Source organism: Clostridium sp. MT-14 (assembly GCF_042436595.1).
GTDB lineage: Bacteria > Bacillota > Clostridia > Clostridiales > Clostridiaceae > Clostridium_B > Clostridium_B aromativorans.
Map to the genome: position 1 here is coordinate 1 of NZ_JBHMIY010000031.1, position 44,094 is coordinate 44,094.

Annotated in this window: 54 protein-coding genes, 1 other RNA gene and 3 pseudogenes; 55 read left to right on the forward strand and 3 right to left on the reverse strand. The window is 35.4% G+C overall.

The window, feature by feature from the left end; genetic code table 11:
• The 3 genes and pseudogenes from ACFHWD_RS16705 to rnpB form a co-directional block, all read left to right on the forward strand.
• Window positions 1–301, forward strand: a pseudogene (locus tag ACFHWD_RS16705) (dihydrolipoyl dehydrogenase); the annotation flags it as partial.
• A gap of 70 nt (window positions 302–371) precedes the next feature.
• Window positions 372–950 carry a GDSL-type esterase/lipase family protein gene (locus ACFHWD_RS16710; protein WP_236035343.1) on the forward strand — a complete coding sequence of 193 codons (579 nt, stop codon included), beginning with the start codon at window positions 372–374 and terminating at the stop codon, window positions 948–950.
• 89 nt (window positions 951–1,039) lie between these two features.
• An RNA gene (rnpB, locus tag ACFHWD_RS16715) (RNase P RNA component class A) lies at window positions 1,040–1,403 on the forward strand.
• Between the two features lie 59 nt (window positions 1,404–1,462).
• On the opposite strand, the gene ACFHWD_RS16720 is transcribed toward rnpB, so the two are convergent.
• The 3 genes from ACFHWD_RS16720 to ACFHWD_RS16730 form a co-directional block, all read right to left on the reverse strand.
• Complete coding sequence (locus ACFHWD_RS16720; RefSeq protein WP_378062726.1) at window positions 1,463–2,626, reverse strand: tyrosine-type recombinase/integrase; 1,164 nt, start codon at window positions 2,624–2,626, stop codon at window positions 1,463–1,465.
• A gap of 87 nt (window positions 2,627–2,713) precedes the next feature.
• Entirely contained in the window at window positions 2,714–3,139 is a 426-nt protein-coding gene (locus ACFHWD_RS16725) for an ImmA/IrrE family metallo-endopeptidase (RefSeq protein ID WP_378062727.1), read from the reverse strand.
• A 13-nt stretch (window positions 3,140–3,152) separates the two neighbouring features.
• The gene (locus ACFHWD_RS16730; protein ID WP_378062728.1) at window positions 3,153–3,593 is read right to left on the reverse strand and encodes a helix-turn-helix domain-containing protein; all 441 of its coding nucleotides are present in this window, start codon (window positions 3,591–3,593) and stop codon (window positions 3,153–3,155) included.
• A gap of 210 nt (window positions 3,594–3,803) precedes the next feature.
• Between ACFHWD_RS16730 and ACFHWD_RS16735 the strand changes: the two genes are divergently transcribed.
• From ACFHWD_RS16735 to ACFHWD_RS16990, 52 genes and pseudogenes are all read left to right on the forward strand, one after another.
• Window positions 3,804–4,034, forward strand: a complete 231-nt coding sequence (locus ACFHWD_RS16735) for a helix-turn-helix transcriptional regulator (protein WP_378062729.1) — start codon at window positions 3,804–3,806, stop codon at window positions 4,032–4,034.
• 16 nt (window positions 4,035–4,050) lie between these two features.
• Window positions 4,051–4,275 carry a helix-turn-helix domain-containing protein gene (locus tag ACFHWD_RS16740; protein ID WP_378062730.1) on the forward strand — a complete coding sequence of 75 codons (225 nt, stop codon included), beginning with the start codon at window positions 4,051–4,053 and terminating at the stop codon, window positions 4,273–4,275.
• 24 nt (window positions 4,276–4,299) lie between these two features.
• Window positions 4,300–4,443, forward strand: a complete 144-nt coding sequence (locus tag ACFHWD_RS16745) for a hypothetical protein (protein WP_378062731.1) — start codon at window positions 4,300–4,302, stop codon at window positions 4,441–4,443.
• A 14-nt stretch (window positions 4,444–4,457) separates the two neighbouring features.
• Window positions 4,458–4,676, forward strand: coding sequence for a hypothetical protein (locus ACFHWD_RS16750; RefSeq protein ID WP_378062732.1), 219 nt, complete (start codon window positions 4,458–4,460; stop codon window positions 4,674–4,676).
• A complete protein-coding gene (locus tag ACFHWD_RS16755; RefSeq protein ID WP_378062733.1) occupies window positions 4,673–4,891 on the forward strand; it encodes a hypothetical protein in 219 nt (72 codons plus the stop codon). The genes ACFHWD_RS16750 and ACFHWD_RS16755 overlap by 4 nt, the downstream gene beginning before the upstream one ends.
• Window positions 4,891–5,145 carry a hypothetical protein gene (locus ACFHWD_RS16760; RefSeq protein ID WP_378062734.1) on the forward strand — a complete coding sequence of 85 codons (255 nt, stop codon included), beginning with the start codon at window positions 4,891–4,893 and terminating at the stop codon, window positions 5,143–5,145. Before ACFHWD_RS16755 ends, ACFHWD_RS16760 begins: the two co-directional genes overlap by 1 nt.
• Window positions 5,146–5,331: a hypothetical protein gene (locus ACFHWD_RS16765; protein WP_378062735.1), complete on the forward strand. Its 186-nt coding sequence runs from the start codon at window positions 5,146–5,148 to the stop codon at window positions 5,329–5,331.
• Window positions 5,328–5,789 (forward strand): hypothetical protein, encoded by a 462-nt coding sequence (locus ACFHWD_RS16770; RefSeq protein WP_378062736.1) that lies wholly within the window; start codon window positions 5,328–5,330, stop codon window positions 5,787–5,789. Before ACFHWD_RS16765 ends, ACFHWD_RS16770 begins: the two co-directional genes overlap by 4 nt.
• 189 nt (window positions 5,790–5,978) lie before the next feature.
• Window positions 5,979–6,443, forward strand: a complete 465-nt coding sequence (locus ACFHWD_RS16775) for a hypothetical protein (RefSeq protein ID WP_378062737.1) — start codon at window positions 5,979–5,981, stop codon at window positions 6,441–6,443.
• Window positions 6,433–6,678, forward strand: coding sequence for a hypothetical protein (locus tag ACFHWD_RS16780; protein WP_378062738.1), 246 nt, complete (start codon window positions 6,433–6,435; stop codon window positions 6,676–6,678). The genes ACFHWD_RS16775 and ACFHWD_RS16780 overlap by 11 nt, the downstream gene beginning before the upstream one ends.
• A 14-nt stretch (window positions 6,679–6,692) precedes the next feature.
• Window positions 6,693–7,100 carry a hypothetical protein gene (locus tag ACFHWD_RS16785; protein WP_378062739.1) on the forward strand — a complete coding sequence of 136 codons (408 nt, stop codon included), beginning with the start codon at window positions 6,693–6,695 and terminating at the stop codon, window positions 7,098–7,100.
• Window positions 7,100–8,257 carry a DUF2800 domain-containing protein gene (locus ACFHWD_RS16790; protein ID WP_378062740.1) on the forward strand — a complete coding sequence of 386 codons (1,158 nt, stop codon included), beginning with the start codon at window positions 7,100–7,102 and terminating at the stop codon, window positions 8,255–8,257. Before ACFHWD_RS16785 ends, ACFHWD_RS16790 begins: the two co-directional genes overlap by 1 nt.
• Window positions 8,258–8,545 (forward strand): DUF4406 domain-containing protein, encoded by a 288-nt coding sequence (locus ACFHWD_RS16795; protein WP_378062741.1) that lies wholly within the window; start codon window positions 8,258–8,260, stop codon window positions 8,543–8,545.
• A 1-nt stretch (window position 8,546) separates the two neighbouring features.
• The gene (locus ACFHWD_RS16800) at window positions 8,547–9,104 is read left to right on the forward strand and encodes a DUF2815 family protein (protein ID WP_378062742.1); all 558 of its coding nucleotides are present in this window, start codon (window positions 8,547–8,549) and stop codon (window positions 9,102–9,104) included.
• The gene (locus tag ACFHWD_RS16805; RefSeq protein WP_378062743.1) at window positions 9,104–11,059 is read left to right on the forward strand and encodes a DNA polymerase; all 1,956 of its coding nucleotides are present in this window, start codon (window positions 9,104–9,106) and stop codon (window positions 11,057–11,059) included. Before ACFHWD_RS16800 ends, ACFHWD_RS16805 begins: the two co-directional genes overlap by 1 nt.
• A gap of 10 nt (window positions 11,060–11,069) precedes the next feature.
• Complete coding sequence (locus ACFHWD_RS16810; RefSeq protein WP_378062744.1) at window positions 11,070–11,336, forward strand: MazG nucleotide pyrophosphohydrolase domain-containing protein; 267 nt, start codon at window positions 11,070–11,072, stop codon at window positions 11,334–11,336.
• A complete protein-coding gene (locus tag ACFHWD_RS16815) occupies window positions 11,327–11,608 on the forward strand; it encodes a hypothetical protein (protein ID WP_378062745.1) in 282 nt (93 codons plus the stop codon). Before ACFHWD_RS16810 ends, ACFHWD_RS16815 begins: the two co-directional genes overlap by 10 nt.
• A 30-nt stretch (window positions 11,609–11,638) precedes the next feature.
• Complete coding sequence (locus ACFHWD_RS16820) at window positions 11,639–14,059, forward strand: VapE domain-containing protein (RefSeq protein WP_378062746.1); 2,421 nt, start codon at window positions 11,639–11,641, stop codon at window positions 14,057–14,059.
• A gap of 273 nt (window positions 14,060–14,332) precedes the next feature.
• The gene (locus tag ACFHWD_RS16825; RefSeq protein ID WP_378062747.1) at window positions 14,333–14,605 is read left to right on the forward strand and encodes a VRR-NUC domain-containing protein; all 273 of its coding nucleotides are present in this window, start codon (window positions 14,333–14,335) and stop codon (window positions 14,603–14,605) included.
• Window positions 14,606–14,640: 35 nt separating this feature from the next.
• Window positions 14,641–16,024: pseudogene (locus tag ACFHWD_RS16830) on the forward strand (SNF2-related protein).
• 5 nt (window positions 16,025–16,029) lie between these two features.
• Entirely contained in the window at window positions 16,030–16,464 is a 435-nt protein-coding gene (locus tag ACFHWD_RS16835; RefSeq protein WP_378062748.1) for a hypothetical protein, read from the forward strand.
• Between the two features lie 104 nt (window positions 16,465–16,568).
• Window positions 16,569–16,862, forward strand: a complete 294-nt coding sequence (locus ACFHWD_RS16840; RefSeq protein ID WP_378062749.1) for an HNH endonuclease — start codon at window positions 16,569–16,571, stop codon at window positions 16,860–16,862.
• On the forward strand, window positions 16,837–17,100 hold the full coding sequence (locus ACFHWD_RS16845) for a hypothetical protein (protein ID WP_378062750.1): 264 nt from the start codon (window positions 16,837–16,839) through the stop codon (window positions 17,098–17,100). Before ACFHWD_RS16840 ends, ACFHWD_RS16845 begins: the two co-directional genes overlap by 26 nt.
• Window positions 17,101–17,142: 42 nt before the next feature.
• Window positions 17,143–17,499 (forward strand): P27 family phage terminase small subunit, encoded by a 357-nt coding sequence (locus ACFHWD_RS16850; protein WP_378062751.1) that lies wholly within the window; start codon window positions 17,143–17,145, stop codon window positions 17,497–17,499.
• Window positions 17,496–19,250 carry a terminase large subunit gene (locus tag ACFHWD_RS16855; protein WP_378062752.1) on the forward strand — a complete coding sequence of 585 codons (1,755 nt, stop codon included), beginning with the start codon at window positions 17,496–17,498 and terminating at the stop codon, window positions 19,248–19,250. The genes ACFHWD_RS16850 and ACFHWD_RS16855 overlap by 4 nt, the downstream gene beginning before the upstream one ends.
• A gap of 11 nt (window positions 19,251–19,261) precedes the next feature.
• Window positions 19,262–20,473, forward strand: coding sequence for a phage portal protein (locus ACFHWD_RS16860; RefSeq protein ID WP_378062753.1), 1,212 nt, complete (start codon window positions 19,262–19,264; stop codon window positions 20,471–20,473).
• Window positions 20,466–21,074: an HK97 family phage prohead protease gene (locus ACFHWD_RS16865; RefSeq protein WP_378062754.1), complete on the forward strand. Its 609-nt coding sequence runs from the start codon at window positions 20,466–20,468 to the stop codon at window positions 21,072–21,074. The genes ACFHWD_RS16860 and ACFHWD_RS16865 overlap by 8 nt, the downstream gene beginning before the upstream one ends.
• Window positions 21,046–22,728, forward strand: coding sequence for a phage major capsid protein (locus tag ACFHWD_RS16870; protein ID WP_378062755.1), 1,683 nt, complete (start codon window positions 21,046–21,048; stop codon window positions 22,726–22,728). Before ACFHWD_RS16865 ends, ACFHWD_RS16870 begins: the two co-directional genes overlap by 29 nt.
• 2 nt (window positions 22,729–22,730) lie before the next feature.
• The gene (locus ACFHWD_RS16875) at window positions 22,731–23,033 is read left to right on the forward strand and encodes a hypothetical protein (protein WP_217814207.1); all 303 of its coding nucleotides are present in this window, start codon (window positions 22,731–22,733) and stop codon (window positions 23,031–23,033) included.
• 4 nt (window positions 23,034–23,037) lie between these two features.
• A complete protein-coding gene (locus ACFHWD_RS16880) occupies window positions 23,038–23,343 on the forward strand; it encodes a phage head closure protein (RefSeq protein WP_378062756.1) in 306 nt (101 codons plus the stop codon).
• Window positions 23,336–23,719 carry an HK97 gp10 family phage protein gene (locus ACFHWD_RS16885; protein ID WP_378062757.1) on the forward strand — a complete coding sequence of 128 codons (384 nt, stop codon included), beginning with the start codon at window positions 23,336–23,338 and terminating at the stop codon, window positions 23,717–23,719. The genes ACFHWD_RS16880 and ACFHWD_RS16885 overlap by 8 nt, the downstream gene beginning before the upstream one ends.
• 1 nt (window position 23,720) lies before the next feature.
• Window positions 23,721–24,056: a hypothetical protein gene (locus ACFHWD_RS16890; protein ID WP_378062758.1), complete on the forward strand. Its 336-nt coding sequence runs from the start codon at window positions 23,721–23,723 to the stop codon at window positions 24,054–24,056.
• Between the two features lie 4 nt (window positions 24,057–24,060).
• On the forward strand, window positions 24,061–24,228 hold the full coding sequence (locus ACFHWD_RS16895; RefSeq protein ID WP_378062759.1) for a hypothetical protein: 168 nt from the start codon (window positions 24,061–24,063) through the stop codon (window positions 24,226–24,228).
• Window positions 24,228–25,067, forward strand: a complete 840-nt coding sequence (locus ACFHWD_RS16900) for a major tail protein (protein ID WP_378062760.1) — start codon at window positions 24,228–24,230, stop codon at window positions 25,065–25,067. The genes ACFHWD_RS16895 and ACFHWD_RS16900 overlap by 1 nt, the downstream gene beginning before the upstream one ends.
• 11 nt (window positions 25,068–25,078) lie before the next feature.
• Entirely contained in the window at window positions 25,079–25,438 is a 360-nt protein-coding gene (locus ACFHWD_RS16905) for a hypothetical protein (protein WP_378062761.1), read from the forward strand.
• Window positions 25,395–25,646 (forward strand): hypothetical protein, encoded by a 252-nt coding sequence (locus tag ACFHWD_RS16910; protein WP_378062762.1) that lies wholly within the window; start codon window positions 25,395–25,397, stop codon window positions 25,644–25,646. The genes ACFHWD_RS16905 and ACFHWD_RS16910 overlap by 44 nt, the downstream gene beginning before the upstream one ends.
• A gap of 13 nt (window positions 25,647–25,659) precedes the next feature.
• On the forward strand, window positions 25,660–29,916 hold the full coding sequence (locus tag ACFHWD_RS16915; RefSeq protein ID WP_378062763.1) for a phage tail tape measure protein: 4,257 nt from the start codon (window positions 25,660–25,662) through the stop codon (window positions 29,914–29,916).
• 1 nt (window position 29,917) lies between these two features.
• Window positions 29,918–30,622 (forward strand): distal tail protein Dit, encoded by a 705-nt coding sequence (locus ACFHWD_RS16920; RefSeq protein WP_378062764.1) that lies wholly within the window; start codon window positions 29,918–29,920, stop codon window positions 30,620–30,622.
• Complete coding sequence (locus ACFHWD_RS16925; protein ID WP_378062765.1) at window positions 30,622–32,223, forward strand: phage tail protein; 1,602 nt, start codon at window positions 30,622–30,624, stop codon at window positions 32,221–32,223. The genes ACFHWD_RS16920 and ACFHWD_RS16925 overlap by 1 nt, the downstream gene beginning before the upstream one ends.
• Window positions 32,223–32,936 carry a hypothetical protein gene (locus tag ACFHWD_RS16930; RefSeq protein ID WP_378062766.1) on the forward strand — a complete coding sequence of 238 codons (714 nt, stop codon included), beginning with the start codon at window positions 32,223–32,225 and terminating at the stop codon, window positions 32,934–32,936. Before ACFHWD_RS16925 ends, ACFHWD_RS16930 begins: the two co-directional genes overlap by 1 nt.
• A 52-nt stretch (window positions 32,937–32,988) precedes the next feature.
• A complete protein-coding gene (locus tag ACFHWD_RS16935; RefSeq protein WP_378062767.1) occupies window positions 32,989–33,672 on the forward strand; it encodes a hypothetical protein in 684 nt (227 codons plus the stop codon).
• 11 nt (window positions 33,673–33,683) lie between these two features.
• Complete coding sequence (locus ACFHWD_RS16940) at window positions 33,684–35,210, forward strand: hypothetical protein (RefSeq protein ID WP_378062768.1); 1,527 nt, start codon at window positions 33,684–33,686, stop codon at window positions 35,208–35,210.
• A gap of 81 nt (window positions 35,211–35,291) precedes the next feature.
• Window positions 35,292–35,936: an acyltransferase gene (locus ACFHWD_RS16945; protein ID WP_378062769.1), complete on the forward strand. Its 645-nt coding sequence runs from the start codon at window positions 35,292–35,294 to the stop codon at window positions 35,934–35,936.
• Window positions 35,937–35,989: 53 nt separating this feature from the next.
• Window positions 35,990–36,944: pseudogene (locus ACFHWD_RS16950) on the forward strand (DDE-type integrase/transposase/recombinase).
• A 135-nt stretch (window positions 36,945–37,079) separates the two neighbouring features.
• Entirely contained in the window at window positions 37,080–37,466 is a 387-nt protein-coding gene (locus tag ACFHWD_RS16955) for a holin family protein (protein ID WP_378062770.1), read from the forward strand.
• A 17-nt stretch (window positions 37,467–37,483) separates the two neighbouring features.
• Entirely contained in the window at window positions 37,484–38,248 is a 765-nt protein-coding gene (locus tag ACFHWD_RS16960; RefSeq protein WP_378062771.1) for an N-acetylmuramoyl-L-alanine amidase, read from the forward strand.
• A 27-nt stretch (window positions 38,249–38,275) separates the two neighbouring features.
• Complete coding sequence (locus ACFHWD_RS16965) at window positions 38,276–38,716, forward strand: hypothetical protein (protein ID WP_378062772.1); 441 nt, start codon at window positions 38,276–38,278, stop codon at window positions 38,714–38,716.
• 43 nt (window positions 38,717–38,759) lie between these two features.
• On the forward strand, window positions 38,760–39,641 hold the full coding sequence (locus tag ACFHWD_RS16970) for a hypothetical protein (protein ID WP_378062773.1): 882 nt from the start codon (window positions 38,760–38,762) through the stop codon (window positions 39,639–39,641).
• Window positions 39,642–40,452: 811 nt separating this feature from the next.
• The gene (locus ACFHWD_RS16975; protein ID WP_150358921.1) at window positions 40,453–40,839 is read left to right on the forward strand and encodes a hypothetical protein; all 387 of its coding nucleotides are present in this window, start codon (window positions 40,453–40,455) and stop codon (window positions 40,837–40,839) included.
• A gap of 161 nt (window positions 40,840–41,000) precedes the next feature.
• Window positions 41,001–41,459 carry a hypothetical protein gene (locus ACFHWD_RS16980; RefSeq protein ID WP_150358920.1) on the forward strand — a complete coding sequence of 153 codons (459 nt, stop codon included), beginning with the start codon at window positions 41,001–41,003 and terminating at the stop codon, window positions 41,457–41,459.
• A 140-nt stretch (window positions 41,460–41,599) separates the two neighbouring features.
• Window positions 41,600–42,370, forward strand: coding sequence for a prolipoprotein diacylglyceryl transferase (gene lgt / locus ACFHWD_RS16985; protein WP_150358919.1), 771 nt, complete (start codon window positions 41,600–41,602; stop codon window positions 42,368–42,370).
• A gap of 319 nt (window positions 42,371–42,689) precedes the next feature.
• Complete coding sequence (locus tag ACFHWD_RS16990; RefSeq protein ID WP_378062774.1) at window positions 42,690–43,808, forward strand: PocR ligand-binding domain-containing protein; 1,119 nt, start codon at window positions 42,690–42,692, stop codon at window positions 43,806–43,808.
• Window positions 43,809–44,094: the final 286 nt, after the last annotated feature.

Here is a 44,094-nt window from a genome sequence, read left to right on the forward strand (position 1 = left end):
AAAAGGAATTGACTACAAAGTAGGTATTTTCCCCATGGGTGCCAACGGAAAGGCCATGATATCAAAGGAAACAGACGGTATAATAAAAATACTGGCGGACAAAAAGACGGAAGAAATCCTTGGCGTTCACATCATGGCACCCAGGGCCACGGATCTCATAGGGGAAGCTGCACTTGCACTGAGGCTTGAAGCTACTGTAGACGAAATAATTACTACTGTGCACGCCCACCCGACTATAGGTGAAGCTTTCAAGGAAGCTGCACTGGCTTCCCAAAACAGGACCCTTAATTCTGTAAATTAAAATCAAACTGATTTGGAATAATTCTAAGCTTTAATAATTTTTTATTAAGGCTTAGAATTATTTATTAGAGGTGATAAAATTGAAAGTAATTTGTATTGGAGATAGCCTGACCTATGGATACGGACTTAAGAGAAATGAGGTCTGGACAAATGTTCTTGGAAGAAAGCTTGGAGTTGAAGTCATAAACAAGGGTGTATCGGGAGATACTTCAGCGGGTATGCTGTCCAGGCTGTATAACGATGTTATTCTGAGTAGGCCAACGCATGCTGTGATTATGGGGGGAACCAATGATCTTGTCTGGAATTTGGATATAAGGCAAGTTATATCAAATCTGGCAACTATAGCTTTTCAACTTATGCAAAATTGTATAACGCCTGTATTTGGATTATCAGTGCCGATTTGCACTGAACTGGCTAGGAAAAATTGGGGCCTTATGTCTGATTTCAGTAACATAAACAAAAATTTAAAAGTATTGAATGATAAGGTGGTGAAATTTTCCCAAAATTATAGCATACAGGTAGTAGATCTTTATTCTCCTTTTACTGGAAGCAACGGAGAGGGTCAAGAGGAGTACTATATTGACGGGCTTCATTTAAACATTGATGGAAATGTAAAAATGGCAGATATTATTTTCAACATATTGGTTTAATTTTGTGATGGCAGTGATATCCATGGTATAAAATGAAATTTTGAAATTGCTATTGTAATATGATATCAACTGTGATATTATCAAGAACGTAAGTAAATCAGACAATCGCTGCTATAGTATTATAGGAGAGGAAAGTCCGAGCTTCACAGGGCAGGGTGCTGGGTAATGCCCAGTCAGGGTGACCTGAAGGAAAGTGCAACAGAAATATACCACTGCAGGCAGCAGAATATGACAATTTGTCATGCAGTAAGGATGGAAAGGCGAGGTAAGAGCTCACCAGCGCAGGGGTGACTCTGCGGCTGTGTAAACCCCACCTGAAGCAAGATCGAATAGGAAAGTACAAAAAAGTGGCCCGCTTTGCTTTCGGGTAGTATCGCTTGAGCCCATTGGTAACAATGGGCCTAGATAGATGATTGTCTAATACAGAACTCGGCTTATAGATTTACTTGCCGCCTGAAAACACTGGGCTTGTAGCTTGGTGTTTTTCATTTTGCCATACTATTGCCATACTCCTAACCATCAATCAATTTTGAAATACTATCCGTGGCCCGTTTTTGCATCTTTTTATTTACATGAGAATATATATTTGCAGTAGTGGAAATGTCTTTATGGCCAAGACGTTCCTGGATAACTTTTAGGTCATTTCCTTCTTGAAGTAAAAGTGTTGCATTGGTATGTCTTAAATTATGGAATGTAACATTTTTGGTTATTTTAGCTTTTTTTAAAACTTTTTTTAATTTGTTTAGATAATACATTGGATGAATATATTTACCGTCCTGCCATACCATTACAAGGTCGTACTCATTACTATTGTCCCTAAATGTGTTTTTTTCTGTATAAAATTTTCCGTATTTCTTTTTATTTTCAGATTGCTTTTCTTGAAGCTGTTTTAATAAATCCAAATTTTGGTCTGAAATATAAACGACCCTAATACTTTTATCTGTTTTAGGGTCAACCAGATATACATGCCCTTCAGTATAAATCAAGTTATTTCTTATAGAGATTGTATTATCTTTAAAATTTATATCCTTCCACTCTAAGCCTCCTAATTCCCCACGACGCAATCCTAATTCCAAAGTCATTCTTAAGGCAATATGAAACATATAATCATATATATTACTAAGGTTTAAAACATTATATAATTCTGGAATTTCATCTGCATCTAAAATTTCAGCTTTATAATTTGATCTTTTAGGACGTTCAATGTATTTGCAAGGGTTGTCTCTTATAAGCTTTAATTTTAATGCCCTATTCATTATTGTATTAGTTATAGTATAAATAGCTTGAAGAGTAGAACTTCCAATAGTATTTTCCTTTTTTATATCTAAAAGCATTTTTTCAATGTGTATAGGTTGAATTTCAACGATATTTATATGCCCTATGGCGGGAGATAGATATTTATTGATTAATTCTTTATATCTGTTATAGGTAGTTATTTTACGTAATGGCTTTATGTAATTTTCCAGCCATTCCAACGCGAATTGAGTCAATATGATTTTTTTAGGCTCAATATAATTTCCGTGCTCGTATTCATATAAAGCGTCACGCATTGCTTTTTCTGCTATAGGTTTGCTTTTAAAGCCACTTTTTTCTTTCATTTTCTTTTTGCCGTTAATTTCTCCAATATAAAAATAATAACTCCAGGTTTTACCCCTCTTTCTAACTCCACCTTTCAATTATAATCACCCCTTATATAGAACTTTTGTTTGGTGTAAAGTTAAAAAATATATAGTACCCTCACATGCGTACCACCTCCTTAAATATTATTTTAAAAATTTACATACTAAGTACATAACTCTAGGTGGCAAAACTATTTCATTTATTCTTTCATTATCAATACTGTTATGTACGATAAACATATATGCTGAAACCATATCAGCTTCATATTCTTCTTTTGTGTACGTACCAGAAATTGAATTTGAGAATGTTTTACCTTTATGCTTTAATAAACAATGGCCGTATTCATGGAATAAAGCACATTGTTTATTATGCTCTGTCAAATTTTCATTTATCACCATGATTTGTTGTTTAGGAGAAAAATATTTATAATACCCATTCACATCTTCTGTAAGTTCGCAAAAATAAATACATAAATTTTTGTTGGTATAAACTATATCCACCATATTGCTTGTACCATATTTTTTTACTAAACCCTTTACACATTTTTTAACATAATTCTCAATATACAAAAATAACATCCCCTTAATTCTTATTCCTGTATTTTTTTGGAGTATATTTCTTTTTATTTCTTATAGTCATTGCCTGCAATGCTCCCTTCATGCTCGCAAGCAATACATCATAATCCTTATCAGTTAAATGGTCTTTATTTTGAGACAAAGATATAGTCAATTCATTAATCAATTCCTCAGCTTGTTTATCCAGTTTTTCCTGTTCTTTCACTGATAGTTTTGGGCTAAATTCTGTATCACTGTTAGTAACATTTTGATCTTTTTTATTTCCAAGCAAATAATCTGTAGTGACATTAAAATAATTTGCTAATTTAACGACTATTTCATAACTTGGCTTTCGCGCTTCCGTTTCGTACATACCAATAGAAGAAGTTGTTACTCCCACTGCTTTCGCCAAATCAGCTTGAGTTATATTCTTTTCTTCTCTTAATTGTTTTATTATTTTTCCTATCACATTATCTCACTCCTTGTTATAAATTATAACTAGTAGTTATAATTTTTGTCAATTCAACTAATAGTGATATTTTTAGTAATTTTAAGCAATTTAGAGAGATTAGCATCTAAATCCATTAAATTACTTAAAATTATAACTAATAGTGATAAATAGGATTTTGAAATTACAACTAATAGTGATATTATAAATAACATAAGGAGGCGATAATACATGAAACATCTAAAAGAATTAAGACAAAAAGCTGGATATAAGACAGTTAGAGAAGTCGCACCGCTTCTAAATGTTACGGATAGTATGATCTATCAAATAGAAGAAGGATATAAAAAACCTTCCATAGAACTAGGAATAAAAATATCTAAACTATATAATTGTTCTTTAGATGATATTTTTTTACCCATTATTACAACTAATAGTGATAATAAAATAACTATTAGTGATTAGAAAGGAAGTGAGTTGAGTGGAAGATTACCTAATGTCGGTAACAGATGTAGTTAAGAGATTGAAAACAGACAAAGCCACGGTATATGAGCTTATAAAAAGAGGCTTACTAAGGGCATTAAAGTTAAGAAGTCTTAAAATAAGTAATTCAGAAGTAAATCGTTTCTTGAGAGTATACCAGGGCATGGATTTAAGTGACTTGAACAATATCAAGGAAATTGAATTTAAGGAACTGCCTACATAGCAATTTACAAGGCAGGTGTTAAAAATGCAAGAACAATATGACGCAATGCGCGAACTAATTTTAACCATTGCAAATTCTTTTAATATGTCGCACGTGGGCGCAGAGAAATACGCCAAGAAAATAAAGCATATGGCGCTGGATGAATACAGGAAAGCTTTTAGAAAGTAGAGGAAGTGGGAGAAATGAAAGCTGTAAATATAGTAGAAAAATTAAGTGATGTAATAAATGAGAAAGAGGAGGCATTTGTAAGGCTGAAAAATAGTCACAATACGGATACCGAAGCAATGAATGACTATAGAAAACTGGATAGTAAAATGGTGAACCTTATAGAAGAACTGAAAAATAAAGCTATTCGCTATGAGAAGATTGCGGACTATGCGAAGGAGGCAGATACAAAATGATCCAAATTATAACGCACGAGCGGGCAAGTAAAATAATCGAAACAAGTAAACCACTTGGTAGTTTTATTACAATTGAGAATGGTACTTTCACCGGCATAGATAATACAGCAGGAGAAGCATTTACAGAGGACTTCAAGAGCCTAAAAAACTGTCTGGCGTATCTCAATGGTGCTGACTTAGAAGATTGTTTGGAACTAGAATGGGGTGATATTTAATGGAAAAGAATTGGCTTAGGAATGTACCTCTTGTTATAAAAATGGAGGCCGAGGCACTAGGATTGGCAATAGAAGAGCTCATAGGTGATGAAGAAGACCCCATTCAAGTTACTACAAATTGGATTATTCAGAAAGAAAATAAGGAAAGGATTAAAAAATTGCAAGAATGGGGATGGAAAAAGGAGCGAGGTAGCATTAGGCTACACACAAAATGTATAAAGTTCAGTAAAAGAATTAAAAAGGTAGGTGATTAAATGACTGATTTTTGGTACAGGCAGCCAATACAAAGCAGGGAATTCAAGGAGGGATTGAAACTGGAAAGACTTTTTAGATTATATATGGTACTTGCAAGTTTTATAAAAGAAGAAAAAGAAGGGCAGAAAGTTAGAACTAGGATAAATGCTGTTAGGAGAGAAATTGGAAGGAGGAAAGGGAGTTGAATTATAGCTGGTATATTACACCGGAGGAATATGAAATTGCTAAAAACAACGGTATAAAACGTCACACACTTGAAAATAGAATAAGGTGCTTCGGCTGGAGTAAAGAAAAAGCAATCAATACTCCTGTTAGGAAAAATAACAGATGGTCTCAAGAGATTAAAAAGACTTTAGAAAAAAATGGTATAGGATATCTTACTTTTCTTGCTAGGATATATAAACTTGGGTGGAGTGTTCAAAAGGCTTCTACGAAACCAGTTATGAATGTATATGAACAATGTAAGATAATGGGACAACTAAGAAGAAGATACCCAGTTAAGTATATAAGACTTGCAGAAAGAAATGGAATCAGCGCTGCAGCGTTTCGGGCTAGGGTAGGACAACTTAAATGGCCTATGGATAAAGCTGCTACTACTCCGATAGGTAGACATGGACCACAGAGAAAGGAGCTGGCGGTATGAGTATATATGTACTTTTGGAATATATACAAGAGTGCAGAAAGAAAAATATTAGACCTACAAAGGAGGGATTGCAACGATTCAGAAAGCTATGGAAATGAAAAAAGAACCCTTTGCAGAGGGTCCAAAAGTAAAATCAACTAATTCCACTTTACTATAGAGTGGGAAATAAGTCAAATAGGAGGATAGAGTATGGAGCAAGTTACAGAAATACCACTAAAAAAAGTTACAGCCGCCCAAGTTATAAAGAATCACTACACGGCTTTAACAGTAAAGATTGATGGAAATATCTATATTGGAACAGAATTCTTCTTTTTAAGAGAAGACCTGGCCACTTCTGGATACATTAATAGACACAAAAAATTAAGTAAAAGGAGAGAACTGAAGGAGGACACGTTCAAGGATTTATCTGATATTGATAGCTATAAATGTAGTGAAAATAGTAAATTTCACTTCCTTGATGCTACCCATAAAATAATAGTTCTTGAAACAGAAATAGGTGATATTGCTATTAATTATAACTACTACAGTTATTTTAAAAAGAGAAATCTGGAACTTAAGTTTAATGCTGAAATTGGTCCTATAGGAATGTTTACAGCCACAAAATTTGCTGGAATAGTATTACCTTATAGACTTAAGGTGGGTGATGAAAATTAAAGTAGCACTGGTTAAATTCAAAGGCTATCAGGAATTTATGGAATACTCCTATTTCACAGATATAGAAGACTTGAAGGAAGGTGATGTGATAGTAGTACCAACCAATGATTTTTATTCAATAGGTATATTTTCAAGATACAGCAGTAACAAACAACATATTAAAAATGCATCTAAATGTATTGTTGAAAAAGTAGATATAGAAAAATTTGAAAATAAAATGTTTTTAGGATTATAAGGGAGGAAAATATTATGAAAATTACAGCAGAATTCAATTCAAATGAGGAGTTATTAAGTTTTATTAGTACCTTTGGTACTAAAGCAGTTACACCTATACAAGAATTTAAAACTCAAAAAGTAGAGAGAACTGCTCCGAAACCAATTGAAAAACAGCAGGAAAAAAAGACTGCTCCGAAGCCTATCCAAAAAGCTGAAACTCCTAAAGAAGAAAATAAGCCAAAAATAGCCGAACAACCCCAAGAAGCAGAGAAGGTAGAGGTTACCAAAGAAATGGTACGTGCTGTATTTACCAAACTTGTAAAAGCTGGTAAAGCAAAGGAGGCTAAGGATCTTACACAAAAATATGGTGCCAACAGAATTCCAGATATTAAAGCAGAAGATTATGAAGCAATTTATAAAGAAGCGAAGGGATTGATATAATGCCTGAAAAACACGCTTTACTAAGTGCCAGTTCTTCGCGCAGGTGGCTCAATTGTCCGCCTAGTGTAAAGCTGGAACAAGACTTTCCTAATAGAACAAGTGAATATGCTGAAACGGGTACACTAGCCCATGAATTAGGAGAAATAACACTAAAGCACAGTCTGAAAGAAATGTCTACAAGAGCATATAATTCAGAACTCAGGCAGATAAAGGCCCATAAGCTATTTACTGCTGACATGCCTGACTATGTAGACATTTATGTAGATACCTGCCTGGAGAAATTCAGCCAAGCAAAGGCAAAAACACCGGATGCAATTTTCAAAGTGGAACAAAAATTGGATTTTTCTGAATGGGTTCCGGAAGGATTCGGGACAGGTGACTTTGTAACAATAGCAGATGGAACTATGGAGATATGTGATTTGAAATATGGCAAAGGAATACCTGTAAGTGCAGAAGAAAACCCACAGATGCGGCTGTATGCTCTTGGAGCTATATCAGAATTTAGTTTCTTGTATGACATTGAAAATGTAAAAATGACTATCATACAGCCCAGACTTGACAGCATATCAACGGATGAAATATCCACAAAAGATTTGTTAGAGTGGGCAGAAAAAGTTCTGAAACCTACTGCGGAACTTGCCTTTAAAGGTGAAGGAGAATTTAAAGCCGGAGAACACTGCGGATTTTGTAAGGCTAAAACAATATGCAAAGCAAGAGCTGATAAGAATTTAGAAATAGCAAAATATGAATTCAGAACAACGGATACCCTAAGTGAAAAAGATATTGCTGACATTCTGGGAAGAGCTGAAGAACTTGTGAAATGGGCTAAAGATATACAGGACTACGCATTGGAACAAGCTCTACAGGGGACACAATATAAAGGCTGGAAAGTTGTTGAAGGTAGGAGCAACAGGAAATACAAGGACACCGAGAAGGTTGCAGATATGTTACTCTCCAGTGGTTATACAGAAGCTAAAATTTATAAACCTAAAGAATTACAGGGTATTACCAATATGGAGAAAATCGTAGGAAAGAAAAAATTAAATAGCTTGATAGGGGATTTAATCGAAAAGCCTCAAGGCAAGCCATGTCTTGCACCTGAGAAAGATAAAAGACCAGTATTTAATTCTGCTAAAGCAGATTTTGGGGTGGTGTAAATGAAAATTTATATTGCTGGTAAAATATCGGACAATCCAAATTACAAAAATGATTTTAAAAAGGCACAAAAGTATTTAACGTCTAAAGGGCATATATGCATAAGTCCTACTATTTTACCCGAGGGTTTCAGCTGGGATGATTATATCCCTATATGCTTCAAAATGATTGATGCTTGTGATTCTATATACATGCTTAAAAATTGGACGGATAGTAAAGGCGCTCAAGCAGAACTAGCTTATGCAAAGGCAGGAAAAAAGAAAATAATATTTCAAAAGGAGATTGATTAGTATGATAAAAGCAAAAAGAACAGGAACAAAGGTAACTACAGGAAAGGTTAGATTAAGTTATGCCCATCTTTTTGAACCTCATGCAATAGAGGGAAATGAGCCTAAATATAGTGTAAGTGTAATTATACCAAAGAGTGACAAAGAGACTTTACAGGCTATCAAGGAAGCAGTTGCGGAGGCTAAGGAAAACGGAAAATCTAAGTGGAATAGTAAAGTACCACCAAATTTAAAAACACCTTTACGTGACGGGGATGCTGAAAGGCCGGATGATGAAGCCTATGCAGACAGCTATTTCTTAAATGCTAACTCTAAAAACAAACCAGGTGTAGTTGATGCAAGCGTACAGCCTGTGCTGGATGCTACAGAGGTATACAGTGGATGCTATGCAAGATTAACATTGAACTTCTATCCATACAGCGCAAGTGGTAACAAGGGCGTTGCGGCAGGATTAGGAAATGTTCAGAAATTAGAAGAGGGCGAACCTCTGGGCGGATTCTCAAGGGCAGAGGATGATTTTGAAGCTGTGGAAGAAACAGCAGAAGAAGACTTTTTAGGATAATGGATACTCTAGCCATTGACCTTGAAACATACTGTGAACTAGATATAAGAAAGGTTGGTGCTTACAAGTACTGTGAGCACCCATCCTTTGAAATACTATTATTCGCCTATGCTTTCAATGATGAACCAGTAGAAATTATAGATTTTGCCCAGGGTGAAGAATTGTCCCAAAAAGTTAAAACAGCCCTATTAAATCCAGGAATATTAAAAACTGCATTTAATGCTAATTTTGAAAGAAATGCCATTCATAATAACTGGCCCATATATTGTTCCCCTAATCAATGGCAGTGTACAATGGTTCAATCCTTAATACTTGGATTGCCGGGAAGTCTTGATATGGTTGGAAGGGTCCTGCACTTTGAGGAAGACAAGCAGAAAATGAAGGAGGGTAAGACCTTAATACAATACTTCTGTAAACCGTGCAAACCTACTAAAGCAAATGGCGGCAGAACAAGAAACCTTCCAGAACACGCTCCCGAAAAATGGGAGCTATTTAAAAAATATAATAAACAGGATGTTGAAGTTGAAAGAACTATAAGAAATAAATTGAACAGATACAAAACTACAGATATAGAACAAAAGTTATGGGTGTTGGATCAAAAGATAAATGACCGGGGTGTTGGTGCCGACATACAGCTTATAAAAAATGCTATTAAGTGTGACGCAGACTACAAGGCTAGATTAGTGCGGAAAGCTACAGAATTAACAGGATTGAGTAACCCTAACAGCCCAACACAGATAAAAAAATGGATTGGCCAAAGGGTCGGCCATGAAGTCAAAAGTCTTACAAAGGACAGTATACCAATACTTATAAAAGAATCAGAAGATGAAAAGGTTAAAAAAATTTTAGAGCTGAGACAGCTTATGGCCAAGACAAGTATAAAAAAATATGAAACTATGCAGAGAGCCAGATGTGAAGATGGAAGGATGCGGGGGCTGCTACAGTTCTATGGTGCCAATCGTACCGGAAGGTGGGCGGGCCGTCTTGTGCAGGTACAGAACCTACCACAAAATCATTTACCCGATCTGGATGATGCCAGAAACTTTATAAGAACAGGTCAATTTAATGAAGTAGAGTTCCTTTATGACAGTATACCTGACACCCTCTCACAGCTCATTAGAACGGCTTTTATCCCGAAGAAGGGTAACAGGTTCATTGTGGCAGATTTCAGCGCTATAGAAGCCAGGGTGATAGCCTGGTATGCGGGAGAGAAATGGAGACTTGAAGTTTTTCGGACACATGGAAAAATATATGAAGCCTCTGCAAGTCAGATGTTCCATGTACCTATAGAAAGCATACACAAGGGCGACCCGTTAAGACAAAAAGGAAAAATAGCTGAATTGGCATTAGGATACGGTGGAAGTGTTGGGGCTTTAAGTTCTATGGACAAGAAGAAAGATATTCCGGAGGAAGAACTTCCAGGACTGGTCCAGAACTGGAGGAATGCAAATCCACATATAACAAAATTCTGGTGGGACTGTGACAAGGCGGCAAAGAAGGCTATTAAGGAGAAGACTACAGTAAGTCTGCAATATGGGCTTAAATTTATATATGAACCAGGAGTACTTTTTATACAGCTTCCGAATAAAAGGAAATTAGCATATTTAAGACCAAAAGTTGAGCCACATGAGACTTTCTCTGGTGACAAAATAACCTATGAAGGTATGGAACAGACGAGTAAACAATGGAAAAGGATAAGTACTTACGGACCTAAAATTGTAGAGAATATTGTCCAGGCTACGGCCAGAGACTGTCTGGGAATAACAATGATGCGAGTTGAAAAGAAAGGATACCCGGTTGTGATGCATGTCCATGATGAGCTTATATGTGATGTACCTATAGGCACGGGAAGTGTTAAGGAGATATGCAGTATATTTGCTGAACCTATAGACTGGGCTCCAGGGCTTCTTTTAAAGGCAGATGGGTACGAATGTGGGTATTATCAAAAAGATTAGGAGGGTAAAAATGAACTTAGATAAATTCAGAGGTGCTTGCCTGAATGCAGTAAATTATTTTGGAGCTGAATCACAGAAAAGACAGACTATAGAGGAATGCTCAGAGCTTATACAAGCCATATGTAAAGATTTAAGAGGTCTGGAGAATAATGCCGAGGAAGAAATTGCAGATGTATTGATTATGCTCGAACAACTTACACATATTTATGATAATGACAAAATAGAGAAATTCAAGAAAGAAAAGATTGATAGGTTAAAGGTGATAGTATGCAAATAAATAAAGATATCAAAGTAGAAGCTATAGATAATCGGAATATATGTATATTTAAAAAACAATGTATTGAGGGAGAAGAAAAGTGGAAAAGGCTAGGTTATTATTCAACACCTCAAGGCGCTTTAAAAGGATTGGTCAACAGAGAAATAATAGGTACTGGATTAAAAGATTTTGAAAGTGTATGTAATAAAATTGATGAATTATATAAATATATTGATTCCCTTAATATAGAAATTCCAAAGAAAGACGAATTAATGGACTTCTTAGGTGAATAACAAAAATAAAGCTGTAAAGGAGGTGGTAATTTGGAATATAAAGCAAAAAATATCCAGCAAATTAAAATTAGACATGATGGATCCATAACACTTGCCACCGGAAAAAGCAGACATGAAAAGCACTGGAAAAATAAAAATATACTGTATTCAGCTTTAGTTGAGAAACTATCCAGCACTACCCGAACCCCTGAGACCTATGCAGAGTACAAGAAAATGCCCAAGTCAGAGAGAGACAGAATCAAAGATGTTGGAGGATTTGTAGGTGGTTCGTTAAAGAATGGCAGACGTAAAGCTGAGAATGTAGCAAACAGAACGCTCATAACCCTTGATATTGACTATCCAAAGGGTGATATATGGTCAAGCATAGAACTTTTATGGGATTTTGCGGTGGCTATGTATTCAACCCATACACACTCTCCAGAGTTTCAAAGATTAAGATTAATTATTCCTTTAAGTAGACCGGTACTGCCTGATGAATACCAGGCAGTGTCCAGGATGGTCGCCAATGACCTGGGGATAGACCAGTTCGACGATACCACTTACGAGCCATCACGGCTCATGTACTGGCCTTCTACCAGTGCAGACGGGGAATACGTCTTTAAAGTTCAAGACCTGCCGTGGTTAACGCCTGACGAGGTTTTAAACAGGTACACTTTTGGGTGGCAGGATGTAAGTTACTGGCCAGAGAGTTCCAGGGCACGAGCAAAAATAACAACAGCTATAAAGAAGCAGGAAGACCCTTTAAGTAAAAAAGGTGTCATAGGTGCTTTTTGCAGAACTTATTCGATTATGGAGGCAATAGATAAGTTTTTGAAGGATGTATATGTACCTGGTGCAGATGAAACCAGGTACACATATGCAGAAGGAAGTACTACTGGCGGAGTTGTTGTTTATGACAATAAGTTTAGTTTTTCACATCATGGTACTGACCCAGCAAGTGAAATATTATGTAATGCCTTTGACCTAGTAAGAATACACAAATTCGGTGATTTAGATGATGAAGCAAAACCAGACACACCAGCTAATAGACTACCCTCATTTACTAAAATGAAAGAATTTGCATCCAATGATGATATGGTAATCCAGACTTTAGGTAAGGAACGTATGGACAAAGCTCAAGAGGATTTTGGAGTAGTTGAAGAAGATGCTGACACCAGCTGGGTAAAAGAACTTGAATATACGGAGCAGGGAAAGTTAAAAAGTACCAGGAGCAACTTCCTTTTAATAATTGAAAATGAACCATTAATTAAAGGTAAAATTGCATATAATGAGTTTGCAAACAGAGCTGTAGTTATTGGACAGCTACCCTGGAGAAATAAAGATGATATATCAGATTGGAATGATAGGGATGATAGTGGACTTCAAGAATTTATTGAAAAATACTACAAAATAAGTTCTATAGCTAAATGTGCGGATGCCATTAATTTAAGTTTTGGAAAACATACATTCCACCCGATAAAAGAGTACTTGAATGACCTTTTATGGGATGGAACTAAAAGAATTGATACCCTTCTAATTGATTATCTGGGGGCTGATGATAGCAACTATGTAAGGACAATTACAAGAAAAGTACTTGTTGCCGCGGTATCCAGGATTTTTAAACCCGGGTGTAAGTTTGATAATATGCTGGTTTTAAGTGGGCCGCAAGGTGTAGGTAAAAGTACCTTGATAAAAAGATTAGGTAAGGATTGGTACTCTGACAGTCTTACAACTGTAACCGGAAAAGAAGCATATGAACAATTACAAGGTGTGTGGCTCCTGGAAATGGGGGAGATGATGGCAACCAAAAAAGCAGATATTGAGGCTACTAAACATTTCTTATCCAAACAGGAAGATATATACAGAGTTGCATATGGCAGGAGAACAAGCAGATTTCCACGCCAGTGTGTAATTATAGGCACTACCAATGATAAAGAGTTTTTAAGAGATAAGACAGGCAATAGAAGGTTCTGGCCTGTAGATGTTGGAATAGGACCACACAAAGATGTATATAGAGAGCTGAAAGGCTATGAAGTTGACCAGATATGGGCTGAGGCTGTTGCCCTTTATAATAATGGAGAATCTTTAAACCTTAGTGAAGAGGAAAAGAAAGAGGCTGAAAAACAGCAGGAGGCTCACAGTGAGGAAAGTGCTAAAGCTGGATTGATAGAAGAATATCTGAACAAGCCTATAACTGACAATTGGTATAGCCTGGGTATGGCTGAAAGAAGAAATTATATACATGGTTCTGAATTTGGTGAGACACCAGAGGGTAATATTCAGAGAACCAAAACGTGTGTAATGGAAATATGGTGTGAACTATTCAATGGAGACCCTAAAAACCTCACACCATTACAGTCAAGGGAAATTAATGATATTCTTAAAGGATTGAAAGGATGGAAAAGACATAAAAGCAAGTTACGTTTTGGAAAAATTTATGGAATACAAAGAGCTTTTATAAGATCATCTTAGTGTTACCAAAGTAAAAAATCACTAAAAATAGAGCTGTTACCAATGTTACCATAAATTTATGTATTGGTAACGGCTTTGGTAACACATTAAAGTTAAGTATACAAAGGCTTTATATTATTAAGTTACCAATGTTACCAAAAAATATTATATAAGTATTATTTATATAAATAGGCATATATGTATATACACCTATACGCCTATACACACAGATATATATATATATAAGAATTTTTGTCCACATTGTACACACTTTTTTAAAAGGTTGTGATTTTATTGTTAGAAAGTGTTATTGAAAAAAGACTTAAAAAAGAAATTGAGAAGATAGGCGGAAAAGCATTAAAGTTTGTTAGCCCAGGAATGTCTGGAGTACCAGACAGGATTGTTTTAATGCCACATGGCAGGATTGTTTTTATAGAGCTTAAAGCACCCGGTAAAAAGAGAAGAAAGCTTCAGGAGTATAGAGCCATGGAGTTGAAAAAGTTAGGTTTTAGAGTTGAATGCATAGATTCCATAGATGGAGTTCAAGAATTTATAAATGGACTTTAGCGCATTTTTGAGCAAAAGTGAAAGAAGGTGATATTATGAAATTTATACCCTATGAATACCAGAAATATGCAATTAATCACATCATAGAACATGCAGCATCAGGATTATTTTTGGACATGGGCATGGGTTGAGATTGGAAAAACGGTATCAACTCTAACAGCAGTAGATGAATTATTGTTTTTAGGTGATGTTAATAAAGTTTTAGTCATAGCTCCTTTGAGAGTAGCAGAGGACACATGGAGTATGGAAGTCCAAAAATGGGATCATCTAAAGAGTTTAAAAATATCAAAAGTCCTTGGAACACCTAAACAAAGAGTTAAAGCCCTTGAAACAAAAGCAGATGTTTATGTTACCAATAGAGAAAATGTGGATTGGCTTGTAAAACAGTATTTTTATGAATGGCCATTTGATATGTGTGTTATAGATGAATTGAGTTCTTTTAAAAGTTCTAAGGCAAAAAGGTTTAGATCCCTCAGGAAAGTAAGACCTTATTTTAAAAGAATAGTGGGACTTACAGGAACACCAGCACCTAACAGCTTAATAGATTTATGGCCGCAGGTGTATTTACTTGATGGCGGTGTAAGATTAGGAAAAACAATAGGAAGTTATAGAGAACAATATTTCAAACCTGGTAATAGAAATCAGTATGTAGTTTATAACTGGAATTTAAAAGAAGGTTCTGAAAAAGCTATTGAAGATAAAATATCAGATATTTGTGTATCTATGAAGGCAAAAGATTATTTGGATTTACCTGAAAGAATAGATAATGTTATAAAAGTAAATTTACCTGAAAATGCAATGAGAAAATATAAGGAACTGGAAAAGGATCTTGTTCTTGAACTTGATAAGGATGATATAACAGCAGCAAATGCAGCAGTGCTTACAAATAAATTATTACAAATGTCGAATGGGGCTATTTATTCAGAGAAACATGAAGTTGTTGAAATTCATCAGGAAAAGTTAAAAGCTTTATTAGATATAATTGAAACAGCAAATGGAAAACCAATTTTAATATTTTACAGTTTTAAACATGACTTTGATAGAATAGTTGAATTTCTAAAATCTAAGAAGATAAAAGCTGTAGGATTAAAAGATTCAAAGGATATTAAGAAATGGAATGATGATAAAATCCCTATTCTTTTAACACATCCTGCAAGTGCAGGTCATGGTTTGAATCTTCAATACGGAGGAAATATTATTGTTTGGTTTGGTCTTACATGGAGTCTTGAATTATATCAGCAGGCAAATGCAAGATTACACAGACAGGGACAGAAGGAGACTGTTGTCATAAATCATATTATCACTAGTAATACAGTAGATGAAGATGTTATGAGGTCTTTAGAAAATAAAGAAGTAAATCAAAATATATTGCTGGAAGCTGTAAAAGCTAGAATTCAGGAATATAAAATAGGGGGATGATGGAGTTGACCAAAGAGGAATTGATGGCATATAGAAATATATTGGCTGAAATAGATCTTCTTAATGAACAGATGGCAAATGTGGAGCCTGAGTTTACCAAAGATTCGGTAACTGGTTCAGATACAGAATTTCCTTTTACAAAGCACAGTATAAAGATTTCTGGTTATGATACACAGAATTATGAGAGAAGACTTTTGAGATTAAGGAATAAAATAAATAAAAAATATATTGAACTGGTTGAAGAAAAGGATAAAATAATGAATTTTATTTATAGCATAGATGATAGTAGAATAAGGCAGATTCTTATTTATAGATACATTAATGGTCTATCTTGGAAAGATATAGGTGAGAGAATGAAGTATGGTACAAGTACAATCAGATTAATTCATGGTAATTTTATGAAAAGATTAGCACCTATTAGCACATCAAAGATGTTATAATAATATTGTGTAAGATTATAAATAAAAAATTAATACTATATTTTGCGTGCAGACACTTAGTTGATTCTAGGTGTCTTATTTTTATATCTGAAAGGAGGAGTTGCATGAGCTTTTATAAATCTACATCATGGAGACATAAGCGTGAGAGAGTACTTAAACGTGATAACTATATATGTCAAGAGTGTACCCGGTATGGCAAGAGTACACCAGCTACTACAGTACATCATATTGAGCCATTGAAGGACAAACCAGAGTTAAGACTTGAAGGTAATAATCTTGTGAGTCTGTGTGACAAATGTCACGAGCGTATGCATAACAGGGATACAAATACATTGACACCTCTTGGTGTTGAATGGGTGAGGAGGAAGAATGGTGGAAGAAGAAAAGAAGGAATATGAAATTAATATTTTATATAAGAATGGTGTGAGTGAAAGCATAAGAGTTGAGCTGGATAAGAAGACTTTGGATAATCAATTAAATGTCATAGGAATGTGTTATAAGGAAGATCAACCGGGATTCTTATTGCTTAATGGAATTTTTGTTAAGATTTCAGAGACATGTCGGATTGAAACAAAAGAAATCCCCCCCCTACCTCAGAGCCAAAAGAAGAATAGCCCTGGGAACGGGCTAGGGTAACCTTTTCCAATAGAGCAATGTTTTTAGCAAGGGGGTGTTAGGGTGGTAAAGACAAAAAGGGCTATGGAAAATCAGGTAAAAAGAGAAATGAAAAAGTTAGGAACTTACAAAAAAGAATATGACCAGATTATAAAAATCTATGCTGGCATGCTCTGGCAGTATCAAATGTTTGAACAACAATTTGAAGAAAGTGACTACAAGATAACTGAACAGTATACTAATAAAGCAGGAGCAACAAATGAAAGAAAAGTCCCCCTTTACACAGCTATGGAAAGTCTACGAAAAGACATAGCTTCTTACTCTGATAAACTGCAGTTAAATCCTAAAGCTAATAATTCTACTGGTGGTAGTGGAAAGAAACAATCTAAATTAGCAGATGCTCTGAGTGGTATGGAATGAAACAATATAAAAACTATGACATTGTAATGGAGTATGCTAAAAGCATTGTTGAAGGTAGGAAGATAGCTTGTAAGGAACAAATTCAGGGCTGCCAGAGATTTCTCAAGGATTTAGAAAACCCAGCTTATGAATTTAATCCACATGATGCAGAGTTTGTTATCGGCATTATTGAAAAAACTTTTGTCCATGCTCAGGGTGAAAAACTAGATGGTACTCCATTAAGAGGGACACCGTTTTTGCTGGAGCCGTTCCATAAGTTCCAAGTATATAATCTTTTAGGATTCTATTACAAGGGTACGAAGATAAGGCGCTTCAAAGAGGCGTTTATTTTTATACCCAGAAAAAATATAAAAACAAGTTTTGCCGCTGCCTTATCCTGGGCACTTGGTTTACTACAGAGAAAGAGTGGAAGTAAGATTTATATCGTTGCCGCTGCCTTAAAACAATCTCTTGAGAGTTTTAATTTTATAAATTTCAATTTGGATCAGATGGGTGAGAAAGAAAATTTTCGTGTTATCGACAATAACCAGGAACACAGCATACAGGGTGAATTTGAGGATGGTTCATTATATATTCAAGCGCTCGCGGCAAACCCAGATAGACAAGATTCCTTGAATTGCAATACGGCCATAGCCGACGAGCTACATGCATATAAGACACCGAAGCAATATAACATTATCAAGGAAGCCATGAAAGCCTATACGAATAAATTGATGATAGGAATAACCACGGCGGGGGATGATATGAACAGTTTTTGTTATAAGAGGCTTCAGTATTGTAAAAAGATACTTGATGGCACTGTAAAGGATGAAGCCTACTTTGTTTTTATATGCAAGGCTGACGAAGACCCTGAAACGGGAGAAGTTGATTATACAGACCCTAAAGTGCATGAGATGGCTAACCCTGCTTATGGTGTCTCCATAAGGCCAGAGGATATAATGAATGATGCTATGCAGGCCCAGAACGATCCACAGCAGAGGAAAGACTTTCTAGCAAAATCCTTGAATGTCTATACAACTTCCATGAAAGCATATTTTAATATAGATGAATTTAGACGTTCCGATAGGAAATTTAATTGGACAATAAAAGAATTACTAAAACTGCCTATTAATTGGTTTGGTGGTGCGGATTTATCGAAACTCTATGATTTAACCGCAGCTGTGCTATATGGCACATATTATAACGCCTATAAAGACGAAGAAGGGGATATGCACAATGTAGATATAATAATTCCTCATGCGTGGTTTCCTGTTGTAATGGCTGCAAGAAAAGCAGATGAAGATGGTATTCCACTCTTTGGCTGGAAAGATGATGGATGGCTTGATATGTGTAACAATCCTACTGTAAATTATGCTGATATTGTTAATTGGTTTATTAAAATGCGTAAAGCAGGATTTAAAATAAAACAAGTTGGCCATGATAGAAAATTTTGTAGAGAATATTTTATAGGTATGAAGAAAGCAGGATTTAGAATAATTGATCAGCCACAGTATTTTTATAAAAAGTCCGAAGGATTTAGACATATAGAAGCTAAGGCAAAAGACGGAGATTTATATTATTTGCATAGCGAAGCTTTTGAATATTGTGTACAAAATATTCACGCGGTGGAAAAAACTGATGATATGATACAATATGACAAAATTATGCCAGAACAAAGGATTGATATATTTGATGCTGCTGTTTTTGCGTGTGTCCGTATGCTTGAGAATTTAGAGAAAAAGAGTTCCGCTGACAAGTGGTTGAAGGGATAGGAGGATAGACAATGGCAATATTTAATTGGGGCAAGAGAAAAAGAACTAGAGCAGAGCCAAAACAAAAAAGAAGTGAAATTGGTTGGCTTTTATCTGATGAAGCATATAGTACTTTATGTGTTCCAGGATATACACGACTTGCAGATAATCCAGAGGTACAGATATGTGCTGGGAAAATAGCTGATTTAATCTCCAGTATGACAATATATCTGATGCAGAATACAGAAAGTGGAGATATAAGGATACAAAATTCACTGTCTCGAAAAATTGACATAAATCCGTATTCTCTAATGACGCGTAAGACATGGATGTATAACATTGTTTATACAATGCTTTTACCAGGTAGAGGAAACTGTGTTGTATATCCTAAAATGCAAGATGGTTATATTGATGAATTAATACCTCTAAAACCTTCTCTTGTAAGTTTTGTTGATACTGACACAGGATATAGGGTGCTTTATAATGGCAGGTCCTATAACTATGATGAGATATTACATTTTGTCATTAACCCTGATCCAAATAGGCCTTGGATAGGTAGGAGCTATAGAGTGGCTTTGAAAGATATAGTCGACAATCTGAAACAAGCTACAGCAACAAAGAAGGGCTTTATGAGTGATAAGTGGAGACCTAATATAATTGTTTCTGTGGATGCTGAAACAGAAGAACTTGCAAGTAAAGAAGGAAGATCCGAAGTCCTTAACAAGTATATTGATGAAACCGAAGGAGGTAGGCCGTGGATTATTCCAGCAGATCTTATAAAGGTTGATACAGTAAAGCCTTTGAGTCTTACAGATTTGGCTATTAATGATGCTGTAGAGATAGATAAAAAGACGGTGGCAGGGATATTTGGTGTACCTGCTTTTTTTGTTGGCGTTGGTTCTTTTAACAAAGAAGAATACAATGCTTTTATTAATTCAAAGATTCTTCCTATGGCTAAAGGGATAGAACAGGTTTTAACAAAAGGGTTACTTTATAGTCCTGACTTGTATTTTAAATTTAATTCCAGGAGCTTATATGCCTATGACATTAAGGAGCTTGAGAGTGTTGGAGCTGATTTATATGTAAGAGGTGTAATGCTTGGTAATGAGGTTCGTGATTGGCTTGGTATGTCCCCACTTGATGGACTTGATGAAAGGGTTATTTTAGAAAACTATATCCCGGCTGGCATGATAGGGGACCAGAAAAAGTTAAAAGGAAATGGTGGTGATAATAAAAATGGATAAGAGTATCCCACAAACAAGAAGTGTAAGCTTTGAAATGTGCAAGTTAAAGACCAGGGCTGAGGGTGAAACAGATAAATTTATTGAGGGCTATTTTATAGTTTACAATAGAGAAACGGAGTTGTGGCCTGGTTATTTTGAACAGGTAGCTCCAGAAGCCTTAAATAGTACTCTTGGTAATGATATAAAGGCATTGATAAATCATGATACAACTTTAGTTCTAGGTAGAAACAAGGCTAATACCCTTGATTTAAAAAGTGATGGTCATGGACTCTGGGGTAGTATAAAAATTAATCCTAATGATAGTGACGCCATGAATCTATATGAAAGGGTTAGCCGTGGTGATGTAGACCAGTGCAGTTTTGGCTTTAATATTGGCAATGAGGAAGATGATTTCAGGGATGATGGTACTATCCATACAATTCTTAAAGAAATTGACTTATGGGAGGTTTCTGTAGTTACTTTTCCTGCCTATGAGGAAACAGGAGTACAGGCTAGAAAAAAAGATATTGAGCAGCAGAGACAAAGACAGCTTGATGTTAGAAAGAAAAAATTGAAAGAGAGGTTGAAGAACTATGGCAATAAGACAGTTAATGCTGAGTAAGAAAATTAATCAAAGGAAGGCTGCACTTGCTGAATTAATGAAAACCAGTACTGATTTAGACAAAAGAACAGCAGATCTTGAAAAATCTATAGAAGAAGCTAAAACAGATGAAGAAATTGCAGCAGTAGAGGAAGAAACTGGCAAGCTGGAAACCGATAAAAAAGATTTTGACGAGAAAAAAGGTAAACTTGAGGGTGAAATTGCTGACCTTGAGGGAGAACTTGAGGAATTAAATAGTAAGGAACCTAGAAATGAGCCAGAGCCAAAACCCACCAATAGTGCAAGAGGTAAAACTGTAGTAAATGATGAAGGAGGCCTGAAAATGAGGGGCAAATTTTTTAATGGTATGACTAGAGAAAGAGTGAATTCCCTTGTTGAAAGGGAAGATGTACGAGACTTTTTAACAAGAACTAGAGGTCTGATAGGTGAAAAAAGAGCGGTAAGTGCGGCAGAGTTGACTATACCGGAGGTTATGCTTGACATTTTAAGGGATAATCTTTACAGATATAGCAAGCTGATAAGCGTTGTTAATGTAAGACCACTCACCGGTAGAGCAAGGCAGAATATAGCTGGAACCGTGCCAGAAGGTATTTGGACCGAAATGTGTGCATCTTTGAATGAGTTATCCATAAATTTCAATCAGATAGAGTTAGAAGGATATAAAGTTGGTGGATTTATTCCTATTTGCAACTCTATACTGGAAGATAGTGACTTGAACCTTGCTAATGAAATTATGGATGCATTAGGCCAGGCCATAGGGCTTGCACTGGATAAGGCTATTCTATACGGTACTGGTTCAAAAATGCCTATAGGTATAGCTACTAGATTAGCACAAACAGCACAACCTTCTAGCTGGGGAATACATGCTCCTGAATGGGTAGATTTGCATACTTCAAACCTTGTTAAGATTGACCCAAGCGGACTTACACCACAAGAGTTTTTCTCTACACTTATGCTTAATTTGGGTAAGGCACAGCCTAACTATAGCAGTGGCGGAACTTTCTGGGCAATGAACCGTTCTACAAGGATGCAGCTCATGTCTAAATCTATTACCTTTAATGCTGCCGGCGCGATTGTGGCCGGGCAGATGGGAACAATGCCAGTGGAGGGCGGAAACATTATAGAGCTTCCATTTATACCTGACGGAGATATAATTGGTGGATATGGTTCTTTATATACTTTAGTAGAAAGAGAAGGGGCGCAATTGGCATCTTCTGAGCATGCGAGGTTTATAGAAGACCAGACAATATTTAAGGGCACTGCACGTTATGATGGAACCCCGGTATTCGGGCAGGGCTTCGTTGTGGTGAATATTGCCAATGTTAATCCAGCTACTAGTGTAGCCTTTGCACCAGATACAGCTAATCCAGCAGATGCACACCTTGCAAGTTTGTCCATAGGCTCTTTAGCGTTGACACCAGCTTTTGATCCAGCAGTAGGGACTTATACAGCTACAACTACCAACGCAACCAATGTAATTACCGCTGTACCTGTTAAACAAAATGCTACAGTAGATATTAAACTTAATGGAACAGCTGTAGCAAATGGTAGTGCTGCTACCTGGAATACAGGCTCTAATACAGTTGTGGTTTCTGTATCTTATGGAACTTCTACGGTTAAGACCTACACGGTAACTGTTACAAAAGGTGAATAAAAATGGACACAGCAAATATAGTATCTTTAATAAAAGCAAGGCTAGGGATAACCTCTACTGTTAGAGATATTTATATAACAGCTATTGCAGATGCAGTAGTGAAAGAGTTAGAAGATGAAAAAGGTATTGCTTTAGAACCTGACAATGCCAACCATCTTCTTTTTTGTGTTGATTACGCTACTTGGATGTACCAGAACAAATCCACTGTTGATATTATGAAATATCAATCTGGAAGTGTTGGTGGGGCTATGCCACGATATTTACAATACAGACTTCATAATTTAATGATTCATAACGGCAGGTGATTTTATGACATATGATTATGAGTTAATCTTGATTCAAAAAGATGTTGATTATGACGAAGTAGGTAATCAAATACCTATAGAGAAAAAAATATCTATTTTATGTGGGAAAAAATCCATAGGCAGAACTGAATTTTATGATGCTGCCGCAAATGATTTGAAGCCAGTTATTGTATTTGAGATACATGCTTATGAATACAATGGTGAAACAGAAGTTGAATTTGAGGGCAAAAGATACACAGTAATGAAAACCTATGAAGTAGATTTTGAAACTCTGGAGCTCACATGTGAGGTGAAGAGAAGTAATGGCTAAAAATGTGAAAGTAGATCAATTTGCTGACGAAATGGTGGATTTGATAAAACAATATACGGATGATGTTAGCAATTCCATTGAAAAAAAAGTTGACAGTGTAGCGGATGAAGTACTGGAAGAAACTATAAACCTTGCTCCTAAAAGAACAGGTAAATATGCTAAAGGATTTAAGAAAACTAAGCAAGGTTACAGGGATAAGGTTAAGAGAATAATCTGGAATAAAAAAGATTATAGACGTGTGCATCTTTTGGAATTTGGTCATGCTTTGTGGCAGGGTGGAAGAGCCAGGGCTTTTCCGCATCTCCGCCCTGCTTACGATAAATTTGGTGCTAGATTACCAGATGATATTAAAAAGATTATAAGGAATGGTGGTTAAAATGACACAAGCTCAATTATATCAAGCTCTTAAGAGTATTGGATTCCCCATAGCATACCACCACTTTGAGGGTACTGATCAAAATCCAGTTCCTCCTCCACCATATATTGTATATCTGTTTTCCTACTCTTCTGATTTGATAGCTGACAATATAAACTATGCGGAAATAAGTAATTTCCAGGTGGAATTATATACAACTAAAAAAGATTTACAGAGTGAAGCTCTGGTTCAAAATAAATTAAAAGAACTAGAGTTTCCTTATTCTAAAATTGAAACATGGATCGAAAGTGAAAAAATGTACCAAGTGATATATGAAATTAAATTAATAGGGAGTTGATGAAATGGCAGAGAGCTTGTCTGTAAAAGTTTCTTTGAAAGATACAGATATTTTCAAGGAGTTTGTAAAAATAGTGCTAGATGTCTTAGAAGATGGAAGGGTTCCGGTTGATGTAAAACACAAAATTAGAGACAGAGTAAAAGAATTAACTAACAAGGAGGATGAGAAATAATGAGCGAGAACAAGGTGACTTTCGGATTGAAAAATACACACTATGCAGTTATAACCGGCAAAGATGAACAAGGTAATCCCATTTATGGAGTGCCTAAGCCCTACCCTGGTGCTGTGAGCCTATCCCCAGACGCAGAAGGAGACCAGAACGTATTTTATGCAGATGATATAGCCTATTATGTTGTTGATAGTAACAACGGCTATAGCGGAGACTTTGAAGCTGCTGACGTACCGGACGATTTTAAGATAGATGTTCTTGGATATATAAGGGATAGTAATGGAATGTTAGTAGAAGTTGCAGATGCACAAAGGAAGAGCTTTGCCCTTATGGGAGAAATAAGCGGAGATGTTAAACAGAGAAAATTTATTTATTATAATGTCACTTCTGGCAGGCCTACAGGTGATCTAAATAGTAAAAGCGATAGTACTGAACCAGATACCAAGACTGTAGCTTTAACAATGACACCTATTGAAATTAGTGGTAAGCAAGTAGTAAAAGGTAAAATCGAGTTGAATGATACAAATGCAGAGAAATTTAATAATTTCTTTGATGCGGTTCTGCTTCCTGATTTTGTAACTGTTCCAGTCACCGAAATAACTTTAAATAAAGCAGAAACTTCCCTTGCCGTAGGTGCAGATGAAACATTAGTCGCAACGATAACGCCTGAAAATGCAACAGATAAACAAGTTACCTGGGTATCTTCTGACCCTACAAAGGCCACTGTAGATAGTGCTGGAAAAGTAACAGGGATTGCAGCAGGAACAGCAACTATAGTAGCTACTGCACACGGTGATAGCAGCAAAATAGCAGCTTGTACAGTAACAGTCACAACACCTTAGGAGGTATTTAAATGAGAGAAATAAAGCTAGGCGATAAAGAGGTAAAAATAAGGGCCACACCGTTGGCTCTTTTGTTTTATAAACAGGAATTTAAATCCGATCTAATTGGTTCTATAGTGGCACTTGAAAAGGTCAAGGATGATATTTCTAAAATAGATTTACTTAGTGTATTGCAAATGACATGGGCTATGGCAAAGGCCGAACAATTTAATGATAAAAAATCTTTTCCGTCTTTTGAAGCATGGTTATCTGGATTTGAAAATGTAGATTTTACTGACCAGAATTTTCTTGTGGCTGTAATGGAGGAAGCCACAGACGGGTTTTTTCATGGAGCCAGAGCAAAATTCCCAAAATCCGCAAAGTCAAAATGATGATGAACCTTTAGATGAAGATATTGAATTTGTAATTATGGCCATGGCAAAGAGAGAACACTTGAGTTTGGAGGAATTGAATTTATTTAGAGTTAAGGACTTTTTTAAGTTCTCCAAAAAATATGGAGATACTTTTGATACCAAGAAAAACAAAAAGAACGCTAGAAGAAGGGCAACACAAGCTGATATAGATAAGTTTTATGGCTAGGAGGTGAGAATATATGGCTGAGACAATACGAGGAATTAACGTCGTTATAGGAGCCGAGACTACAGGGCTAGGAAAGGCTTTAAGCGATGTAGATAAGCAGAGCAGATCAATCCAAAGTGAATTAAAGCAGGTTAATAGGGCTCTAAAATTTGATCCTTCTAGTACAACTTTACTTGCGCAAAAACAAGAACTTTTAAGTAAATCTATTGAAACCACCAGGCAGAAGTTAAATCAGTTAAAAAGTGTTGAGGAACAGGTTAATCAACAGTTTGCCAGTGGCAAAATATCTGAGGGCCAATATAGGGCTTTCCAACGTGAGATAGATATAACACAAAGCAAGCTGAAAAACTTAGAAAGCCAACTAAAAAGTACAGGCCCAGAGCTTCAATCCTTCGGAGAAAAAGCTAATGCAGCGAGTCAGAAGTTGACTGGCATTGGTAAGACTGCTGGAGATTTAGGGAAGACTATGACCCTGGGGCTTACAGTTCCAATTGCAGGAGCAGCGGCTGCGGCGGTAAAAGTAGGAAATGATTTTGAAACTTCTATGAGCCAGGCAGCAGGAGCGCTTAACAAGCCTATGGCACAAATGGGTGGTTTGAGAGACTTGGCGCTCAAGACTGGACAAGACACTCAATTTTCTGCAACACAAGCAGGAAATGCTATAACCGAGCTTGCCAAAGGCGGTCTTACAGAGGCACAAATTAAAGGTGGAGCACTTAAAGCTACAATGGATTTGGCGGCGTCTTCCGGTATGGAATTAGGTGTATCTGCCAATACCGTTGTACAGGCAATGGGGGCTTTTGGTCTTTCTGCAACTCAATCAACTCAAGCTGTTAATGCTTTGGCTGGAGCGGCAGCGGCATCCAGTACAGATGTTGAGCCTCTTACAGAAGGGTTAGCGCAGTGCGCGGCGCAAGCACATTTAGTAGGGTGGAGTATACAAGATACTACCGCGGTTTTAGGTGAGTTCGCGGATGCGGGAGTTGTTGGCAGTGATGCAGGTACTTCTTTGAAAACCATGTTACAGAGGTTAGGAGCACCAACAGATACTGCCGCGGCTAAGATGGCAGAGCTAGGCATAAATGTTTGGGATGGTAGCGGACATATGAAAAATGCGGCAGGCATTGCCCAAGAATTACAGTCAAAAATGAGTGGACTTTCCGACGCGCAGAAACAGGCTGCTATGAATACAATTTTTGGGAGTGATGCTACAAGAGCTGCAAGCATTTTGATGAACAATGGTGCTAAAGGTTTATCAAAATATACAAAAGCGACTAATGATCAGAGTTCAGCCTCCCGATTGGCAGCAAGCCAGATGGGGGATACAAGTAAAGCTATTGAGCAAATGTTTGGTGCCCTGGAAACAGCGGCTATAAAAGTACAAGAAGCTTTAGCCCCCGCGATAACAGCTATTGCTAATTTTGTTGGTAATTTAGCCACAGCATTTAGTAATTTGTCTCCAGTAGCTCAAACAGTTATTTTAGTGATAGCAGGAATTACAGCGGCGTTAGGGCCACTACTTTTAATTTTGGGCGGGGCTTTTACCATTATAGGTACAGTTGCAGGGGCTATAGGAGTTATTACCACAGGGGCAGCGGCGGCTACACCGGCTATTGCGGGATTAGTGGCAGTTATAAAAGGAATAGGATTAGTATTCACGGCAATAACAAGTCCCATAGGAATTGCTGTAATGGCTATAGCTGCTGCAGCGATATTGATAAAAACTTACTGGACTCCTATAACAACATTCTTCTCCGGACTTTGGGAAGGAATAAAACAGGTGTTTAGTTCATTCTGGACATGGCTGCAGAGTTTTTTTGCTCAGTGGGGTACTGTTATATTAGCTATTATTGCCCCTTTTATTGGAATACCTTTATTGATATATCAAAACTGGAGTACTATAACGGCAACCCTATCCGCTGTATGGACCAGCATTTCAACCACTGCAATGACCATATTTACAAGTATTGCAACCTTCTTTTCTACTATATGGACTACAATACAAACGGTATTTAGTACAGCAATAGCGGCTATATCAAGTTTCATAACTACTAATTTTAGTGGGGCCATAACAGGAATACAAACAATATTTTCAGGATTGGCTTCATTTTTTACTGGAATATGGGAAATTATTAAAAATGTATTTTTAGGAGCAATATTATTAATATTGGACTTAGTAACGGGTAATTTTACTCAGCTAAGTGCAGATGCGCAAATGATATGGAGCAATTTACAATCAGCCTTTTCCGCTATATGGGATGGTATAAAAACCATATTCAGTGGAGCCGTACAAGTAATAGCCTCTGTATTAAGTGTTGCATGGAGTGGAATGGCCTCTATCATTACCTCTATCTGGACTGGTGTACAAAGCTTTTTAAGTGGATTATGGAATGGACTTATTTCTATAGCGAGTGCGGCTTGGGAGGGTATGAAATCAGCTATTTCTTCTATAGTTAGTGGAACCATTTCTACAATACAAAGTATATGGAATGGAATTTTGAACTTCTTTAGAAGTCTGCCCGGCACTCTTGCAAGTTTGGGTAGCACAATGTTTAATGCTATGAAAAATGCCATAAGTTCTGCCCTATCAACGCTAGGTGGAATAGTACGCAGTGGCTTTAGTTCTGCTATAAGCTATATAAAAAGTTTGCCGGCTTCCTTCCTACAGTGGGGCAAGGATATGATACAAGGGCTTATTAACGGTATAAAGTCTATGTTTGGGGCTGTAGGAGATGCTGTAACCTGGGTCGCGGATAAGATAAGAAGTTTGCTCCACCATTCAACACCGGATGAGGGTCCACTTAAAGATGACGATACCTGGTTTCCCGATATGATGAAAAACTTTGCGGATGGCATAAATAATAATTCTAATAAAGTTATTTCTGCTATGGATAATATCGTGAATGGTATAGCCAATAAGGTAAGCGTAATAAAAGATACCTTTGAAGGTATGGTAACCAATGTAAATTCATGGCTTAGTGATTTCTCCGAGGCTTTAAAAGATGGATTGAATGATGCTTCTTTTTATATAAATAACAGTGCAATAAAATTAGGAACAACATTAGCAGATGCGATTATGCCAGAAAGGACAGCAAGAACAAAATATTTTGAAGATTATAGTAATGGTGTTATAACAGCAGACAGAGCAGTTACCGAACTTGATGGTTCAATCAGCCAGCTTCAAACCTCTACTGGAGATTATAAGACTGATCTAAGAAATTTATTAGGAGTTATGACAGACCAATCTACAGAAATTAATATCTTAACTAGCGAGTATAATAAATTGGTTGCTCAATACGGTGCTAATTCCGACCAGGCTATTGAGGCGTTGAAAAAAGTACAAGATTTAAGAGATGCATATCAAAAAACTGGAAAAGATATACAGGATTTAACAGACAAATTTAAAGATACCCAGATTGATGATATCAACGAAGTTAACGATAAGGTTAAAGACGCTCTAAAACAGAGATATGAAGATGAAAAAGATGCAGCAGAAAAGCAGGTCAAACTTGCCACAGATACCCAAACTAAAATACTTCAGGCGAAAATAGACGCTATAAGTGACCAGGAAAGTTCTCTTGATAACCAATATCAGGATGAAGACGACGCAGACAAAGAGGCAGAACTAAGAAGACAATTATCTATGCACTGGGGGGCTGAAAAAAGGCAGGAACTCCAGGATGAGCTTGATGATCTAATAAAGACCAGAGATAGGAGACACCAGAAGGAGCAGCTTGACCAGCAGAAACAAAGCCTGCAAGACCAGATTGATGCTATAAAGGACCAGCAGGATCAGACGTTATCTTCTCTGGATAGTTTTTATGACCAGAAGTTGTCCGACGCGAATTTAGAAGCAGAGGCAGAAAAAACTCTCATGAACAGCAGTCAGCAGGAACTTGTATCTCTGCTACACAATTATGGTGAAGATTATAAGTTGGCTGGGCAGGATTTGGGTACAAGGTTGGTGGAAGGATTTCAAGGACCTTTGACACAGCTGCAAGCCATGTTTGATAATCTTAAGGCTGCTATCTCTGAGGTACAAAATTTTGGAATTGTTCCGACATCCGCAGGGTTACAAAGTGCAGCAGGTTCTTTGAATCTAGCGGCTGCTGCTACTTCTGGAGTACAGAGTATTAATCTGGAAGCCTCACAACCTGCAACCATAGTAACTAATACTTATCTGGATAGTAAACAAGTGGCTAAAACTATAACTCCTTATGTGAGTAAAATACAGGGCAAGAACTTAGTTTTAGATAGGAGGGGGATTTAGTATGTATGGTATAACTTTTAACGGAAGACACAGCTTGAAAGATATGGGTCTCTATGCAGAAGATAAAGTTATAAATGCCCCTTCTAAAAAGAAAATAATGGATAGTGTACCTTTTATGCATGGGCAATATGATTTTTCTACAGTAGGAAGTAATGGAGAGCAGGTATATGATACTAGAACAGTAACGGTTACCCTTAGGATAATAGCCTACAATGTTGAGGAACTGCACATAATATATAGGCAGGCCTTAGAGTGGCTTATGGATTCCGGCAAACAAAAATTGCAACTTGATTTTATGCCGGAATTTTATTTTATGGCCGAAGTGCAGGATGCTCCGGACTGGGATAAATTTCTTAGATATGGACTACTAAGTGTAGATTTTGTATGCGACCCATTTAAATATAGCACAAGTTATATGGGGGATGATATTTGGGATACATTCTGCTTTTTAACTGATTATACACAATACACGAATGAATTTACTATAGACGAAGAAACAACCGTAGTTATGTATAACAATGGAAGAATGATAACACCGGTAATAAATTGTAGCGCTGCCATGACTTTAACCTATGGTGGTAAAACCTATAATTTAGTTGCAGGAGATAATAAACCCTGGGGATTAAAGTTACAAAATGGTAAGAATGAATTAGCGTTTTCCAGTAATGGAACAGTAAAGATTTTATTTAGATGGGAGGCTTTGTGATGTATAAGATTTCTGTAATGAATGGTGATGTAGAAACTATAATACATTATCCTGACCCCGAAGCCCCTAAAGCTGTAGAACCCAAAATAAATCTCAAAAGGAGTCAGGCCGGAAGTTTGAATTTTACAATATACCCTAACAATCCCGGTTATAACCTTATAAACAGATTCACAACAAAAGTAAGGGTTATGGATGTAAGGACCAATAAGGATATATTTAATGGTCGAGTTTTTACTTTTGCTAAAGGCATGAGTGATGGTGGGATCGTAACTAAAGAGGTTGTGTGTGAAGGTGCTATGAACTATCTAAATGATACCAGGGTAGGCAGTGAGATATATGAGGATAAAACGCCGGAGGAAGTTATAACAGAATTTTTAAATGCGCATAACAATTCCGGAATTGAGGATTATAAAAAAGTCTATCCTGGCGCTATAGATGTTGAGGATTGGCTTTTTTTTACTAGCGATTTTGAAACGACATTAGAGGCCATACAGAAATATGTGATCAATGAAAATAAAGGGGTATTGCAGTTTAGAACAGAAAATGGAGTTAATTATTTAGATTATTTAAGTACTCCACCACAAGATAAAATTGTAAATGTAAATTTGGGAGAAAATTTAAAAAGTTTAAGTGTAGATGATAGTTCTGTTTTTGGCACCAGGATTATTCCTGTGGGAGCAAATGGATTAACTATAGAAAACGTAAATGATGGTAAAAATTATTTAGAAGATCCAATAGCAAGGTCTAAATATGGAGTTATATATCAAAAGGCTGGTTACAGCGATATAGAGGATGATGAACAGTTAAAAACAGAGTGCCAAGCAGACCTAAGCCAATATACACAACCTACTGGAAGTCTTGAAATGTCTGCATTGGATTTAAGTACTCTTACGGGTATTCCTGCTGATAGCATAGACATTACAACGTCTGTGCATATTGTATGCCCTCTGCTCGGTGTTGATGATGTATACAAGGTGGCCGAAATGGAAGTGGATTTATCCCAACCTTGGAATCCAAGTCTTACCCTTTCTAACAAACCAGAGAGGTTAGAGAGCAGTATAAATGATATGCAGTCAAGTAATGTAACTAGGACTGGTGTATATGGTGGTGTGCAGCTAGGTTATAAATATGGACTAAGGGTTGTGTCTAAGGATAAGAATGTAGAGATACTAGCAAATGGCAAAGAAGGTATAAGCATAAACAACGCCAACAAAAAAGTATTCGGAGTAGATGAAGATGGAAATATAGTTGCCAATGATGCCACCCTAAATGATGTTACGGCAAATAGAGGAATCTACAAGAATATAACTACAGAAAATATGATTGCAGAAGAAATGAAAACTTCTAATACAAGCACTTACATGATATTGCATGATCAATATGTAGATTTTTACCAAGACGGGGATTTGCAAATGACAGTGGGTTTTATAAATTTCTTTGGGATACCAATGCCATGTGTGTATGGGTATGAGTCTTTAGGGATTGGTACAGACGGAATATTGCATTTAGAAGGTAGTAGTATAAGAGCAAACAATGAAGAGATTGCAACCCAGGAATGGGTAGAAGATTATGTGGCAAGCCATACAGGAGGTGGTGCATAATGCCGGTTGATGTAAGTAAAGAAACGGCCTTTATAAGGCAGGCCATAAAAGGTAGAGATGTAAGAGAGTCTCTTGCTGGAGGAATTGAAAAAATAGCTGGAGATGTGAACCAATTTGAAACAAATATAAATAATAGTCAAAATACAGTTGAGCAGGATTTTTCTGAAATACAACAAGAATTTTCTGAAATGCAACAGAGTGAGGCTGTTAGACAAGAAAATGAAAATACCCGACAAACCAATGAATCTACTAGGCAAACCAATGAAAGCGCAAGAGAAAATGCGGAAGCTGAAAGGGCAACAAATGAGGGTACTAGGCAATTCAATGAAAATACCCGACAGGCTAACGAATCTACGAGGATTGAAGCCGAGAATAATAGGGTATCCGGTTACCTGGCTATGATCAATACTTCACAGATGATACTAAAAAGTCCCGTAGCTACCTATGATGATATAGCCACAACCTACCCTACACCACAAAAATTCTGGACTGTTAGGGTATTGGATACGGGAAAGCTATATAGGTATGATGGTGCTGAATGGGTATGGATTGATACTTTAAATACTACTGTTTATGACGCCTTAGTTGCTCAACTGGATACTGCATTAAGGCAACAGATGTTCCCTAATGTTATAGATTTAAACGGTCTAACTATAGGGGATTTTATATTGCCACATAATCCAGTTTTATTAGGTAATGTTACATTAGCATAAAGGAGGAATTAACATGAGTAAAACAAACTATGCAATTGGTGAGCAAGTTAGTTTGCCTGAAGTATTGAACAGAAAATTAGAATCTCCTGTTTTACAAGCGGAAATGGGGCTTGACGCACAAGCTTCGCAGAGCGGCCAAGCGGTGAGATATGAAGAATTTTCTGTGAAGCATAATAATGATGGAAGTTTTAAGGGTATTGACCAGGGAGACATGAAATTAACAGCCCCAGCTACAGTAACCCAAAAACCTATTAGATGGGATGAATTTAATCTGAAGCACGAAAACAATGGTAACTTTAAAGCTGGAATAATCCAAGATATAGATATAAATGATAACGCAGGAATAAAAGCCAGTAAATTAGCTATCCATAATAACTATAAAAAAAGTGTAACAGCCAATCCTTCTGCAACTGCTGATACGAATGGTACCACAGTTAGTTTAACACCACCCACAGGATATACATCGATTAATCCTATGGGGATAGATGTAGTATTTGGAGGTACTTTTGGAACTGAGACGATAACAGCCACTATAAAAATAACCTTTGGAGATCTAACTACCGCTACATTAGAAAAGACGGCCATAGCAGTAGGAACAACTTCTCTAAGTAATGCAGATTTGATGCAGTTAATTAAAGATGGTACTTATATAAAACAAATAGATGTATATTCCAAATCCAGTATAGCTAGTAGTGCTGTGGCAGTTACATTTAACCACTTTGGATTTTATTTATAGGAGATGATAATATGAGCAGAAATGATATTGTCAAAACAGACGGGTCAATAAATTATAATTATTTAGGAGATAGTATAGACGGACTTAGTTCGCAAATGGCGGATAATATGAATGATTTACTACAGCGTAGAATAAATCTAATGAGTTATGGTGTAAAATCATTAGATATTGACGCAAATTTTGATTGTTCGAATATTTTGCAACAAGCTATAAATGATTGTAGTAAAGTTTCAGACGACTTATACCATACAACAGACGGAGGTGGTGAAGTATTTCTTCCCGCTGGAAAATATATGTTACACGGGGTAATTTTGCACTCAAAAGTAAAATTAAGAGGTGTAAGAGGTGCTACGTGGATTATACCTAACCCTGCATATGATGATTACGCCTTAAAAACAAATTTATATAACGATACATCAAGACATGAAGCCATTTCTATTGAAGATATTGGATTTACAAGTAGTCCAAGTTCACCAATAACTGCGACGTATACAAGTGGGCAAGTTGGTAGCGGTATTTATTTAGGCTCTGGAAATGGAGCAACTTCTTTAAGAAATATAACTATTTTTGGATTAGATAAAGGAATAAAATTACAAAATGAATTTGATACTGAACTAGACGGAATTGAAATATTAAAATGCAATAGAAATTTAATTATGACTACCTCTACAGCAGAGGTAACAAACGCAGTCGATTTATATAAGCTACGAACCGAATTAGGAGTTACTTCAAACCTTGAAATTTATGATGAAAATCCAAATGTAAAAATGCAAGTTAGAAGTATTCAATTTAATGGCGGTAAATTTGAACAAGGTAAAATTTTTGTTAAAGGTGCAAGAGATATTAAATTTAATAATGCCAATTTTGTATGGAGCAGTACTGACTACATGATACAAATAAATGCTACACCCACAGAGGTAACATTAAATCCAGATGTTACCTCTCAGACTGATATGATTAATTTTAATAATTGCTCTTTCCAAAATCCATTCTCAACTGGTGGAAAATTTATAGATAATAGAACATCAACATTTCCAGTTTTACTTATATGTTGTTCATATGTGAATTTAGATACAGATGCTTTTATAGGGAATATTCTTGTAATAGGTGGTACTATTATTAGTGCTAATAAAAAATCATTTACTGTTCCTTATATGACAGGAGTTGTAAAAACAAATGGTTCAGATCCAACAGTTGCAATAAGAGCAAATGGATATATAACAGATAATGTTTTTAACATTCTATATAATACTGATGATTTGGTCAAAGATACCACATTTAAACTAAACAAAACTTATATAAATACAGGTGGTAGAAGCTTAGTATTAAATTTAATGATGCGCTTTAATGCAACAAGTTATAGCACAGCCTACGAATTAATTTTAAATGGAAATTCTATGGGAATTTTAAATGGAGCAGTTACAGGGACTACACAAGATAAACAATTTTCTTTTATTATTCCACCTGGAAATACATTTAAATTTCTTGGTGATACTTCAACGGAAACGGTTATTGCATCAAATGTTTATTATATCTAAATTGCAATAGTTTTTTTGAAGGAAATCTTGTAGTTATGTCGAATACTATAAATATTACAATTTTATAGGAGATGGATTTCCGTGAAAATAATGAGAAGATTTATTTTGCTAATTATTATTTTTGCACCTAATGTATTTAAAATTTTTATTTATAAAAAGGTTTTTAAGTGGGAAATAGGTAAAAATGTGCATATCGGTTTGTCTTATGTAGATGCTAAAAAGGTATTAATTAAAAATGGGACTCAAATAGGTAATTTAAATGTTTTAAAGGATTTAAAGTATTTAGAACTAGGCAAAAATAATAAGATAGGTAATCTTAACAGAATAGTTGGTAGTAATTATAAGGGATGGGCAAATACTTTTATTTGTGGTGATTATTGTGGAATTACAAGTAGACATATTTTAGATTCAGGTGGTGGTATTTATATTAATGATAGTGTAGTCATTGCAGGTGCGTATACACAAATTTGGTCACATGAAATATCTTTGCAAGATAATGAACTTATACCAAAACCCACTCATATCGGTACAAATATTTACATTGGTTCGTCTGCATTATTAGCACCTGGTGTTACAATACCATCAAACTCGATAATTGGATTAGGAACAGTAGTTCCTTCAAAATTTAAATGTGAAGAAGGTAGCCTAATAGTGGGGAACCCAGCATGTGTCAAGAACAGTAAAATAGTTGCTTTGTCCAAACTAAATAATGTAGTGATAAACTAAAGTTGTAACATGATAGTCTAATAAATTAAAATATTTATTAGGAGGAGACAAAAATGCAAAGAAACTACGAAGATGAATTCAAGAAAAAAATAATAAAACTTCATTTAGAAGAAGGAAGAACACTGAAGAGCATATCAAAAGAATATAAAGCTTTAAGGACAAGTATAGCACTATGGATAAAAAAATACCGCGAAGAATGCGAAATAAACCATGATACTGAACAGGAATACGATTCAATGCAGGAGATTAACAAGTTGCGAAACAACTTTAAGAAATCAAAAAGGAAAATGATTTCTTAAAAAAGCTGCGGCATTTTTGCGAAGGAAATCGATTAGTGGTTTATCGATTTATAAAGAAAAATAGTAAATATTTTGGATTAAGATGGCTTCTCTCAAAATTATAATATGCATCCTAATGCATATTATAATTTTTTAAAAGAAAGAAAATTAGATTATATCCATAAAAAACACAGAATATATAGTGAAATCAAAAAATATACCATGAAACTGAAGGCAGACCCGGTTATAGAACTATGAATTTTCTTTTAAAAAGAGAGGGAATTAAACTTAGTGATATAACTGCAGTATCATAGATATATATGACAGATCTGTGGTAGCAAGCTTAAATAGAAATAAAATGACAAGCGAACTTGCTATAAGAACACTGAAGAAGGCCCTTTCATCACAGCCAAAAATCAATGGAAAACTGTTCTTCCACAGTGATCAGGGTGCGCAATATACATAGAAGGAATTTGTAGAATTCTGCAGTTCAGCAAATATAAAGCAGAGTATGAGCAGAGCCGGGTGCCCATATGATAATGCACCTATGGAGCAATACTACAATACACTCAAAAATGAACTTATATATCATCACTATTACCATAATGACGAAGAATTAAATAAATCAATAAATAATTGGCCTATATATGGTTGTACCATATATAGGCCACATACATACAATAATGGATTAACTCCATTTAAGGCAAGATTTGGAATCTCAGCAAATTAGGCTGCTGTGTTACAAAAATACTTGACCATTGCATAATACGTAATAGAATAATTTTGCGAACTAAATAGACAGAGAGTTTTGGAGAAATCCAGAACTCTTTTTTATATTTAAAAGTATTTAAACAGGAGGCTAGACATGAATAGACACGTTTTTAATACTATGGTGGCGGGGGTAGGCAGCATGTTAACGTACTTTTTTGGTGGGTGGGATACATGTTTAAGGGTACTTGTAGGATTTATGTTTGTTGACTACGGCACAGGACTTTTAAATGCATGGATAGGAAACAAAGTAAACTCTAAAATCGGGTATAAAGGTATAGCAAAAAAGGCTTCAATTCTTGCAGTGCTTATTGTTGCAGTACTTTTAGACAGGCTTTTAAATAATGGAACATGGGTTTTCCGTACCCTCGTTTGCTACTTTTATATAGCAAATGAGGGTATTTCTATTTTAGAAAACTGCGGGAAGTGTGGACTTCCACTACCACAAAAATTAGTTAAAGCACTAGAGCAATTAAAAAAATAAGAAAGGAAATGATTTTTATGATAATAACTTATGATTTTGGGCATGGCACTGGCGGTGATCGTGGCGCTTCTGGATATCGAAATGAGGAGAAAGACTGCAGAGAATATGGCGCACTGGTAATACAAAAGTTACAGAAACTAGGACATATCTGCTATAACTGTACACCTTCAGCTAGTCCGCCACTTACACTTGGGCAAAGCCTCGCCTATAGAGTGAACAAAGCTAATTCAATAGGTTCTCAATTACATTTATGTTTTCATGTAAATGCTTTCCAGACAGATAAAGCCACAGGCTGTGAAGTAGAATATGTAAGTGCTGCAGGACAAACATATGCTTCTAAAGTATCAACGGAAATTGCAACAGCCTTGGGATTAACCAATAGGGGAGCAAAAAGTCAACCAGGGCTCTATGTTCTTAAATATACAAAAATGGCAGCCATTTTAGTGGAGCCTTTTTTCTGTGACAATAAAAATGACTGTAATAAATACAATGCAGAAAAGCTGGCAACGGCTATAGTTAAAGGCATTACAGGACAGACGATATCAAGCGGGGAACAAACTACATCTACAGCACAGGCAGTACCAAACTATGATACCAGTATTCCAACAGGGGCAAATATATTCCCGATACCAAACACACCATTCTACATTGAGAAAAGAACGGATGGTGATATGGGAATACATCTAGACAGGGGCAATTATCTTACTCTTAGAAAGGGTGGAGCACCTGTAGTAGTTTATAACAATAATAAAGGTCAAGGCGGCTCTAAAGTATTGTTTTAAATAAAAATTTTATGGAGGTAATATATTATGGAAAATGTAACAAGTATAATTACACAAGGTGTTTTAAGTATTGCAGGGGCGTTGGCCTCTTATTTTATTGCTATTGGAGTTGCCTATTTGAAAAAGAAAAGGGAGGCTTTAATCAATCAGCTAGGAGTAGACCAGTACAATAAAGACTATAAACTTGCACAGGATATATTCTATATAGTGGAACAGCAATTTAAATTTATACCAAATGCTGGGGAGCAAAAGAGAAAAGAATTTGATAAACTGCTAACAGAAAAGATACCTGGAATATCTCAGGAGGAGCTTGACCATTTTCGTGAAACTATCTGTGGCAAGATAAATGCAGAGGTAAAAGGTAGTGGTATATTGGCTCCTGCGTTTGCAGAGGGGAAAGATATTGCAGATGTGGCTACAGCACAAAGCACAACAGCTCCCGCATCTACTCAACCGGTACAGAAATAATTAAAACCCTACTGGGATTAAAACCTGGTAGGGTTTATTTTTTATGTCTAAATATGGACAAATTATGAATATATTGTTACAATTAAAGAAAAATGAAAGGGGCAATATAATGGGATTTTTAATGTTTATAGGCTTTATAGGAGTTGTAGTGGCAATAATATTTTTAATAAAAGGAGTTATAAAAAAGGACAAGTCAAAATCTAAAAGAAATTTGGTTATTCTAGCAGTATCATTTGTTGTTTTTATAGTGGGGGCATCTAACTTGCCCGATACAGGTAATACCACGAAGAATACAAACACAGCTAATACAGCTAATACTGATTCCAGTAGTACAGATACTGAAGAAACAGCAACCAAGGAAACTACTCCTGCACCAAAACCAGTGGAAGAATCTAAAAGAGTGGTGGCTGGTACCGCTACAGACTTAAGTACAGGAACTTTTACGGGTGGAAAAGATGTACAGGCAGGATTGTATGATGCTACGCCTGTTGAAGGGCAAGGCAATTTCACAGTGAACGGCAGCGACGGCAGTTTAAAAATAAATGAAATATTAGGAGCAGCAAATGGAATGGGGGTATCTAAAGTAAGGGTTGAAATTGCAGATGGTGATAAGATACAATTACAGGGTATAAACAAAGCTCATTTTGAGCCTGTAACAACTCCATTCGTAACAAAAGCACAGCAGTTATCTTTATATAGTGGCGTATGGAAAGCTGGTGAAGACATAGCTGTGGGAAGGTATAAAGCTGTACCTGCTAGTGGAAGCGGAAATTTTGTAGTATATGATAAGTCTGGTATGCCAAAAGTAAATGAAATTCTTGGTGGGTCAGCTGGAGGAGTAAACGAAGTGACTTTTGATGTAGAAGAAGGAGATATAGTTAATATTGCAGGAATGAGTCAAGCAAATATTACACCTGCTAATTAAAAATACTTTCTAAAACTTTCTATTGTTATTCTTTAACCAAGATAAGGAGCTAACCGAAAATTGTTAGCTCCTTACTATATTTTTATGCTATAATGGTAGAGAAATTTTAGTAACACATTAAAAGGTAAATAGTATGGCAAATTTATTTTTGCCATACTATTGCCATACTAATATGAAAAACCCTATATTTATATATTTTTATTTTTTAAACTGTATAAAACTAAAAAGCTAGATATACCAGTGTTTTACAAGGATTTATTTTTATATAATTTTACTTATGTTACCGTAAAATTTATAATACAGAACTCGGCTTACAGATTTACTTGCCGCCTGAAAACACTGAGCTTNGTGTTTTACAAGGATTTATTTTTATATAATTTTACTTATGTTACCGTAAAATTTATAATACAGAACTCGGCTTACAGATTTACTTGCCGCCTGAAAACACTGAGCTTTATGCTTGGTGTTTTTCATTTTGTTTACAAATAGTTTATCAATGTGACATTAGAATGTAACAAGTATAATATATACTTATAAATAAGTAGTTCTTAAGTATTGTCCTCTTTAAAAATAATTATAAGTGTAAATTAGTGCCTGTGGTTGCAGGGCACGATAAACTTAAATGCAACCGCAAATAGATCTCCTTTATTATTGTTATGTAAGCACCTGTTTTATAGGGTGCTTATTTTGCGTAGTAAAAAATGTGATATAATATAAAAACTCAATAGAATGTCCTTCAAAATATTTGCAAAAATCGTATATAAATATAAAACATACAATGTTATTGATTTACGAAGAGAGGAAATTAGTGATGGACAAAGACGAAAAAACTAAATATAGTGTATCTGAAATGATACAAAAATTGGAGAAAAATTCTGATTTATTATTTGTAGATAAAAGTGGAAATGCTTTTGGTGTAGGAGAGTACGGATATTTAGAAGTATCGGATATTCAGAGAATTAATATCAATGATAAGAGCTGGAAACTTGTTAAAAAAGTAATTAGCTTCAATGATGCACTTACTGAATTTAATGATCTCAATAGAGATATATATTGCAAATATGGTGGTTCATTAATGCATTATCATACCAATGATATTGATGAGTCACATTATTTGGTAAACGATAAGAATGATCCTATAAGTTCAGATGAAATATTAAATGGAACTTGGTATGTAGGTTATTCAAATAGAAGGTAAATTTTATAGAATAAGCATCCGTCATTTAGGGTGCTTATTTTGTATTTTGCATAGAGAGAAGAATGAATTAAATAGAGATTGCCAGGATATTATAGTATAAGGGTTTAATTCTACTGTATATCAAAATATTAGTAAAACTTAAGAGGAGGTGTAAAAGTGATATGGGATACAGTTATTCCAACTTAAAAAAGGATTTAATTTTAATATTTGTAATGGGTGCTTTATACATGGTGCTTGAAGGGCTATGGAGGGGCTGGACTCATATAAGTATGCTGGTAGTAGGAGGTTTAAGTGCTTTTTTAATAGGAAGACTTAATGAACGCCCTAAATTCTATGCCAGGAAAATGTGGCAGGAATGTGTTATAGGCACTTTTATAGTTCTTGTATTGGAATTTGTAAGCGGTATACTCCTTAACATATGGTTAAAACTTGATGTATGGAATTATTCAGGCAGCTGGGGCAATCTATATGGGCAGATATGCGTACCGTGTGCATTATTGTGGTTTACACTGATGCCGCTTTGTATATATGTAGATGACTATTTGAGATATAAGCTGTTTGAAGAGGAAAGGCCAGCAGGGTTATTAAAAAATTATAAAGATCTATTTACGGGTAATTAGAAGCATTTTATATATCGAGCATTTAAGATATTGCATATTGTGCTATAATAAGATAGAAATTCTAGCGAGGAGCTGGGATTATGTTTTAAAAAACAAATAGTATGGCAGATTTAAATTTTAGGAAAGGTTGTAATATACGTATGAATCCAATAGCTTTTTCCATTAATGGTTTTCAAATAAGATGGTATGGAATTATAATAGCATTAGGAATGCTGACGGCTATTTTGCTGGCCAATTCAAATTGCAAGTATAAAAAATATAATTTTGATGTTTTGATAGATGTATTTTTAGTATCTTTTCCTTTTGCCATAGTGGGTGCCAGGGCCTATTATGTTATTTTCCGATTTCCGTATTATAAGGATAATCTCATTGATATGATAAATATAAGGCAGGGTGGACTTGCAATTCATGGTGGGCTTATATTTGGTATACTGGCAGCCTATATATTCAGCAGATATAAAAAATTAAATTTTATAAAGATAATGGATTTTGTGGCCCCATCTATAGTACTTGCCCAGGCAATAGGCAGGTGGGGTAATTTTTTTAACAGTGAAGCCCATGGGGGTCCTGTTAGTTATGAATTTATAAGCAAGTTTCCACTTTTTATACAAAGGGGAATGTATATAGATGGTACATATTATCACCCTACATTTTTATATGAGTCCATTTGGGATTTATTTGTTTGTGTTGTTTTAATTTATATATTGAGAAAAAGGTATAGAAAGGGAGCTGTAATATCAGCTTATATTGGGCTATATTCTCTAGGAAGGTTTTTTATAGAAGGACTGAGGACAGACAGTTTGATGTGGGGAAATATAAGAGTTGCCCAGTTGGTTAGCCTGATGGGAATTATATTCGGAGTGATTTATTTTGTGTATATAAGAGTTGAAAAAAACAAGGGTATATCTTGATATAGGTTATAAAAAAAGGTTGAATAAGCCTTTTTTTTAGTTCGTAATGAATATCAAGGTGACATTATCACAAGTTAATAACAGTAATTATATATAGATTGTTTACTAGTATAAGTTAAATGTATTATAATTAATTATAGAATAGAAATAAACTATAAAGATTTCATATAGGATTAGAAAACTGATCAATCTCAACATTTCAATAAAAAATTTGATAACGTATCTAATAATTCTTATCTACTGAATGCTTAAAATTTAAGCTGACCAATAATTGTGTATTCACAATTAACTTATATTTTTTGTGAAGGGAGGAATTAATTTGAAAAGTAATTTTCCCAATTTAGACTATATAATTAATGTAAATAATTTTCAAAAGATTCAAGATGCTATATCAAAAGTGGTGGAGACGTCCCTACTGACTGTTGATTATAAAGGGACGCCTGTTACGAAGCATAGTAATTGTAGTGATTTGTGTAAAATCATAAGAACTAACTGTATTTACTCCAAATTGTGTGAAAAGTGTGATTCAAGAGGAGGGTTAGAAGCGGCCAGGCTGCAGCATCCTTATGTGTATATATGTCATATGGGACTATTGGTTTTTGCCATACCTGTAATTGTAGATGGTCAATATTTAGGGGCATTGGTGGGTGGTCAGATTTTAATTAAGGAGGATTGCCGAAAGAAAGATCTTGAACTGATATTTGAAGATAGATTCACAAAAGCAAAGTTGTTTGATAAAAAAGAAATTGAGGAAGCGTATAAAAAAATTCGAGTAGTTTCACTGGATAGGATTAAATCAGTTGCCAATATGATATTTCTTATCAGTAACTATATAGTAGAGGAAGCCCTATTAAAAATAAAATTAAACGAGATGAATGAAGAAATATTAATGACAAGCAGAAATAAAAATGTAGAAGAAGTTTTACTAAAAACAAAATTAAATGAAATGAGTCAAATAATATCAATGACAAGCAGAGATGAAAATATGAAAAATGTAAACATAACACAGGGAAAAGAACCTGATAAAGTATATAGTTTAATTGATACTATTAATAAGGGAATTTATAACAAGAGCTTTGAAATAAAAGAACAGAAGAACAATATAATTTTGAGGCCAGCTTTAGAATACATTCAAAATAACTATTGTCATAGCATTAGTCTAGATGAAATGGCATCTTTATGTAATATTAGTTCCAGCTATTTCAGCAAACTTTTTAAAAAAATGACCGGTGAGAATTTTTCCAACTATATAAGTAAATTGAGAATGAAAAAGGCAAAAGAGCTGCTTGAAACTTCTGATATTTCCATTAAAAATCTTTCTATAGATTTGGGCTTTGAAGATTGTGGATATTTTGTAAAAGTATTTAAAAAAATAGTGGGTGTTACACCCTCTTCGTACAGACTACAACATAAGTTTAAACACAATGAAGTACAATAAATAGATGCATTTAGTACAAAAAAATACAATTGCTGAAAAAAAAGTAAACGTTTTATTGCATCAAGATTACAGAATAATTCAATGAATATTGTCTGCCAATTTACTATAATTTAAATATAGACTAACTGATAAGTAAAGGGAATTTCTAATTTGTCAAGTTAATGAGACAGAGTATAAAGTCAGAGGCTTTATACCCATTTTTGTTTTAAAAGGAAAGTCATCGATGGCAGAAAAATTCATTAGGTGCAAATCCAAGGCTGTCAGGTTTTAAAAATGAGAAAGAATT

Excerpts from the sequence above, each read along its gene's own strand:
- ACFHWD_RS16735 (WP_378062729.1), top strand. The coding sequence starts at position 3,804 with ATGAAACATCTAAAAGAATTAAGACAAAAAGCTGGATATAAGACAGTT.
- ACFHWD_RS16745 (WP_378062731.1), top strand. The coding sequence starts at position 4,300 with ATGCAAGAACAATATGACGCAATGCGCGAACTAATTTTAACCATTGCA.
- ACFHWD_RS16750 (WP_378062732.1), top strand. The coding sequence starts at position 4,458 with ATGAAAGCTGTAAATATAGTAGAAAAATTAAGTGATGTAATAAATGAG.
- ACFHWD_RS16755 (WP_378062733.1), top strand. The coding sequence starts at position 4,673 with ATGATCCAAATTATAACGCACGAGCGGGCAAGTAAAATAATCGAAACA.
- ACFHWD_RS16760 (WP_378062734.1), top strand. The coding sequence starts at position 4,891 with ATGGAAAAGAATTGGCTTAGGAATGTACCTCTTGTTATAAAAATGGAG.
- ACFHWD_RS16765 (WP_378062735.1), top strand. The coding sequence starts at position 5,146 with ATGACTGATTTTTGGTACAGGCAGCCAATACAAAGCAGGGAATTCAAG.
- ACFHWD_RS16775 (WP_378062737.1), top strand. The coding sequence starts at position 5,979 with ATGGAGCAAGTTACAGAAATACCACTAAAAAAAGTTACAGCCGCCCAA.
- ACFHWD_RS16780 (WP_378062738.1), top strand. The coding sequence starts at position 6,433 with ATGAAAATTAAAGTAGCACTGGTTAAATTCAAAGGCTATCAGGAATTT.
- ACFHWD_RS16785 (WP_378062739.1), top strand. The coding sequence starts at position 6,693 with ATGAAAATTACAGCAGAATTCAATTCAAATGAGGAGTTATTAAGTTTT.
- ACFHWD_RS16790 (WP_378062740.1), top strand. The coding sequence starts at position 7,100 with ATGCCTGAAAAACACGCTTTACTAAGTGCCAGTTCTTCGCGCAGGTGG.
- ACFHWD_RS16795 (WP_378062741.1), top strand. The coding sequence starts at position 8,258 with ATGAAAATTTATATTGCTGGTAAAATATCGGACAATCCAAATTACAAA.
- ACFHWD_RS16800 (WP_378062742.1), top strand. The coding sequence starts at position 8,547 with ATGATAAAAGCAAAAAGAACAGGAACAAAGGTAACTACAGGAAAGGTT.
- ACFHWD_RS16805 (WP_378062743.1), top strand. The coding sequence starts at position 9,104 with ATGGATACTCTAGCCATTGACCTTGAAACATACTGTGAACTAGATATA.
- ACFHWD_RS16810 (WP_378062744.1), top strand. The coding sequence starts at position 11,070 with ATGAACTTAGATAAATTCAGAGGTGCTTGCCTGAATGCAGTAAATTAT.
- ACFHWD_RS16815 (WP_378062745.1), top strand. The coding sequence starts at position 11,327 with ATGCAAATAAATAAAGATATCAAAGTAGAAGCTATAGATAATCGGAAT.
- ACFHWD_RS16840 (WP_378062749.1), top strand. The coding sequence starts at position 16,569 with ATGAGCTTTTATAAATCTACATCATGGAGACATAAGCGTGAGAGAGTA.
- ACFHWD_RS16855 (WP_378062752.1), top strand. The coding sequence starts at position 17,496 with ATGAAACAATATAAAAACTATGACATTGTAATGGAGTATGCTAAAAGC.
- ACFHWD_RS16860 (WP_378062753.1), top strand. The coding sequence starts at position 19,262 with ATGGCAATATTTAATTGGGGCAAGAGAAAAAGAACTAGAGCAGAGCCA.
- ACFHWD_RS16865 (WP_378062754.1), top strand. The coding sequence starts at position 20,466 with ATGGATAAGAGTATCCCACAAACAAGAAGTGTAAGCTTTGAAATGTGC.
- ACFHWD_RS16870 (WP_378062755.1), top strand. The coding sequence starts at position 21,046 with ATGGCAATAAGACAGTTAATGCTGAGTAAGAAAATTAATCAAAGGAAG.
- ACFHWD_RS16875 (WP_217814207.1), top strand. The coding sequence starts at position 22,731 with ATGGACACAGCAAATATAGTATCTTTAATAAAAGCAAGGCTAGGGATA.
- ACFHWD_RS16880 (WP_378062756.1), top strand. The coding sequence starts at position 23,038 with ATGACATATGATTATGAGTTAATCTTGATTCAAAAAGATGTTGATTAT.
- ACFHWD_RS16885 (WP_378062757.1), top strand. The coding sequence starts at position 23,336 with ATGGCTAAAAATGTGAAAGTAGATCAATTTGCTGACGAAATGGTGGAT.
- ACFHWD_RS16890 (WP_378062758.1), top strand. The coding sequence starts at position 23,721 with ATGACACAAGCTCAATTATATCAAGCTCTTAAGAGTATTGGATTCCCC.
- ACFHWD_RS16895 (WP_378062759.1), top strand. The coding sequence starts at position 24,061 with ATGGCAGAGAGCTTGTCTGTAAAAGTTTCTTTGAAAGATACAGATATT.
- ACFHWD_RS16900 (WP_378062760.1), top strand. The coding sequence starts at position 24,228 with ATGAGCGAGAACAAGGTGACTTTCGGATTGAAAAATACACACTATGCA.
- ACFHWD_RS16905 (WP_378062761.1), top strand. The coding sequence starts at position 25,079 with ATGAGAGAAATAAAGCTAGGCGATAAAGAGGTAAAAATAAGGGCCACA.
- ACFHWD_RS16910 (WP_378062762.1), top strand. The coding sequence starts at position 25,395 with ATGGAGCCAGAGCAAAATTCCCAAAATCCGCAAAGTCAAAATGATGAT.
- ACFHWD_RS16915 (WP_378062763.1), top strand. The coding sequence starts at position 25,660 with ATGGCTGAGACAATACGAGGAATTAACGTCGTTATAGGAGCCGAGACT.
- ACFHWD_RS16920 (WP_378062764.1), top strand. The coding sequence starts at position 29,918 with ATGTATGGTATAACTTTTAACGGAAGACACAGCTTGAAAGATATGGGT.
- ACFHWD_RS16925 (WP_378062765.1), top strand. The coding sequence starts at position 30,622 with ATGTATAAGATTTCTGTAATGAATGGTGATGTAGAAACTATAATACAT.
- ACFHWD_RS16930 (WP_378062766.1), top strand. The coding sequence starts at position 32,223 with ATGCCGGTTGATGTAAGTAAAGAAACGGCCTTTATAAGGCAGGCCATA.
- ACFHWD_RS16940 (WP_378062768.1), top strand. The coding sequence starts at position 33,684 with ATGAGCAGAAATGATATTGTCAAAACAGACGGGTCAATAAATTATAAT.
- ACFHWD_RS16955 (WP_378062770.1), top strand. The coding sequence starts at position 37,080 with ATGAATAGACACGTTTTTAATACTATGGTGGCGGGGGTAGGCAGCATG.
- ACFHWD_RS16960 (WP_378062771.1), top strand. The coding sequence starts at position 37,484 with ATGATAATAACTTATGATTTTGGGCATGGCACTGGCGGTGATCGTGGC.
- ACFHWD_RS16965 (WP_378062772.1), top strand. The coding sequence starts at position 38,276 with ATGGAAAATGTAACAAGTATAATTACACAAGGTGTTTTAAGTATTGCA.
- ACFHWD_RS16970 (WP_378062773.1), top strand. The coding sequence starts at position 38,760 with ATGTCTAAATATGGACAAATTATGAATATATTGTTACAATTAAAGAAA.
- ACFHWD_RS16975 (WP_150358921.1), top strand. The coding sequence starts at position 40,453 with ATGGACAAAGACGAAAAAACTAAATATAGTGTATCTGAAATGATACAA.
- ACFHWD_RS16980 (WP_150358920.1), top strand. The coding sequence starts at position 41,001 with ATGGGATACAGTTATTCCAACTTAAAAAAGGATTTAATTTTAATATTT.
- lgt (WP_150358919.1), top strand. The coding sequence starts at position 41,600 with ATGAATCCAATAGCTTTTTCCATTAATGGTTTTCAAATAAGATGGTAT.